Origin of the sequence: Xenophilus azovorans DSM 13620, from assembly GCF_000745855.1 — a bacterium.
Taxonomy (GTDB): Bacteria; Pseudomonadota; Gammaproteobacteria; order Burkholderiales; family Burkholderiaceae_C; genus Xenophilus; species Xenophilus azovorans.
In genome coordinates this window covers 1-56,605 of the sequence record NZ_JQKD01000008.1, presented here as the reverse complement: position 1 = coordinate 56,605, position 56,605 = coordinate 1, and the positions used below count along the sequence as shown (strand labels likewise).

The window sequence follows — 56,605 nt, the reverse complement described above, 5'->3', positions numbered from 1 at the left end:
ACGGCGACCTGAAGGACTTCCGCCCCCGGCTGCACGGCCACTTCCGCCCGGTGGGCGGCACCGACAGCGAGCACGCCTTCTGCTGGCTGATGCAGGAGCTGGCAAAGTCGCATGCCGGCGTGCCCAGCGTGCCCGAGCTGACGCTGACCCTGCGCGAGCTGGCGCCGCGCATCGCACGGCACGGCACCTTCAACTTCATGCTGTCCAACGGGCAGGCCCTGTGGGCGCACGCGTCCACGCACCTGTGGTCCATCGAGCGGCGGCACCCCTTCACCGAGGCGCGGCTGGCCGACGAGGACCTGTCCATCGACTTCGCCCAGCACACCACGCCCAGCGACCGGGTGGCGGTGGTGGTGACGACGCCGCTGACCACCAACGAGACCTGGCAGCCCTTCGCGGCCGGCGAGCTGCGGGTGTTCCAGGACGGCTGCCGGCTCGGCGGCTGACGCGGGCCGGCCCCTCGCCGGCCGCCGCGGCGTTGCGCGGGCGCCTCATCCCGATACTTTCTTTCGGCTTTTCGGCGCAGTGACGCGCCAAAGTATCACGATGGCGTTGATCGAAAGGAAACAATAACGGTTCTCATTCGAATCTAAAGTGCGCGCCACCATGCCGTCCCACCTCTTCGCCCCGCGGCCGCTGGCCGCCGCGCTCTTCCTGGCCGTCCAGGCCCTGGCCGCCTCGGCCCAGACACCGGCGTCCGATCCCGCCGCCGCGGCACCCGCGCCGGCCGCCGCCCAGGACACCCTGAGCACCGTGACGGTGGAGGCCAGCGCCGACGCCTCCGCCGAGGGCCTGGCCAAGCCCTACGCCGGCGGCCAGGTGGCGCGCGGCGGGCGGGTCGGCATCCTGGGCACGCAGGACACGATGAGCACGCCGTTCAACGCCACCAGCTACACCAACGAACTGATCCAGGACCAGCAGGCCAAGAGCGTGGCCGACGTGCTGCTCAACGACCCCTCGGTGCGCGCCGCGCGCGGCTTCGGCAACTTCCAGGAGCTGTACATGGTGCGGGGCTTCCAGCTCGGCTCCGACGACATCTCCTACAACGGCCTGTACGGCATGCTGCCGCGCCAGTACGTCGCCTCCGAGTTCTTCGAGCGGGTGGAGGTGTTCCGCGGCGCCAGCACCTTCCTCAACGGCGCCGCGCCGGGCGGCAGCGGCATCGGCGGCGCGATCAACCTGCTGCCCAAGCGCGCGCCCAACGAGCCGCTCACCCGGCTGGGCTTCGGCATCCAGTCCGGCGGCCAGGGCTACGCCTCGCTGGACTTCGCACGCCGCTTCGGGCCCGACCAGAGCACCGGCATCCGCATCAACGCCGTGCGCCGCGACGGCGGCACCGGCGTGGACGACGAGCACCGCGAATTGAGCGCGCTGGGCGTGGGCCTGGACTGGCGCAGCCGGCGCGTGCGCATCTCGGCCGACTTCGGCTACCAGGACCACCAGATCGACCAGGGCCGGCCGAACGTGACGCCGGGCGCGACCTTCCCCGTGCCGCGCCCGCCGAAGTCCGACGCCAACTACGCGCAGCCGTGGAGCTTCTCGAAGGAGAAGGACCTGTTCGCCACCGTGCGCAGCGAGTTCGACGTGACCGACAGCGTCACCCTCTGGGCCGCCGCCGGCGTGCGCCGGGGTAAGGAGCACAACGAGCTGGCCAACCCGACGCTCCTGAACCCGCTGGGCCTGATGTCGAGCTACCGCTTCGACAACGTCCGCAAGGACGACGTGGGCACCGGCGAGGTCGGCGCGCGCGCCAGCTTCGCCACCGGGCCGGTCAAGCACACGCTGACCGTCTCGGCCGCCACGTACGACAACAAGCGGCGCAACGCCTACGCCTATTCGGCCTTCGGCGGCCTGCGCGACCTGCTGTATTCACATCACGACAGCTACGAGCCGCTGGCCGACGCCACCACCGCCGGCGGCAACATGGCCAACCCGCTGGTGCAGGCGCGCTACCGCTCCAGGAGCATCGCCATCGCCGACACGATGTCCTTCGCCGACGACCGGGTGCTGCTCACCCTCGGGGCGCGGCGGCAGAACATCGAAAGCAAGACCTACAGCTACACCACCGGCCTGTTCAGCGCCGGCTACGAGGCCGCGCGCACCACGCCGGTGGTGGGCATCGTCGTCCGGCCGACGAAGGAGATCTCGCTGTACGCGAACTACATCGAGGCGCTGATCCCCGGCGAGACGGCGCCGTCGACCTCGGGCGGGGCCGTGGTGATCAACGGCGGCGAGGTGTTCGCCCCCTACCGCTCCAAGCAGAAGGAAGTGGGCGTCAAGTACGACGGCGGCAGCCTCGGCGGCGCACTGTCCTTCTTCCAGACTTCGCAGCCGCAGTACTTCGTGCAGAACGGCGCGTTCGGCCCCAACGGCGAGCAGGTCAACCGCGGCATGGAGCTGTCGGTGTTCGGCGAACCGCTCAAGGGCCTGCGCGTGCTGGGCGGCCTGACGATGATCGACGCGCAGCAGCGCGCGACGGCGGGCGGCGCCTACAACGGCAACACCGTGATCGGCGTGCCCAGGTCACAGCTCAACATCGGCGCCGAGTGGGACGTGCCGGGCGTGCCGGGGCTGGCACTGAGCGCGCGCGTCATCCGCACCTCCAAGCAGTTCGTCAACGCCGCCAACACGCAGCACATCCCCGACTGGACGCGCCTGGACCTCGGCGCGCGCTACCTGATGGACATCGGCAACGGCCGCCTGCTCACCCTGCGCGCCCGCATCGACAACGTGGCCGACAAGTCCTACTGGGCCTCGGCCGGCGGCTACCCCGGCTCGAACTACCTGGTGCAGGGCAACCCGCGCACCTTCATGCTCAGCGGCAGCATCGACTTCTGACCTAGCCCTGCCGCGCCGGCACGAAGCTGCCGTGCAGCCCCAGCGGCAGCGCATAGGGCAGCGTGGCCTGCGCAACCGGGCCGTCGGCCAGGGCATCGGCCGCGAAGCAGGACAGCACGGTCTTCTTCTGCGCGACATCCAGCGCGGTGCCCAGGATCCAGCCGGGCCGGTCGCCGTCGGGCACGAACACGTGCTCCTCCACCAGCGCCTGCGCGCCGTAGGCGAAGCGCTGCGACCGGCCGTTCTCCACGTCCGTCAGCGCCACCGCGCCGAAGCCGGGGCGGTCCTCGAACACTTGCGTCGCATGCACCACCCGGCGATGCCGCAGGCCCACGCGGCGCGGGTCCATGCGCGGGAACTCGGCCGCGAGGCCCAGCGCGTGCTGCGTGGCCTCGCCGGTGCGCAGGTTCAGCGTGGCGGCCACGAGTTGCGGCTCCACGCTGCGCACGCGGCGCCCGCGCATCACCTCGCGGTTGCTGGTGAACACCGCGTCGGCCGTGGCCGAGCGCACGTAGTCCAGGTGGATCAGCGTGCCGGAAGGCCCGTCCTGCGCCCACGCATTGCCCAGGTGGAACAGGAAGCCCGCGGGCAGTTGCAGCATCTGCCGCCGGCTCCAGTCCTTCTTGTCCACCACCAGCACGCGCATGCCGAGTTCGGGCTTCCACACGTGGCTGTCGAGGAAGCTCGCGCCCGCCGCGCTGCGCGCGTTGTCGAACACCAGCGACGGCATGAGGAAGACGAGGTGGGCATCGGTGACGGCGAAGTCGTGGACCATCGCGATCTGCGGCACGGGCATCGCGTCGGCGCGGCGCAGCGTGCCGTCGGGCGCGATCTCGTAGAGGATCAGCATGCCCTGGCTGGCGCCGATGCCGAAGTTCCACACCGTGCCGTCGGGGTCCACCTTGGGATGGGCCGAGAAGGGCAGCCCGGCCAGGTCGGCGCGCCAGGTCCGCAGGCCGCGCGTGGCCAGCGTGGCGGGGTCGATGCGGGTGGCCGAGCCGCCCTCCCACAGGGCGAGCAGGTCGTCGCCCAGCGGCAGCACGCTGGTGTTCGCGACGTTCATGCCGTCGGGCGAGGCCGGCGGCTGCACGCCCGGCAGGATGGTGGCGAAGGCCTGCTCCAGCCGGTGCCCGGCGCGCACTTCGGCGACGCGCTTGGCCGTGGCGACGTAGCGGCCCTGGTGGCGCACGTCGGCGCCGTCGATGACGAAGCGCTGCACCATGCCGTCGCCGTCGAACCAGTGGTGATAGCGCTGGCCGCCCAGGTCATGCCCGGCCGGGCCCACGCGGTAGAGCGTGCCGGCGAGCGCATCCGGAAAGCGGCCGCGCACCGTGGCGGGCACCAGCGGCAGGTCGGTCGGCGGCGTGGCGAAGCCGATCTTCCACGGCGCCGTGGAGGCCTCGAACTGGGCCTGCCAGGTGTCGCTGCCGATGGCGGCGTCGGCGGCGCGCGCGGCCAGGGGCAGCGCGCCCAGCAGCGGCGCCGTGCCGGCCGCGGCCAGCCGGTGCAGGAGTTCGCGACGCTTCATGGCCGGCTCCTCAGCGCAGGTGGATGGTGATGCGCTGGTCCGCATCGAGCGGCACGGCGACGGCCTCGAAGTCCGGCGCGCCCCGGTCGCCGCGCGCGTCCCTGGAGAAGCCGTAGCGCTCCACGGGCAGGCCCAGCAGGTTGGTGTCGAGCTTGCCGTTGCCGTTCTCGTCGGCGTACACCTTGAGGGCGTAGCGGCCCGCCGGCAGGCCGATGAAGGCCAGCTGCGCGCCGCCCTCGCGCAGCGGCAGGCTCTGCGAGGCCATCGACTGGCCGGCGGCGTAGCGCTCGGCGCTGTCGTACACCGCCACGTAGAGCTGGGCCGGCCCGGCCGGGCCGTCGGCCACGCTCACCTGAAGATCGGCCGCGCCGGCGGCCAGCGGGCCGAGCAGGGCCGCGGAACAGAGGATGGAAGGCAGTCGCATGGTGCAGGTCTCCAGTGGATGAAGACCGCACGATTCCGGAACCGGGCCGCGCCGGCCAGCGCGATGCGACGGAATGCGCCGGGCCGGGCGCCGGATGCGCCCTGCCTTCGCGAAAAAAGGACTCGGTGCGCGCTCAGAAGGTGTGAATGAATCCGGCGTGCCCGAGCAGGCCGCCAGAACGTGCCCGATCAAGGCGCAAAGCGCAGCCATGGCTCGGGCCATGGCGAGCATTTGCAACGCCGAGCGGGCGCGTTCTGGCGGGATGAGCGGGCATGTCGGGTTCGTTCACACCTTCTCAGCCCTGGAGCTGCCGCTCCAGCGCATCGACGAACATCGCCGGCACGTCGAAGCCGGTCTGCTCGGTGATCTCCTGGAAGCAGGTGGGGCTGGTGACGTTGATCTCGGTGAGCGAGCCGCCGATGACGTCCAGCCCGATCAGCAGCAGCCCGCGGGCGGCGAGCACCGGGCCGATGGCGCGGGCGATCGTCCAGTCCTCGTCGGTCAGCGGCTGGGCCACGCCCTTGCCGCCGGCCGCCAGGTTGCCGCGCACCTCGCTGCCCTGCGGGATGCGCGCCAGGCTGAAGGGCACCGGCTCGCCGCCGATGACCAGCACGCGCTTGTCGCCCTGCGCGATCTCGGGCACGAAGCGCTGCACCATGAGGGTCTGCGCGCCGCCCTTGTTCAGCGTCTCGGTGATGGAGCCGAGGTTCAGCCCGTCCTCGCGCACGCGAAAGATGCCCATGCCGCCCATGCCGTCCAGCGGCTTGAGGATGATGTCGCCGTGCTCGGCGTGGAAGTCCTTCACCGCCTCCGGGCTGCGCGTGACCAGCGTGGGCGTGGTGAACTGGGGGAACTCCATCACCGCCAGCTTCTCCGGATGGTCGCGCAGCGAGCGCGGCCTGTTGATCACCGTGGCGCCCTCGCGCTCGGCCTGCTCCAGCAGGTGCGTGGCGTAGATGTACTCGGCGTCGAAAGGCGGGTCCTTGCGCATCAGCACCGCGTCGAAGTCCTTCAGCGCGCGGGTCTCGACCAAGTCCTCCGTGTACCAGGCGTGCTTGTCGCCGGTCAGCGTGATCCGGCGCACGGTGGCCTTGACCACGTCGCCGGACTTCCACTGCAGGTCCTGCGGCAGGCAGGTGGCGATGCGGTGGCCGCGCCGCTGCGCCTCGCGCATCATCGAGAAGGTGGTGTCCTTGTAGATCTTGAAGTGGTCGAGCGGGTCGGCGACGAAGAGGAGGTTCATTTCGCAGGGGCCTCGTGAGCGTTTCTGGCGTGGTCGTTCGCGGTTTTCTGTTCCAGCGCGATCTTGCATCCGGGCGCGATGTCCTTGCCGGCCGGGGTTTTCTCGGCCGTGCGGCCCAGCTGCTGCACCGCCAGCGCCGCCGCGCCGGCCACAACACCCCAGAAGGCGGAGCCGATGCCGGCGATGACCACGCCCGAGAGCGTGACCAGGAAGGTGATCAGCGCCGCCTCGCGGTGCGACTCGTCGCGCACCGCCGCCGCCAGACCGCCGCCGATGGTCGACAGCAGCGCCAGCCCCGCGATGGCGGCGACCAGCTCCTTCGGGAAGGCGGTGAGCAGCCCGGTGACGGCCGCGCCGAACAGGCCGATCACGACGTAGAGGGCGCCGCAGCACACGGCCGCCGTGTAGCGGCGGGCCGGGTCCTCGTGCGCCTCGCGCCCCATGCAGATGGCGGCGGTGATGGCGCTGAGGTTCAGCGCGTAGGCGCCGAAGGGCGCCAGCACCAGCGTCGCCACGCCGGTGAGCGTGACCAGCCTGCTGACCGGCATCTCGTAGCCGGCGGCGCGGATGGCCGCCACGCCCGGCAGGTTCTGCGAGGCCATCGTCACCACGAACAGCGGCAGCGCCAGGCTCACCGCCGCCTGCCAGGTGAAGGCCGGCATCGTGAACACCGGCATCGCCAGCGTGAAGTGCACCGTGCTCCACGCCAGCTCGCCGCGCAGCGCCACGAAGACGATCGCCACCCCCAGCGTCAGCGGCACCGCGTAGCGCGGCAGCAGCCGGCGGCCGACGAGGTAGCTGGCCAGCATCAGCAGCACCAGCGGCAGCGCCGTCTGCGCCGCGGCGAAGGCCGCCAGCCCGAAGCGCGCCAGCACGCCGGCCAGCAGCGCGGAGGCGATCGCCATCGGGATGCGGTTCATCACCCGCTCGAACCAGCCGGTGGCGCCGGCCAGCGTGATCAGCAGCGCGCAGACGATGAAGGCGCCCACCGCCTCGCCCATCGAATAGCCCACGCCCGCCGTCGCCAGCACCGCCGCGCCGGGCGTGCTCCAGGCGATCATCACCGGCTTGCGCAGCCACAGCGAGGGCAGCGCCGACGCCAGCCCCATGCCGATGCCCAGCGCCCACATCCAGGAGGCGATGACCGCCGGCGTGGCGCCGAAGGCCTGCGCCGCCTGGAACACGATCGCCACCGAGCTGGTGAAGCCCACCAGCACCGCCACGAAGCCGGCGGTGAAGGCCGCGAGGTTCACATCCTTGAAGAAGCGCATCGGGCGATTGTGCCGGGCGGGCTGGCGGCCGCCCGATGCGCCAACTCTCCCAGCTATTGCCAATTGGCAGCGATCACCGCATTCAGACTACTCTGGTAGGCGGACGGCAGCGTGGTCTGTCCCGCGGCCGGCGGAGAGAACTGGGCCATGGCATCGACCAGCGACTGAACCTGGCTGGAAAGCAGCACCTGCCCGTCGCTCGTCTTGAACTGCTCCACCTGATAGGCAGCCCCGGAGTACCAGTTGTTGATCGTCAGGGAGTCCGCCGTTCCGACGACGCTGACTTCCAGATGGCTGCCGCTGCGGCGGAACCACAAATGATCGATGGCGATGTCTTCCCCGAAGAGCGCCACGTCGCTGTTGCCGGCAGCGGCGTCGTAGTCGTACACCGAGTCCTTGCCATCGCCTCGGCCGAACACATACGCGTCGTTGCCCGTGCCGCCTTCCAGGCGGTCGTTCCCGGCACCTCCGATGAGCATGTCGTCGCCGGCGCCGCCGTACAGGTTGTCAGCCCCCTCTCCGCCCAGCAGCGTGTCGTTGCCGTTCTCCCCGTACAGGCTGTCGTTGCCCTCGCCACCCAGCAGCAGATCCGCCCCCTCGCCGCCTCGCAGCGTGTCGTTGCCTTCGCCGCCGTCCAACGTGTCGTCCCCGCCGTAGCCGTAGATCGTGTCGTTGCCCAGGCCGCCGGCAAGGGTGTCGGCCACCGCGTATCCATATAGGGTGTCGTTGCCGTCGCCGGACTGCTGCACCATCGACTTGACCGCATTCACATTCCACACAGTGCCGTCGGCAAACCTCACCTCGTCGACCCGGTAGGCCCCCGCCGCGTCGGCGTTGAAGTAGTTGGTGACCGTGATCTTGTCGGTGCTGTCCTTCACCGTCAGGACGAGGCTTTCGCCCGAGCGCCAGGCAACGATGTCCTCCGGAGCGATGTCAGCGCCGAACTCGATGACCTCCACCCGACCCGCTCCGGTGTCGTAGGCATACACCGTGTCCTGGCCCCAGCCCCGATCGAAGCGGTAGGTGTCGCTGCCCGCACCACCGTCTAGGTAGTCGTTGCCGGCCTCACCGATCAGTACATCGTTGCCGGCCCCCCCGTACAGGTTGTCGTTGCCGGCGCCACCCTGCAGCAGATCGTTGCCGTTCTCTCCATACAGGTTGTCGCTCCCCTCGCCGCCCAGCAGCAGGTCCGTACCGTCGCCGCCGCGCAACGTGTCGTTGCCCTCGCCACCGTCCAGCGTGTCATCGCCACCGTAGCCATAGATCGTGTCATTGCCCAAGCCACCGGCGAGGGTGTCGGCCACCGCATACCCATACAGGGTGTCGTTTCCATCGCCAGATTGCTGAACCATCGACTTGACCGCATCCACGGTCCACACGGTACCTTCGGCGAAGCGAATCTCATCGACGCGATAGGCCCCGGCTCCGTCCGCATTGAAATAGTTGGTGACCGTGACCTTGTCGGCACTGTCTTTCAACGTCAGGACGAGGCTCTCGCCCGAGCGCCAGGCAACAACGTCCTCCGGAGCAACGTCTGCGCCAAACTCGATGACCTCCACGCGGCCCGCGCCGGTGTCGTAGGCATACACCGTGTCCTGGCCCCAACCCCGATCGAAGCGGTAGGTGTCGCTGCCCGCACCACCGTCTAGGTAGTCGTTGCCGGCCTCGCCGATCAGTACATCGTTGCCGGCCCCCCCGTACAGGTTGTCGTTGCCGGCGCCACCCTGCAGCAGATCGTTGCCGTTCTCTCCATACAGGTTGTCGCTCCCCTCACCGCCCAGCAGCAGGTCCGCACCGTCGCCGCCCCGCAGCGTGTCGTTGCCCTCACCGCCGTCCAGCGTGTCGTCCCCGCCGTAGCCGTAGAGCGTGTCGTCGCCCAGACCACCTGCGAGGGCGTCAGCCGCCGCGTAGCCGTACAGGGTGTCGTTTCCGTCGCTGGGCTGCTGTGCCATCGATTTGACCGTGTCCACATTCCACGTGGAGCCATCGGCAAAGCGAATCTCGTCGACCCGGTACGCCCCCGCGGCATCGGCGTTGAAGTAGTTGGTGACCGTGACCTTGTCGGTGCTGCCCTTCAACGACAGGACCAGGCTTTCGCCCGAACGCCAGGCAACGATGTCCCCCGCAGCGATGTCTGTACCGAACTCGATGGCCTCCACCCGACCCGCGCCGGTGTCGTAGGCATACACCGTGTCTTGGCCCCAGCCTCGCTCGAAGCGGTAGGTGTCGCTGCCCGTGCCGCCCTCCAGGCGATCGTTCCCGGCACCTCCGATGAGCACGTCGTCGCCGGCGCCGCCGTACAGGTTGTCGGCACCATCTCCACCCAGCAGCGTGTCATTGCCGTTCTCCCCGTACAGGGTGTCGTTGCCCTCACCGCCCAGCAGCAGGTCCGCGCCGTCGCCGCCGCGCAGCGTGTCGTTGCCTTCACCGCCATCGATTGTGTCGTCTCCACCGTAGCCGTAGATCGTGTCGTTGCCCAAGCCGCCGCTCAGGACGTCACCCACTGCATAGCCGTACAGCGTGTCATTACCCTCGGTACTCTGCTGCACCATGGCCTTGATCGCTGCCACGTTCCAAACGGTGCCGTCGGCAAACCTGACTTCATCGACCCGATACGCGCCCGCCGCGTCGGCATTGAAATAGTTGGTGACCGTGACCTTGTCGGCACTGTCCTTCAACGCCAGGACAAGACTCTCTCCCGAGCGCCAAGCGACGACGTCCTCCGGAGCGATATCGGCACTGAACTCAATGACCTCCATCCGGCCTGCGCCGGTGTCGTAGGCGTACACCGTGTCCTGGCCCCAGCCCCGCTCGAAGCGGTAAGTGTCGTTGCCCGCACCGCCTTCCAGGCGATCGTTGCCGGCGCCTCCGATGAGCACATCGTCACCCGCGCCGCCGTACAGGTTGTCAACGCCGCTCCCTCCCAGCAGTGTGTCGTTGCCGTTCTCCCCGTACAGGGTGTCATCACCCTCGCCACCCAACAACAGGTCCAACCCATCGCCGCCGCGCAGCGTGTCGTTGCCCTCGCCGCCATCCAGCGTGTCGTCCCCGCCGTAGCCGTAGATCGTGTCGTTGCCCAGGCCGCCACTCAGGGTCTCGCCGACGCCGTAGCCGTACAGCGTGTCGTTGCCGTCGGTGCTCTGCTGCACCATGGCCTTCACCGCTGCCACGTTCCACACAATGCCATTGGCGAAGCGAATCTCATCGACCCGATATGCACCGGCCCCATCCGCGTTGAAATAGCTGGTGATGGTGATCTTGTCGGCACTGTCCCTCAGCGTCAGGACGAGGCTCTCACCCGAGCGCACCGCCACGATGTCCGCCGGAGCGATGCCGGCGCCGAATTCAATGGCGTCCACCCGGCCGACACCCGTGTCGTGGTTGTAGACCGTGTCCTGACCCCACCCCCGCTCGAAGCGGTAGGTGTCGCTGCCCGTGCCGCCCTCCAGGCGGTCGTTTCCGGCGCCGCCGATGAGCACGTCATCCCCGGCGCCTCCATACAGGTTGTCGGCCCCCTCGCCGCCCAGCAGCGCATCGTTGCCGTTGTCCCCGTACAGGTTGTCGTTGCCCTCGCCACCCAGCAGTTGGTCCGCCCCATCGCCGCCACGCAGCGTGTCGTTGCCGGCCCCGCCGTGGATGATGTCGTCCCCCGCCCCGCCGCTGAAGCTGCTGGCCGCGGCGCTGCCCAGGTAGATGTCCGCCCGCGCCGTGCCGCTGGTGGACGATGCGGTGAGTACGTCCAACGCCGCCAGCGTGGCGTGCAGCGGTGAATCCGCCGCCAGGCCATCGACCCAGCCTTGCAGCATGCCCAGCCCGTCGAAGCCGACGGCCTGCAGCGTGCCCTGGGCGAAGCGGTTCAACTCCACCAGATCGGTCAGCGCCTCTTTCGCATTGACCGCCTTGTCGTTCTCCAGCTTCGCCGCCAGCGCGGAGGTGTCGAAGCCGATCCCGTTCTCGTCGATGGTCAGCTCGATGCTGTCCAGATAGGGTTTCAGCCTGGTTTGCAGCACCAGCGCGCCGTACACGCTCTGGCGCAGCGCGTCGTAGCTTTGCTGCAGCAGCGCCACCTGCGCCGCCGGCGGGCTGATGCTGTAGACCGGGCCGCCCACGGTGACGCCGCCGCCACCGCCTCCACCGCCGCTGCTGCCGGAACCGCCGCCCGACACCGTGACGCTCACCCCCGCCGGCTGCGGATTGCCGCTGCCGGCCTTGGCATAGAAGCGTTCGCCGTTGAACACCTCCAGCACGCCGACCAGATGGCGGAACTGCTCTGCCGTCATGCCGGCGGGCAGGTTCTTCAGGTTGACGTTGCCTTCGAGCGTGTCTTCCAGGCTTTGCAGCCAGCCCGAGCTTTGCGCCCATTCGCCGAGGAGGTTGTCCACCAGTGCCAGCTGCGCGTCGCGCGTGGGTGCCATGGCGAAGGCAGCCACGGCGGTGGCCAGTTCGGCACGCGTGCCGGCCGCTTCGCGCAGATCCCTCGCCCTGCCCGAGCCCTGCATGTCGGGCAGGTCCTGCACCAGCGGGTTCTCGATCAGCGGCGTCGTGAACTCGCGGTAGAAGGGGTTGCTGTCCAGGTCGATGGCGCCCACGGTGCGGTCGGTGCCGTCCTGCGTGAAGCTGGCGCTTTGCGCGATGAGATTGCCGTTGACGGTGGTGTTGGCCTGGGTGCCGCCCGTTGCATTGGTGGTGCTGCCCACGACGCCGATGCGGCTGATGCCCAGCTGGTCCAGGCCGAACAGTTCGCCCGCGTCGCTGATGCCGTCCTGGTTCAGGTCACGCCAGACCTGCACCTGGCTCCAGGCCAGGTCCAGGTTGGTGAACTGGCCGTCGCCGTTGCTGTCCAGGTCGGCCAGCGCGTCGAAGCCGTTGAGGGCTTTTTCGCCGTCGGACTTCACGGTGTCGGTGCCGAACAGTTCCAGGCCCGAGTCGATGCGCCCGTCGCCGTTGAGGTCGCGCACGAGGATGCCGTCGTCGCTGCCGATCCAGCCGGTGCCGGTCTTGATGCCGTCGGCGTCGTGGTCGAACAGGACTTGGCCGTCGGCGCGGCGCAGTTCGAGGCCGTCGCCGTCAAGGTCCAGCATCAAGGGGTCTACGGGTTGGCGCCAATTCTTGGCGTCGCGGTAGCACATGTTGACAGTTGAAGGGGCTGGCTCCTTTCTACGCTGATCCGGCAAATAGCCGTCATTCGAGCCTGGGGATAGGTATCCATCCTCGTATCCATCGTTGACGGGCGAAGGCAAGCCCGCTTCTCGTAGCGCTTTGTCGATTGCCGTATTGGAATTCTGAGTTAGTGGGCGATATTGTACGCCAGAGTCATTGGTATCCCTAATTGACTCTTTGATTTTTTTCCAATCATTCGACAAATCCCCGCCTTCTTTTATGGTCTCAGAAGGATTCTTTCCTTGCGGATCCCAATCTGGCGCCTTGTCGTCGTACACACCAGTGTCAGCCTTTAGCCTCCCTGCGATGAGTCCAGAACCAAATTCTGCGTCTAATCCAGCCGATGCTTTGGATAATAAATCTTGACCAACTGGATTGGATGGCCCACCACTAGCGTAAAAGGTCTCACCACTTACGTTAGTGTAGGTAATGTATTTATGATAATACGTTACCCCTCCGATAGTACCAATTGGCTTGTAATTTACTTTAATTAACTCCATAAAATCTCCCTGAAATTAAATCGAATGATTAAACTTTTTAACCCAAATGCTTTCTACTTTTCTCTCCTTCAATGTTAGAATTATTCGCAGCTCCGTATAGCCAAGTGCAGTAGTAATTGCCTTTTTTGAAGCAAAAATTTTTTCATCTGTGACTTCAATGTAGTCAAATTTGGCATGTTCTATTTTTTCTACAGCCGATTCACAACTTTCCCCCACAGAGAAACTCTTCTCATTTAATTCCATAGTGTTTCCGCCCTTGCACGCATTGGCACTCATTAGGATGAATAGAAAGAATATTGATGCAAACAGTCTCGCGATACGATCCAAATTGATTGCACTCATCTTTCTCTCAGACTCTCTTTAGTTGCCCGTGGGCCAAAATAGTGAGAAAACACTTGCCCTGCCGACTTAGGCGTCCAATGAACAGCCATATCAATCTCCCTTTAAAAGCATCTCCGAAAAAAATCAAGAAATTAGTAGCGAGCCACGCTAGGAAAATGCCTTTCGAAAATTTTGGCTCCACCGCTTTTCTTAGAAAATAAGCGTCAGCAATGAAAACTATCAGAGCGAGAACGCCATTCCCCATGATCACCCTCCAAAGCACTCATGATGTGTTCGTGTCGCACCGAAAATTGCCATTGGTTTGCGCCTGCTTTTCGTCTCGTCGCCCCACTCTTAGATGGGCAAGACATTTTTCTTCTTAATTTAATATGACTAACGCAAGGCAGACTGCAAGCAGCAGAGCGACGAAAACAATTTCGACAATGGAGTATGAGATTTCATTTGCCCTTTTTTCTGAAACACGAAAACAAAAATAAATCAAAAGCAATTCTCCAGAACCAATGATGAATATTATTAAATTGTCTTTCATGATCCGGCTCTGGATTCTCAAATCAAAACTACCATACTCCAATGAGAAAGATGATTGTCAGCACTGCCAAAATGAGAACCAAAAATCCCAAAGCAACATACCCCCAATCGCCAAACTCATCGGAGACAATTCCTAATTTCTTAAGTAGAATTCATGAAAATTTACCGATGTAGAAGAACAGGTAGTTAACCAATAATTCCGCCAATGATTCCATTTTTATAGGGAAATGAAGTGGCCGCGGTCAATAGGCACAAATCAATATTTGCATTGAATTGAATTTTCGAATAATTGATTTAGCTCATCTCTCTCTAAGACTCTCATCCCCCATCCGCTGCACCGGACTCAACAAGAACTCGATCACCCGCCGCTTCCCCGTCTTAACCTCCGCCGTCAGGTTCATCCCCGGCCCCAACCTGATCCGCTGGCCATCCACGTCGATGTCGCCCCGCTCCAGCATCAGCGTCACCGGAAACACGGCGCCGCGCTTCTCGTCGTTCACCGCATCCGCCGTCACCCGCGTCACGGTCGCGGGCACGGTGCCGTAGCGGGTATAGGGAAAGGTTTCCAGCTTCACTTCCGCGGCCTGGCCGGGGCGCACGAAGCCGATGTCCTTGTTCTCCAACAGCACCTCGGCCGTCACCTGCGCCTCGTCGGGCACGACGACCATCAGCGGCTGCGCCTCGGTGACGACGCCGCCTTCGGTGTGCACGGCCAGTTGCTGCACGGTGCCGTCCACCGGGGCGGCCAGCGTGGCCAGCCGCTCGCGCTGCGCGGCCTTGGCTTGTTCCTGCATGGCCTGCTGACGCTTGAGGCCGGCATCCGCCGCGCGCTGGCTCAAGGCGTGGCGCGTCTCAGCCAGGTAGGCGGCCCTGCCCTGCTCGCTCTCGCGCAGGGCGGCGCCGGCTTCGGCGAGGCGGGCACGCTGGGCCGCCAGGTCGCGTTCGATCTCGATGCGCTCGCGGGTGCGGTCCTGCGTGGCATGGCCGGACATGAAGCCCTCATGCGCCAGCCGGCGGAAGTCGGCCTCGCGCTGGCGCACGATGGGCAGGGTGCCTTCCAGCTTGGCGATCAGTTCGCGCACGGTGGCGGCCTCGGCCTGGCGGCGGGCGATCTCGGCAGCGGCCCTGGCCAGCTTGGCGGCGATGTCGTTCCACTCCGCGGCCAGCTGGGACCGCGCCGCCGACAGGTCCTCGGCGCTCCACTCCGGCGGAACGGCCTCGGGCAGCAGCGCGGGCGCGGGTCCGGCGCGCTGCTGCGCCGGCAGGGCGTGCAGCAGGGCCCGGCTGCGCAGCAGGTCCGACTCCGCGGCGCGGAGGGCTTCCCGCACGCTGGCCCTGTCGGCGCTGGCGGCGGTCGGGTCGAGTTCGACGAGCGGCTGGCCGGCCTGGACGTGGTCGCCGTCCTTGACGAGGATGCGCTGCACGACGCTGCGCTCCAGCGGCTGGACGACCTTGGTGCGCTCGCTGACGACGATGCGGCCGGGCGCCACGGCGACGATGTCCACCCGGCCGAGGATGGCCCAGGCAAGGGCGATGGCGAACAACGCCATCAGCACCCATGCCAGGCGTCGCGGCGCAGGATGCACCGGCGTTTCCTGAAGGCTCAGCGCGGCAGGCAGGAAGGCGACCTCGTCCGCCAGGCGCCGCGGGCCGGCCAGCTCGTGGCGATGCCGCCAGGCGGCGCAGAAGACGGCGCCGTAGCGGGCAAGGAGGTCGAGCGCGGGGTGACGGCGCGCGGCCGGCGCGGGAGCGGCGGTCATGGCTGCCGCTCCTCTTCGCGGCCGGCGCCGGCGCTCTGCATGGCCCACAGGCGGGCATACAGGCCGTTCGCACGGGTCAGCAGGCTGTCGTGGCTGCCGGTCTCCACGATGCGGCCCTTGTCCATGACGATGATGCGATGGGCATGCCGCACGGCCGAGAGGCGGTGGGCGATGATGAACACGGTGCGCCCCCGGCAGATGGCCGCCATGTTGCGCTGGATGATGGCTTCGCTCTCGTAGTCCAGCGCGCTGGTGGCTTCGTCGAGGATGAGGATGCGCGGCTGGCCGAAAAGCGCGCGGGCGATGGCGATGCGCTGGCGCTGCCCGCCGGAAAGGCTGGCGCCCTGCTCGCCGACCACCGTGTCGTAGCCCTCGGGCAGTTCGCTGATGAAGTCGTGCGCGCCGGCCAGGTGCGCGGCGCGCATCACGGCCTCCAGCGGCGCGGCCGGGTCGATGACGGCGATGTTCTCGCGCACGCTGCGGTTGAAGAGCAGGTTTTCCTGCAGCACCACGCCCACCTGGCGGCGCAGTTGGGCTGCATCGATCAGGCTGATGTCGATGCCGTCCACCAGCAGGCGGCCCTGCTCGGGGGTGTAGAGGCGCTGGATGAGCTTGGTGAGGGTGCTCTTGCCCGAGCCCGACCGGCCGACAATGCCGATGACTTCGCCCGGGCGCACCTGGAGGTGCACGCCATGGAGGACAGGGCTGGCTTCAGGCCGATAGCGGAAGGTGACGCCGTCGAGCGTGACATGGCCCTTGAGCGCCGGCAGTTGGGCCGCAGCGGCCGAAGGCACCTCGGTGCGCGTGTTGAGGATGTCGCCCAGCCGCGCCATGGAGATGCCGGTCTGCTGGAAGTCCGTCCAGAGCTGTGCCATGCGCATGATGGGCTGGGCCACGCGCTGGGCGAACATGTTGAAGGCGACGAACTGGCCGACGGTCAGGTGGTTGTCCATGACCAGGCGCGCGCCGTACCAGAGGGTGACTGCGTTGACCAGCTTGCCGATGAAGTTGACGCCCTCGTGCGCCCAGGCGGCAAGGTTCTGCGCCCTGAAGCTGGCGGACACATAGGCTGCCAGTTGGTTGTCCCAGCGGCGGGCGAAGGCGGGTTCCAGAGCGGCCGCCTTGACCGTCTGGATGCCCGTGACGGCCTCCACCAGCATGGCTTGGTTCTCAGCGCCACGGGCGAACTTCCGGTCGAGCCGCCGGCGTAGCACCGGCACCACAGCCAGGCTCAGGCCGAAGTACAGCGGCAGGCTGGCCAGCACGATGAGCGTCAACGGCACGCTGTAGAACAGCATGACCGCGATGAAGACGACGGAGAACACCACGTCCAGCACCACGGTGAGCGCGTTGCCGGTGAGGAAGCTGCGGATGTTTTCCAGTTCGCGCACGCGGGCCACCGAGTCACCAACACGGCGAGCCTGGAAGTAGGCCAGCGGCAGTTGCACGAGGTGGCGGAAGAGCCGGGCGCCCAGTTCCACGTCGATGCGGCTGGTGGTGTGGCTGAAGACATAGGCGCGCAAACCGCTGAGCACGCTCTCGAACACGACCACGACGACCAGGCCGATGACCAGCACGTCCAGCGTGGTCAGGCCCCGGTGCACCAGCACCTTGTCCATGACGACCTGGAAGAACAGCGGGCTGACGAGCGCGAAGACCTGCAGCACAAAGGAGATGAGCAGGACTTCGCCGAGCAGCCTGCGGTACTTCACCAGGCTGGGGATGAACCAAGAGAAATCGAAGCGTGCCAGTTCGGCCACCAGGGCCGCGCGGCTGGTGAGAAGCAGCATTTCGCCCGTCCACCGCGCCAGGAAGTCCTCGCGCGACAGGATGGTGGGGCGGCCACCTCTGGCCGCGTCCTGGATCAGGACGCGCTTGTCGTCGCATTGGGCGATGACGACCGGGCACACAGCGCCTGCACCCTCCCCATTGAGAAAGGCAAGCGCCGGCAGTGGGACGCGGAGCAATCGATCGGCGGTCGAGGTGATTCGCTTGGCCTTCAGGCCGAGCCGGCGCGCTGCCTGCACGAGCCCCTGGACATCCATCGGCTCGCTATCCGTGCGTCCGAGCTGGTGCGCCAGCAGAGCCGGATCGGCAGCGATGCCATGAAGGCGAGCCACGAGACACAGCGCGTGAAGGCCGTCATCGCGTTGTTGTGCACGATGTTGATCTGGCAGCGCTGAAAGCGGCGAAGCTGAAACTGGCTCTGCCTCTCTCGGCGCCGAGAACGCCTCCCCCATCCCCCCGCTCCCGTTTTTTGCATCAGGGCGGGAAGATACATCAAGTCACCAAGCCAACCCTTGCCATCTACCCTTTTCTGGGGAGATCGCCACAGAAGTCTGCAGAAGAATGCAAACAAATGTGAATTGATGGCAATTCGCCCTTGCTTTAGCCGCAGCGGATCGACCGACCACCCTCAAATCTCCAGCTTGGACCCCAGCTCCACCACCGCGTTGTTGGGCAGGCCGAGGAAGGCCGCCGCGCCGCTGGCGTTGTGGTGCATCTGGGCGAACAGCTTCTCGCGCCAGGGCGCCATGCCGCTGCCCAGGGTGGGGATGACGACGTCGCGCGAGAGGAAGTAGCTGGTCGTCATGCGGTCGAGCTGGCAGCCGCGCAGGCGCGCGTGCTCCAGCGCGGCCGGCAGGTCGACGTCGTTCTTGAAGCCGTAGTGCACGACGAGCTGCCAGCAGTGGCGGCCCAGCGGCTCGATCTCGACGCGCCGGTCCATCGGGATCCACGGCAGCTCGTGGTTGCGCACGGTGACGAACAGGTTCTGCTCGTGCAGCACCTTGTTGTGCTTGAGGTTGTGCAGCAGCGCGTTGGGCACCAGGCCGGGCTCGGCGGTCAGGAACACGGCCGTGCCCTGCACCCGCGCGGGCGGGCTGACGAACACGGCGTCGAGGAAGCTGCGCAGGTCCAGCGCCTCCGCGCGCTGGGCCTCGCCCATCAGGCGGCGGCCTTCCTTCCACGTCGTCATCAGCATGAAGACCATCAGGCCGATCATCACCGTGAACCAGCCGCCCTGCGGCAGCTTGAGCATGTTGGAGGCGAAGAAGGCCAGGTCGACGAGGAAGAACACCGAGGTCGAGGCGATGCAGAGCAGCAGCGGCAGCTTCCACGCGAAGCGGATCACGAAGAAGGTGAGCACGGTGGTGATGAGCATGTCGGCCGTCACCGCGATGCCGTAGGCCGAGGCCAGGTTGCTCGAGTTGCGGAACATCACCACCGCCAGCACGATGGCGACGAACAGGCTCCAGTTGACGAAGGGGATGTAGATCTGCCCGACCGTGTGCACGCTGGTGTGCTCGATGCGAAGCCGCGGCAGGTAGCCCAGCTGGATGACCTGCCGCGTGACGCTGAAGGCGCCGGTGAGCATGGCCTGCGAGGCGATGACGGTGGCGGCCGTCGCCAGCAGCACCAGCGGCATCAGGGCCCAGCCGGGCGCCATGAAGTAGAAGGGGTTCTTCACCGCCTCCGGGTGGCCCAGCAGCAGCGCGCCCTGGCCGAAGTAGTTCAGCACCAGGCAGGGCATGGCCACGGCGAACCAGGCGACGCGGATGGGCCGCTTGCCGAAGTGGCCGAGGTCGGCATACAGGGCCTCGGCCCCGGTGACGCACAGCACCACCGCGCCCAGGATGACGAAGCTGGTGCCCGGGTTGTCCCACACGAAGCGCAGCATGTAGTGCGGGCTGACGGCCTTGAGGATCTCCGGGTGGCCGACGATCTGCGACACACCCAGCACCGCCAGCACGATGAACCAGGTGAGCGTGATGGGCCCGAAGAAGCGCCCGATGCCGGCAGTGCCCCGCTTCTGCACCGCGAACAGGGCGAGCAGCACGGCCAGCGTCAGCGGGATGACGTAGTGGTGCAGGGCCGGCGACACCACCTCCAGCCCCTCGACGGCCGAGAGCACCGAGATGGCCGGCGTGATGACGCCGTCGCCGTAGAAGAGCGAGGTGCCGAAGATGCCCACCGCCAGCAGCGGGCCGCGCAGCCGCGGCCGGCCGGCGACGGCGCGCGAGGCCAGCGCCAGCATGGCCACCAGCCCGCCCTCGCCCTCGTTGTCGGCGCGCAGCACCAGCACCACGTACTTCACCGAGACGATGGTGGTCATCGTCCAGAAGATCATCGAGAGGATGCCGTAGACGTTCTCGATGGTGAACGGCACGTGCCCGTGGCCGAACACCTCCTTGACGGCGTACAGCACGCTGGTGCCGATGTCGCCGTAGACGATGCCGATGGCGCCCAGGATCAGGGCCGGCAGGGATTGCTTGGGAGCGGACACGAGGCCGAATGACGGATGCGGGCCGCCATTGTGCGACGCATCAAAGGCGCCGCAAGGCTTGACAGAAGGGCTTCTGCGCGGCTGGCGCCGCGCTTATTCGTAGACCTCGGCTTCGGGGTTGGTCGCTTCCAGCTCGTAGGCGGCGGCGACCATGGCCAGGCGCCCGATCACGCCGTACATGTAGAAACGATTGGGTGCGCTGGCGCCGAGCTTGGCGCCCGGCTGCGGCAGCTGCGCGCTCTCGGAGAAGGCCAGCGGCACGAAGCTGGCGCCGGGCAGGGCCAGGTTCTCGTCGCTGCCGCGGTCCGGGTGCACGCGGTAGAAGCCGCCGACCACGTAGCGGTCCATCATGTAGACCACCGGCTCGGCCACGCCGTCGTGCACGCGCTCGTGAGTGAGCACACCCTCCTGCACCACCACATCGGTGGCGCCCACGCGCAGGCCCTCGGTGGCCTTGTCGGTGGCCTTCTTCTGCCTGGCGCGGGCGACCAGCGCCTCCACCTCGCGCCCGTCGTGCACGGTGCTGATGGTCAGGCCCGACGCGCCGTTGTCGGCCTTGACGATGGCGAAGGGCTTCTCGTTGATGCCGTATTCCTTGTACTTGCGGCGCACCTTGGCGATCACCGCGTCGACCTGCGCGGCCAGCGCGTCGGTGTTCTCGGCGCGGGCGAAGTCGACCTCCTCGACCTTGCCCCAGATCGGCTGGATCAGCCACGGGTCGATGCCCAGCAGCTTGCCGAAGCGCTTGGAGACTTCCTCGTAGCTGTGGAAGTGGTTGCTCTTGCGCCGCACCGACCAGCCGGCGTGCAGCGGCGGCAGCAGGTACTGCTCGTGCAGGTCCTCCAGGATGCCGGGGGTGCCGGCGGCCAGGTCGGTGTTCAGCAGGATGGTGCAGGGGTCGAAGTTCTTCAGCCCCAGGCGCCGGCGGCCGCGCACCAGCGGCTCCAGGCAGACGATGTCGCCGCCGGGCAGTTCCACCTTCTTCGGCGACTTGATCGCCGGGTCGATGGAGCCGATCTTCACGTTCAATCCCGCCATGCGGAAGATGCGCGCCAGCTGCGCCACGTTGGCGAGGTAGGTGCTGGAGGAAAAGCGCGCCTCGGGGACGATGAGCAGGTTGCGCGCCTCGGGGCAGATCTTCTCGATGGCGGCCTGCGCCGCCTGCACCGCCAGCGGCAGCATCTGCGGCGTCAGGTTGTTCCAGCCGCGCGGGAAGAAGTTGGTGTCCACCGGCGCCAGCTTGAAGCCGGCGTTGCGCACGTCCACCGACGTGTAGAAGGGCGGCGTGTGCTCCATCCATTCGAGCCGGAACCAGCGCTCGATGGCGGGCATGCCATCGATGATGCGCTGCTCCAGTTCGTTGATGGGGCCCGTCAGGGCGGTGACCAGGTGGGGGACCATGCGGTGGCCTTGCAGGGGATGGGGCGAAAGAAAACCGAGCGAGATTGTAGGAAATGGGGGCGGGCTCCCTGCCCCGCAAGAGTCGGCCGGCGCCGTTTTTCGGCGTCAGGCCGCCTCAGGATGAAAAAGCATCCCCTCGGGGGATCGGACAGGCGCGAAGCGGTTGGCCGAGGGGCCGATTTCAGTGACGCCAGAACGAGGGCGCCAGGAGCGCGATCAGGCTGAGCATCTCCAGCCGCCCGAGCACCATCGCGATCGAGCAGACCCAGACCTGGAAGTGGCTCAGCACGCCGAAATGCGCCGCCGGCCCCACCTCGCCCAGCCCCGGCCCCATGCAGTTGACGCTGGCGATCACGGCGCTGAAGGCGGTGACGGGATCGAGCCCCGACAGCACCATCACCATGCCCAGCACGATCACGGTGCCGCCGTACACCAGCATGAAGGCCAGCACGGCGAAGATGTCGCGGTGCTCGACCACCGTGGCGCCCAGCGTCACCGGCTGCACGGCGCGCGGGTGGGCCAGGCGCGTCATCTCGCGCCGGGCCTGCTTGAGCAGGATCAGCACCCGCACCATCTTGATGCCGCAGCCGGCCGAGCCGGCGCTGGTGGCCACGCCCGAGAGCAGCAGCATGAACAGCGGCGCGAAGGCCGGCCAGGCGAGGAAGTTCGTCGAGGCGAAGCCGGTGGTGCTGCCGATGGAGATGGCGTTGAAGAAGCCGTGGCGCAGCGCCTGCGGCCAGTCGTAGTGCCCCTGGACCATCAGCACCAGCGACACGATCAGCCCGCCGCCCAGCAGCGCCAGCAGCGTGGCGCGCCACTCGATGTCGCGCAGGCACACGCGCAGGCTGCGCTTGCGCAGCGCGATGAAGTACAGCGCGAAGCTGCCGCTGCCCACCAGCATGAAGACCATGGCGATGCCTTCCATCAGCGGCGAGTCGAAGTAGGCGAAGCTGGCGTCGTGCGACGACAGCCCGCCCAGGCTGACGGTGGCGAACATGTGCATCAGCGCGTCCATGAGCGGCATGCCGGCGGCCCAGTAGGCCAGGAAGCAGGCGGCCGACAGCCCGACGTAGATGCCCCACAGCCCCTTGGCGGTCTGCGCGATGCGCGGCGTCAGGCGGTTGTCCTTGATCGGGCCGGCCACCTCGGCGCGGAACATCTGGCTGCCGCCCATGCCGAACATGGGCAGCACCGCCACGGCCAGCACCAGGATGCCCATGCCGCCGATCCACTGCAGGAAGGTGCGCCACACGTTGATCGACAGCGGCAGCGAGTCCAGCGCGGTGAGCACGGTGGCGCCCGAGGTGGTCAGGCCCGAGACGGCCTCGAAGTAGGCATAGGAGAAGTCCAGCTCGCGCCCGACGGCGTGGCACACGGCCATCAGCGGCACGCAGGCGATCAGCGGCAGCAGCAGCCAGGTGGCCGACACGAGGATCACCCCGTGCCGCGCGCGCAACTCGCCCCGGTAGCCGTTCAGTCCGGCCCACATCCACGCGCCGCCGCCGAAGCTGGCGCCGGCCGCCGCCAGCCAGAAGCCGAGCAGCCCGTCGCCCTGCACCCACGACACCACGGCGGGCAGCAGGAAGGCGAAGGAGAACATCGTGGTCAGCGCACCCAGCAGGCGCAGCGCGGGCAGGAGGTCGTACATCGTGCGGCTCGCGCAGACTCAGAAGAAGGTGGCGCTGACGCGGAAGAGCTTCTCCACCTCGCGCACCAGCCGCTTGCGCGGCATGAAGATGATCACGTGGTCGCCGCTGCGGATCACGGTGCCGGGCTGCGGCACGATCACCTCGGGCTCGGCGGCCTCGGCCGCGGGCGAGGCGCCCTCACCTTCCCCGGCCGGCAGCGGCGCGTCGGGGTCGGGCAGGCCGCGCAGCACCAGGCCGAAATGGGCGTCGCGCGGCAGCTTGATGTCCTTGATCGCGCGGCCGACCACGCGCGAGGTGCGCTCGTCGCCGCGCGCCACGATCTCCATCGCCTCGGCCACGCCGCGGCGCAGGCTGTGCACCACCTGCACGTCGCCGCGCCGCACGAAGGCCAGCAGCTCGCCCAGCAGCGTCTGCGAGGGCGTCAGCGCGATGTCGATCTGCGTGCCGTGGATCAGGTCGGCATAGCTGCGCCGGTTGATGAGGGCCAGCACGCGCCGCGCCCCCATGCGCTTGGCCAGCAGCGCGGACATGATGTTGTCCTCGTCGTCGTTGGTGAGCGAGAGGAAGAAGTCGGACTCGCCCACGCTCTCGTCGTCCATCAGGTCCTCGTCGGTGGCGTCGCCCTGCAGCACCATCACCGACGAAGGCAGCCGGGCGGCCAGCATCTGGCAGCGCTCGGCGTTGCGCTCGATGAGCTTGAGCTGCAGCGCCGGGAAGTCCTGCACGAGCTGCTGCGCCAGGCGCATGCCGACGCGGCCGCCCCCGGCGATCGCCACGCGCTGCACGGTGCGCGGCGTCTGCGGGTCGCGCCGGTGCAGCGCGGCCAGCGCCGCGCGCAGGTTCTGCCGCGCGGCCAGCACGAAGACCTCGTCGCCCGGCACCACGTGCGTGCCCTCGGCGGCGGGGATGAAGCGGTCGGGGCCGTCCTCGCGCCGGCGGTACAGCGCCACCACCCGCACCGCCTCGCCGGCGGCGTAGGCGCCGATCTCGTCCACCCGGCAGCCCACCAGCGGCGCGCCCGCCACCGCGCGCACCGACACCAGGCTGGCCCGCCCGCCGGCGAACTCGTGGACCTGCAGCGCCTCGGGGTAGTCGATCAGCCGCGCGATGTAGCGCGTGAGCGAGTCCTCCGGGCAGATCACGCGATCCACCGCGAAGCCCTCGCGCCCGAGCAGCGGCGATTCGCCGCGGAAAGCCTCCGAGCGCACCCGCGCGATGCGCGTCGGGATGTTGAACATCTGCTCGGCCACCTTGCAGGCGACCAGGTTGGTCTCGTCCTGCGCGGCGCAGGCGATGAGCATGTCGGCGTCGCGCGCGCCGGCCTCCTCCAGCAGTTCGGGCTCGATGCCGTTGCCGGCCACGCCGCGCAGCTCGAAGCGGCTTTCCAGGTCGCGCAGGCGCGCCGCGTCGGTGTCGATGACGGTGATGTCGTTCTGCTCGGACACCAGCGTGCCCGCCACGCTCTCGCCGATGCGCCCGGCGCCCAGAATAATGATCTTCATGACTTCGAAACCATCCCCCCAAGCGGCTTCGCCGCTCCCCCCTTCTGCTGCGCCAAGGGGGGCGCACCCAGCGGCCTGGCAAAGCCAGTTCCGCGGGTGCCCTGGGCTGGGCCGATGGGATTCATGCGTTGTGAGCCGCGCTCGGCACGGAGGCTCGTACGCGTCAGGCCCGGATCTCGCCCTGACCGAGCACGATGTACTTGAGCGAGGTCAGCCCCTCGATGCCCACCGGCCCGCGGGCGTGGAACTTGTCGGTGCTGATGCCGATCTCGGCACCCAGCCCGTACTCGAAGCCGTCGGCGAAGCGGGTGCTGGCGTTGACCATCACGCTGGCCGAGTCCACCTCGCGCAGGAAGCGCTGGGCGTTGACGTGGTCGCGCGTGAGGATGGCGTCGGTGTGGTGGCTGGAATAGCGGTTGATGTGGTCGATCGCCTCGTCGAGGCCGGCCACCACCTTGATACTGATGATCGGCGCCAGGTACTCCTCGGACCAGTCCTGCTCGGTGGCGGGCACCACCTTCGGCTGGCCGGCCAGGCCCTGCAGCAGCGCCGCCGCCTCGCCATCGCAGCGCATCTCCACGCCCTTGGCGGCGAAGACGGCGCCGATGCGCGGCAGGAACTGCGCGGCGACGGCGCGCGCCACCAGCAGGCCTTCGGCGGCGTTGCAGGGGCTGTACTTCTGCGTCTTGGCGTTGTCCGCCACCTTCACCGCCATGTCGAGGTCGGCCGTGTCGTCCACGTACACGTGGCAGTTGCCGTCCAGGTGCTTGATGACGGGCACCTTGGCGTCGCGGCTGATGCGCTCGATCAGGCCCTTGCCGCCGCGCGGGATGATCACGTCCACGAACTGCGGCATGGCGATCAGGTGGCCGACGGCCTCGCGGTCGGTGGTCTGCACCAGCTGCACCGCGTCTTCGGGCAGGCCGGCCTCGGCCAGCGCGGCGCGCACCAGGGCGGCCAGCGCCTTGTTGGAATCGATCGCCTCCGAGCCCCCGCGCAGGATCGCCGCGTTGCCGCTCTTGATGGCCAGGCTGGCGGCCTCGATGGTCACGTTGGGCCGGCTCTCGTAGATCATGCCGAAGACGCCGATCGGCACGCGCATCTGGCCGACGCGGATGCCGCTTTCCTGCTGCTTCATGCCGATGACCTCGCCGATCACGTCGGGCATGGCGGCCAGCTGCTCGCAGCCCAGCGCCACGGTCTCGATCACCTTCGGCGTGAGCCTGAGCCGGTCCTGCATCGGCGCCGGCAGGCCGGCGGCCTCGGCGCGGGCCAGGTCCTGCGCGTTCGCCTCGGCCAGCGCCGGGCCGGCCTCGCGCAGACGCCGGGCCAGGGCCCTGAGCGCGACGTTCTTGGTGGCAGCGTCCGCCCGCGCCATCTGCGCGGAAGCCGTCTTGGCCTGCAGGCCCAGGGCCTGCATGTGTTCGGCGACGTTGAAGGCGTTCATGGCCGCGATTCTCCCACCGCGGCGGCGCCGGCGCTCGGGCCGTGCCTTAGCCGCAGGCCCGGCAGAGCATCAGCGCCAGGCGCTGCAGCGCCAGCCAGCCGTCGGCCGGCCAGTCGGGCTGCTTCAGGCCCTTGACGATGCCGTCCACCAGGTGGGCGGCGCGCAGCAGGCGGGCCAGGGCGCGGCCGTCCAGGCGCGGCAGCACGCGCTCGAAGGCGCGCTCGCGCGGGCCCCACACGCGGTTCTCGCGCAGGGCCATGGGCAGGGGGCGGCCGGCGTCCATGGCGTCGCGCACGCGCTTGAGGGCGCGGATGTCCTCGGCCAGCGTGTAGTGCACCAGCACCTCGGCCTCGCCCTCGGCCTGCAGGCCGGCCAGCATGCGCGAGGCGCGCGGCGCGTTGCCGGCCAGCACGGCCTCGGAGAGCTTGAACACGTCGTAGCGGGCCACGTTGTTGACGGCCGCCTCGACCTGCTCCCAGCTCAGCTCGCCCTCGGGGTGCAGCAGCGCCAGCTTCTGGATCTCCTGGTGCGCGGCCAGCAGGTTGCCCTCGACCCTGTCGGCGAAGAACTGCAGCGTGCGCTGTCCCTCCTCGCCCGGCCGCACGCGCTGGCCCTGGCGCGCCAGGCGCTGCGCGATCCACTGCGGCAGCTGCCCGCGCTCGATGTTGTCGATCTGCACCGCGACGCCGTGGTTCTCCAGCGCGGCGAACCAGGCGCCGCTCCGGGTCTGGCGGTCCAGGCGCGGCAGGTGCACCAGGGTGAGGGTGCCCTCGTTGCCCTGCGCGCCCTCGGCGATCTGCTGCAGCGCGGCGCTGCCGTCCTTGCCGGGCTTGCCGGAGGGGATGCGGATCTCGACGATCTGCCTGTCTGCAAACAGGCTCATCGAGCCGCCGGCCGCCAGCACCGCGCTCCAGTCGAAGTGCGCGCCGGCCACGGTGTGGCTGCTGCGCTCGGTGTGGCCGGCGGCGCGGGCCGCGGCGCGGATGGCATCGGCCGCCTCCTGCGCCAGCAGCGCCTCGTCGCCGTGCAGCGTGTACAGCGGGCGCAGGCCCTTGGCCAGGTGCGCGTCGAGCTGGGCGAGCGGCAGCTGCACGGGACGCGCCGCTCAGAAGGTGTGAATGAATCCGGCGTGCCCGAGCAGGCCGCCAGAACGTGCCCGATCAAGGCGCGAAGCGCAGCCATAGCTCGGGCTATGGCGAGCATTTGCAACGCCGAGCGGGTGCGTTCTGGCGGAATGAGCGGGCATGTCGGGTTCGTTCACACCTTCTCAGAGCGTTTTCACGAAGCCGAGGCGCCGCACGACCTGCTGCGCCAGGTCGGCGGTCATGTCGCGGTAGAGCAGTTCCTGCTCGTTCTCCTTGGCGAGCGCCGAGGTCTCGTTGTAGCTGATGTCGCGCGACTGCGAGACGGAGGTGGCCGGGATCAGCTCCTTGTCGCCGCTGCTCGTGCGCAGCCGGAAGCGCACCGTCAGCCCGAGCGTCAGCTCGCGGATGGTGCCGCCGGAGGTGCTGGCGGCGATGCCGCTGCTGCGCGACTGGTCGAGCAGCTCGCACACCACCTCGGCGTCCTGGGTCGGCGCCTTGGCATCCAGCACCGTGAGGTTGCCCATCCCCTTGAGCTCGCGGCGCACCAGCGCGGCCAGCGGCTCGGGGCCGGTGACGGCGATGCTCTTGAAGGGATAGTCCGGGGCGCGCCGCAACTGGAAGCCGCAGCCGGCCAGCAGCAGCGCCGGCACGGCGCCGGCCAGCAGCGCGCGGCGCGAGACGGCGCGGGAGGCAGCAGCGGCAGCCATCGGCCTCACCCCACCACCACGTTGACCAGCCGGCCGGGCACGACGATCACGCGCTTGACCGCCTGCCCTTCGGCGAACTTGGCGAAGCCCTCGCTGGCCACGGCCAGCTTCTCGATCTCCGCCTTCTCGGCGCCGGCCGGCACGCGCAGCGCGCCGCGCAGCTTGCCGTTGATCTGCAGCATCAGCTCCACCTCGTCCTGTTCCAGCGCGGCCGGGTCGACCTGCGGCCAGGGCGCGTCGAGCAGCGTGCCAAGCTCCGCCGCATAGCCCAGGCCCTGCCAGAGCTGGTGCGTCAGGTGCGGCGTGACGGGGTAGAGCACCCGCAGCAGGATGCCGAAGCCCTCGCGCAGCGCCGCCGCCGCGCCCGGTTCGTCCTTGGCCTTGAAGCCCTCCAGCGCATTCAGCAGCTTCATCGCGCCGGAAACGACGGTGTTGTACTGCATGCGCTGGTAGTCGTAGTCGATCTGGCGCAGCACGGTGTGCACCTCGTGGCGCAGCGCCTTGGCCTGGGCGCCGGGTTCGGCCGCCCCGGCCGCCGCGCCCTGCAGCGCCGCGCCGAAGTTCCACACCCGCCGCAGGAAGCGGTAGCTGCCTTCCACCGCGGCGTCGTTCCATTCCAGCGTGGCCTCGGGCGGCGCGGTGAACATGGTGTACAGGCGCGCGGTGTCGGCGCCGTACTTGTCGATCAGCTCCTGCGGATCGACGCCGTTGCGCTCGCTCTTGCCCATCTTGCCGACGCCGCCGTACTCCACCGGCGTGCCGTCGGCCGCGGTGCCGCCGGTGATGCGGCCCTGCGCGTCGAGCACGGGCGTGACCTCGGCCGGCGGGTGGTAGTGCTTGCCGCCCTTCTCGTCGCGGTGGAACCAGATGTGGTTGAGCACCATGCCCTGCGTCAGCAGGCGGGTGAAGGGCTCGTCGACCTTCACCAGGCCCAGGTCGCGCATCACCTTGGTCCAGAAGCGCGCGTACAGCAGGTGCAGGATGGCGTGCTCGATGCCGCCGATGTACTGGTCCATCGGCATCCAGTACTGCGCGCCCTCGCCCACCATCGCGGTGTCGAGCTTCGGGTCGCAGTAGCGCATGAAGTACCACGAGCTGTCCACGAAGGTGTCCATCGTGTCCGTCTCGCGCCGCGCCGGCCTGCCGCACACGGGGCAGGCGCAGGCCAGGAAGTCCTCGCGCTTGTTCAGCGGGTTGCCGCTGCCGTCGGGTACGCAGTCGGTGGGCAGCACCACCGGCAGGTCCTGCTCGGGCACCGGCACGGCGCCGTGCTCCTCGCAGTGGATGATCGGGATGGGCGTGCCCCAGTAGCGCTGGCGGCTGACGCCCCAGTCGCGCAGGCGCCAGGTGGTCTTCTTGGCGCCCAGGCCCTTGGCTTCCAGTGCGTGGGCGACGGCGTCGACCGCCTCCTGGTAGGCCATGCCGCTGAAGTTGTCGGAGTTGATGGTCACGCCGCGCTCCTTGTCGGCGTACCAGTCCTGCCACGTCTGGTAGTCGAAGTGCGGCTCGCCGTCGACCAGCACCACCTGCTGGATCGGGATGCCGTACTTGTTGGCGAAGGCGAAGTCGCGCTCGTCGTGCGCCGGCACGCCCATCACGGCGCCGTCGCCGTAGCTCATCAGCACGTAGTTGCCGACCCACACCGGCACCGGCTCGTCGGTGAGGGGGTGCGTCACCACCAGGCCGGTGGGCACGCCCTTCTTCTCCTGCAGCGCGAGCTCGGCCTCGGTCACGCCGCCGGCCTTGCACTCGGCGACGAAGGCGGCGACCGCCGGGTCGCTCAGGGCGGCGTGCGCGGCCAGCGGGTGCTCCGGCGCCACGGCGCAGAAGGTCACGCCCATGATGGTGTCGGCGCGGGTGGTGAAGACGTACATGCGGCCGTCGCCGATCGGCGCGCCGTCCGCGCCGCGGATGTCGTGCGTGAAGGCGAAGCGCACGCCCTCGCTCTTGCCGATCCAGTTCTCCTGCATCAGCCGCACGCGCTCGGGCCAGCCCGGCAGCTTGTGCCGGGTGTGCTCCAGCAGTTCCTCGGCGTAGTCGGTGATCTTCAGGTAGTAGCCGGGGATCTCGCGCTTTTCCACCGGCGCGCCGGTGCGCCAGCCCTTGCCGTCCACCACCTGCTCGTTGGCCAGCACGGTCTGGTCCACCGGGTCCCAGTTCACCACCTGGGTCTTGCGGTAGGCGATGCCCTTTTCCAGCATCTTGAGGAACAGCCACTGGTTCCACTTGTAGTACGCGGGGTCGCAGGTGGCGACCTCTCGGCTCCAGTCGATGGCCAGGCCCATGGCCTGGAGCTGGCCCTTCATGTAGGCGATGTTCTCGTAGGTCCACTTCGCCGGGGGCACGCCGTTCTTCAGCGCCGCGTTCTCGGCCGGCAGGCCGAAGGCGTCCCAGCCCATGGGCATGAGCACGTTGAAGCCGCTCATGCGCAGGTAGCGCGTGAGCATGTCGTTGATGGTGTAGTTGCGCACGTGCCCCATGTGCAGCTTGCCGCTGGGGTAGGGCAGCATGGAGCAGGCGTAGTACTTCTTCCTGCCCGCGTCTTCGGTCACGCGGTAGGCGTCGGTGGCGGCCCAGTCGGCCTGGGCGGCGGCTTCGACCTCGCCCGGTTGGTAGGTGGGATTCATGACGTGCTGCGACAGGCCCGGCGGCAGGGCGGCCGGAAAACGCGGGATTATCGGCGCAGCGCGGCGGGTTCGCCCGGGCACGGCCCCGGCTATGCTGCCGCCCTGCCCGCTGGGAGACCGCCTCATGAACCCCCTGGACGCCGCCTTCGCGCACGACTTCGGCGCCGTCGCCGACTTCATCCGCCAGCATGCGATCGACGCGCCGGCGCGCCCCGCGCTGGCCGACGACCGCGCCATGCTGGACTACGCCGCGCTCGACGCGCGCATGGACCGCGTGGCGGCCGCGCTGCAGCGCGAGGGACTCGCACCCGGCGACGCCATCGCGGTCTGCGCCAACGCATCGGCGGACTACGCCGCCGTCTTCCTCGGCGCCCTGCGCGCCGGCGTGGCGGTGGCGCCGCTGGCGCCGGGCAGCGCCGCCGACAGCCTGGCGCGGATGATCCGGGATGCCGATGCGCGCCTGCTGTTCCTGGATGCGGCCGGCGCGCAGGCGCTGGGCGCCGGGGCGGGCGAGGGGCTGCCGCGCGTGGCGCTCGAGGGCGAGGTGCCCGGCGCCGCGCCGCTGGCCGACTGGCTCGCCCCCGAGGGCGCCCGCCCCGCGCCGGTGGACACGCAGCCGGGCTGGGCCTTCAACATCATCTATTCCTCCGGCACCACCGGCGAGCCCAAGGGCATCGTGCAGAGCCACGCCATGCGCTGGGCGCACGTCAAGCGCTACCGGCCCTACGGCTTCGGGCCGCACACCGTCACGCTGCTGTCCACGCCGCTGTACTCGAACACCACGCTGGTGCTGTTCTTCCCGACGCTGGCCTACGGCGGCTTCGTGCGGCTGATGCCGAAGTTCGACGCCGGCCGCTACCTCGAGCTGGCGCAGCAGCTGCGCGCCACGCACACCATGCTGGTGCCGGTGCAGTACCAGCGGCTGATGGCGCACCCCGCGTTCGACCGCTTCGACCTCGCCAGCTTCCACATGAAGTTCTGCACCAGCTCGCCGCTGCCGGCGCCGCTCAAGGCCGACGTGCTGCGGCGCTGGCCGGGCGGGCTGATCGACACTTACGGCATGACCGAGGGCGGCGGCACCGTCATGCTGGAGGCGCACCTGCACCCCGACAAGCTGCACACCGTGGGCCGCCCGGCGCCGGGCAGCGACATCCGCCTGATCGACGAGGCCGGCCGCGAGGTGGCGCCCGGCGAGGCCGGCGAGGTGGTGGGCCGCTCCGGCGGCATGATGACCGGCTACCACAAGCAGCCCGAGAAGACCCGCGAGGCCGAGTGGTTCGCGCCCGACGGCACGCGCTTCATCCGCACCGGCGACATCGGCCGCTTCGACGCCGACGGCTTCCTGGTCCTGTTCGACCGCAAGAAGGACATGATCATCAGCGGCGGCTTCAACATCTACCCGAGCGACCTGGAGGCGGTGCTGCGCCGGCACCCCGACGTGGCGGATGCCGCCGTGGTCGGCATTGCCTCGGCGCAGTGGGGAGAGACGCCGGTGGGCTTCGTCGTGCTGCGCCCCGACGCGGCCATCGGCGAGGATGAACTGCTGCACTGGGCCAACGCCCAGCTCGGCAAGACGCAGCGCCTGGCCGGCCTGCGCCGCATCGCCGAGCTGCCGCGCAGCGCGATCGGCAAGGTGCTCAAGCGCGAACTCCGCGAGGCCTGGTGACGCCGCCGGGCGCCGCGCGCGCCGCCCCTTCCGGCGCCGGCCACCCGGGCGCCGGCCACGGCCTGCTGTGGCTGCTGCTGGGCATCGCCGTGCTGTTCGCGCTGCTGCGCCCGCGCCCGCCGCTGGAGCTGCTCGCGATGGTGGACTGGCAGACGGTGAGCGCGCTGGCCGGCCTGCTGCTCATCACCCAGGGCGTGGAGGCCAGCGGCATGCTCCAGCGCCTGGCGCGGCGCCTGCTGGTGCGGGTGACCGACGAGCGCGTGCTGGCCTTCGGCCTCGCCGGCGGCGCGGCCCTGCTGGCGGCGCTGGTGACCAACGACGTGAGCCTGTTCCTGCTGGTGCCGCTCACGCGCGTGCTGGCCACGCAGGCGCACCTGCCGCTGGCGCGGCTGGTGGCGCTGCAGGCGCTGGCGGTCAACGCCGGCTCCGCGCTCACGCCCATCGGCAACCCGCAGAACCTGTACCTGTGGCACCGCAGCGGCGAGAGTTTTGCCGGCTTCGTGGCGATGATGGCACCCACGGTGGCGGTGATGCTGTTCTGGCTGGCCGTCGCCGTGTGGCTGCTGGTGCCGCGCCAGCCGATCGCCCTGCGCGAGCCGCAGGACCACGGCGCGGTGCAGCCGCGCCTGCTGGCGGTGTCGGCGCTGCTGTTCGTGGGCTTCGTGGTCGCGCTGGACCGCCATTGGCTGCTGCCGGGGCTGATCGGCGTGGCCGCCGTGTTCGCGCTGGTGCGCCCGCGCGTGCTGCTGGGCATCGACTGGGCGCTGCTGGCGATCATCGCGCTGATGTTCGTCGACCTGCGCCAGCTCGCCGCGCTGCCCTGGGTCGCCGAGATGCTGCGCGCCGCGCCCATCGGCGAGGGCTGGCGTGCCTACCTGGCGGCGATCCTCGCGTCGCAGGTGATCAGCAACGTGCCGGCCGCCATCCTGCTGGACGGCGCCGTGCGCGACCTGCCGGCGCTGGCCGCAGGCGTGAGCGTGGGCGGCTTCGGCTTCGTGCTGGGCTCGCTGGCCAACCTGATCGCGCTGCGCCTGGCGCGCGTGCCGCACGGGCTGGCCGAGTTCCACCGCATCAGCCTGCCCTTCCTGCTGGTGTGCGCGGCGTCGGCCCTGCCGCTGCGCCTGGGTTGAGGCGGCGCGGCCCATCGCGCCTGCTTTTGCGGCAGATCAAATCCGCCGCCCCACCCCGGCAGTCCAATGGCGGCTCCCCCACGAGCATGGAGCCCCGCGTGAACATCCAGCGCATCCACCACGTCGCCTACCGCTGCAACGACGCCAAGCAGACCGTCGAGTGGTACCGGGACCACCTGGGCATGGACTTCGTGCTCGCCATCGCCGAGGACAGGGTGCCCAGCACGCACGCGCCGGACCCGTACATGCACCTGTTCCTGGACGCCGGCAACGGCAACATCCTGGCCTTCTTCGAGCTGCCCAACGCGCCGGCGATGGGCCGCGACGGGAACACCCCGGCCTGGGTTCAGCACATCGCCTTCAAGGTCGACAGCCTCGAGGCGCTGAAGGACGCCCAGGCGCGGCTGCAGGCCAAGGGCGTCGAGGTGGTGGGCATCACCGAGCACACGATCTTCAAGTCCATCTATTTCCACGACTGCAACGGCCACCGGCTCGAACTGGTCTGCGACACCGCCACGCCCGAGATGCAGAAGCGCCTGGACGAGGTGAAGTGGGACATGCTGGAGGAATGGAGCCGGACCAGGCGCGCACCCAAGCACGCCGCCTGGATGCACGAGGACGAGTTCGCCGGCGTGGCGGACGACTGACCGCCGCGCCAGCGCCGCTGGCTCACCAGCTGACCTTCACCCCCAGGCTGCCGTTGAGGCCGCTCTTGGTGCGGTTGCCACCGCCGCCGGCCCACAGCCGGCCCAGTTCCCCGTACACGCTCAGCGCCGGCGTCAACTGCCAGGTGGCCCCGCCGGCCAGTTCCCAGCTCGTGCCGCCCGTGCGCGTGGCGATCTCGGTGACTGCCGCCGCCGTGGCGTAGCGCGTCACGTCGGTGCCGCTGGAGCGCCGATACATGTTCAGCCGCGCATAGGGCTGCAGGGCACCCGCGCCGGTGGCGATCTCACCCTTGACGCGCACCCCGGCACGCAGCAGCCAGCCGCTGTCCGCCCCCTGGCGCACGGCCGCGCCGACCAGCCCCAGGTCGTCCAGGTCCAGGTCCTGGTGCACCAGTTGCAGTTGCGGCTCCACCTGCCAGCCCGGCGCCACCTGGAAGGCCTGGCCCAGCTCCACCGAGGCCAGCACGCTGCGGCCCTTGCCGCTGGTCGACCAGCCCAGCGCCGGCTGCACGTCGTAGCGCAGGCGGCCGGCCTGCAGCACACCGTCGACGTAGAAGCCGTCCCGGTTCTTCCAGGTGGCATAGCCGCCCAGGTACTGGGTGCGCAGGTCGTTGCGCCCGGCCGCATGGTTCCAGAGGCCGCGCGCGAAGCCGGTGACGTCCATGTCGCCTTCGAGCTGGCCCACGTACAGGCCCACGCGCCAGTTCGGGTCGGCCCACAGGTCGGTGCCGGCCTGGAAGCCCGACAGCCGCCCGTCGCTGGTGGGGCTGACGGTGCCGCCCTGCTGGATGTGGCGGTCGATGCTGATGAGGCGGCCCCAGGCCTGGCGCGGGCCGGCGGAAGCGCCGCCCACGCCGTCGTCGCCCACGCGCTGGTGCAGGTTGCCCAGCATCGCCAGGCCCGCCTCGCGCAGCTGCTCGGGCAGCGCCGCCAGCAGCGGGACTTCGGCACGGTAGGTGGGCACGCTCACGCCGCCGCCGGTGGCGGTGGAGCGCAGGTACCAGCTCTCGCCGGCGCCGCTGGCGTCGGCCGCGTGCAGGCGGTATTCGTAGGCACCGGCGTCCACGTGGCCGCCGGCCAGGCTGAAGGCGTCCTTGCTGGTCTGCGCGGTGGTGGTGGCGCCGCCGGTGGCGCGGACGACCTCGATGCCGTCGCCGGTGGTCAGCGCGCCCAGGCCGCCCAGGTTGGTGATCTGCACCGAGGTGCGGCCGCTGGCGACGGCGCCGCTGCCGCTCAGGACCAGCCGGTCGGTGGCGCTCGCGCTGTCGCCCAGGGCGGTGCCCAGGCGCAGAGTGCCGCCGTTGCCCACCCAGGGGCCGGTGACGGTGAGCGTCGTGCCCGGCGCGCTGCCCGGCAGCGAGACGGTGCCGGCCAGGTCCATGGCGGCGATGGTCTGGCTGAAGCCGGCCAGGTCCATGGTGGCGCCGGCCGCCACGGTGTGGGCCGAGGCGGCGCTGAAGGCGCCGGCCGCGCCTGCGCGCAGCGTGCCGGCCGCCACGGTGGTGGTGCCGGTGTAGGCGTTGGCGCCCGCCAGCGTCAGCGTGCCGGCGCCGTCCTTGGTCAGCGGGCCGCTGCCGGCGATGGCGCCCGTCAGCGTCAGCGTGCTGCCCGCCGCCGGCGCCAAGCCGCCGCCGGCCGCGCCCAGGGTGATGGCGCGGGCGGTGGCGATGTCGGCGGTGGTCTGCAGCGTGCCGCCGTCCAGGGTGAGGCCGCCGGCCAGGCCGCCCAGCGCACTGTCGGCGCCGATGGACAGGACGCCGCCGCGCACGGTCCACGGCGTCAGCTCGCCGGTGGTGTTGGCCAGCGTCCAGGTGCTCGCGCCCGTCTTGATGAACTGGGTGAAGCCCTGCAGCGCAGCGCCGCCGCCCAGCGGCCCGACCTGCGTGACGTCGAAGCTGGCGTCCGTCGTGCCGCCCAACGCCAGGGCATTGCCGGCGCCGTCGGCCAGCACGGCGCCGTTGAAGCCGTAGCCGGCCTGCAGTTCGAGCGTGTTGGCGTTGCCGGTGATGCGCACCGCCTCGGCCCGCGTGGCGCCGTCGCCGGACAGTCCGCCGCCGATCAGGCCGGCGTTGACCAAAGTGTTGCCGTCGCCCGTGATGCGCGCGCCCGCGCCGCCGGCGCCGGCCTGGCCGTCCGGCACGCCGGACACCACGCTCGCGCCGCCGGTGCCGCCATCGCCGCCCTGGACGGTGCCGGCGTTGAAGAGGCTCTGCCCCGTGCTGGCGGCGTGGATGCCGTCCCCGCCGCTGCCGCCGTTGCCCGGCACGCCGGCCGGCCCGGGCTGCGTGCCCATCGGGCCGGTGCCCTCCGCGTTCGCGCCGCCATGGCCGCCGGCGCCGCCGGCGATGGTGCCGCCGGCCTCATTGCGCAGGGTGCCGGACGTCAGCGTGACGCCGTTGCCGCCGCCACCGCCGCCGCCGCCGCTGGGCCCGTAGAAGGACGAGACGCCGCCGATGCCCGCACTGCCGCCCTGGCCACCCGCGCCGCCGAGGACAGCGCCGCTGTTGGTCACGGTGCCGGTGGTGTTCACGGACAGGCCGCTGCCGCCGCCACCCCCGCCGCCGCCCTGCGAATAGGCCACGCCGCCGGCCCCGCCCGCGCCGCCGGCCACGCTGCCCGAATTGGTGAAGCTGGTGCCCGCGCCGTCGAGCACCGCGCCGAGGCCGCCGGCGCCGCCACCGCCGGCCGCCCAGTAGCCGTCGCCGCCGGCGCCGCCCTGGCCGCCGGCCAGGCTGCCCGCGTTGGACGTCGGCTCGGCCGCGCCGTGGAAGCCGCCCCCGCCGCCGCCGCCGAAGCCGCCGCCGCCGGTCTCGGAGCCGCCGGCCTGTCCGTCCGGCGCACCGCTGGTGCCGGCCGCGCCGCCGGCGCCGCTCGGGCCCACGCCCGCACCGGACGCAGCTGCGCCGGCCGTCGGACCGCCAGGGCCCGCATGGCCGCCCGCGCCGCCCTGCGTGTTCAGGGTATCGTCGTTGAAGCCGCCCTGGCCGCCCTGGCCGTCGCTGCCGCCCGCGCCGCCGTAGACCACGTAGCCCTGCGGCGTCGGGGTGCCGCCCTGGCCGCCGGCGCCCGCCCATGCGGGCAGGGCCAGGGCCACGCCGGCGGCGGCCAGGCCGAGGCGTTGCAGGACCGCCTTGCGGGTGCTGCCGCCGCGGCCATGGCCACGGGCGGTCTCGCTCACCGCCTGCCAATGGCCGGTGGATCGGTTGAAAACGATGCGATGGATTCGGTTCATCTGAAAGCAAGCTCCGTCAATGTCATGGCCCGAACTCCCCGCCGTCACGGCCTTCCCTGGGGAGTCAAGGTATGCGATGTTACTTTCTTCTTAAATACTAAAGTTAACATCTTGACGAAAACATGCCCGAATCCGGTGCGCACGGCACGGCGCGACGGCCGGCGAAGCGCCGTCGTCGAAGGGCGAATGCGGGAAAAGGGCGGCTGGCGTCCGCCCTGCGGCGCTCAGTCGCGCGCGACTTCGAGCACCAGCTTGCCGAAGTTCTGGCCGGTGAAGAGCCGGCCGAGCGCCTCGGGAAAGTTCTCCAGGCCCTGGACCACGTCCTCGCGGCTCTTCATGCGGCCGTCCTCCAGGTAGCTGGCCAACTCGGCGATGGCCTGCGGGTAGCGGTCGGCATAGTCGAAGACCACCATGCCTTCCATGCGCGCGCGGTTGACCAGCAGGCTCAGGTAGTTCTTCGGCCCGGCGGCGGGCGCGCTGTTGGCGTTGTTGTACTGGCTGATGGCGCCGCAGATGACGATGCGCGCCTTGCGCGCGAGCCGGGCCATCACCGTGTCGAGGATCTCGCCGCCGACGTTGTCGAAGTAGACGTCCACGCCCTTGGGGGCGTGTTCCTTCAGGCCCTCGCGCACCGCGCCGGGGCCAGCCTTGTAGTCGATGCAGGCGTCGAAGCCCAGCTCCTTGACGACCCATTCGCACTTGGCCGCGCCACCCGCGATGCCGACGGCGCGGCAGCCCTTGATCTTCGCGAGCTGGCCCACCGTCTGGCCGACCGCGCCGGCCGCGCCGGAGACGACCACCGTGTCGCCGGCCTTGGCCAGGCCCACGTCGAGCAGGCCGAAGTAGCCGGTCATGCCCGGCATGCCCAGCACGTTGAGCCACTGGCCCGGGGTGCCCAGGCGCAGGTCGATCTTCGCCAGGCCGGCGGCCTTGATCTGGTCGGCGGGCACGAGCGCATGCTCCTGCACGCCCAGCACGCCGTAGACGACGTCGCCTTCGGCGAAGGCCGGGTTGCGCGACGCCACCACGCGGCCGATGCCGCCCGCGCGCATCACTTCGCCGATGCCCACCGGCGGGATGTAGCTGCGGCCCTCGTTCATCCAGCCGCGCATGGCCGGGTCCAGCGAGAGCATCAGCGTCTTCACGAGCACGCCGCCCTCGGCCGGCTCGCCCACGGGCGCCTCGATGAAGCTGAAGTTCTCGCGCGTGGCGGCGCCCTGCGGGCGGCTGGCGAGGCGGAACTGGCGGTTGATGGTGGCGGCGCTGGCGGTCATGGCGGTGTCTCCTGGAGGGGGCCTGTCGGCGGCGACGGCCATGCTAGCCGCGCCGCCATGCCGTGCACGGTGCCCAAGGCGACAGGCGGCGTCAGCGCAGCTCGGCCTCGACCGCCAGCCCCGGCCGCGCGTTGCGCAGCGACAAGGTGCCGCCGTGCGCCTGCGCCACCAGCCGGCACAGGTACATGCCCAGGCCGACGCCGCCGGCGGCGCGGGTGCGGGCGCTGTCGGGGCGGTAGAAGGGCTCGGCCAGGCGGACGAGCTGCTCCTCGGGCACGCCGGGGCCGAAGTCGCGCACCTCGATGCACACGCCCGCGCCGTCCGGCGCCGGGGCGAGGCGCAGCACCGGCGCCTGCCCGGCGGCGGCGCCGTGGCGCAGCGCGTTGTCCAGCAGGTTGCGCAGCAGCAGGCGCACGCGGGCGCGGTCCAGCGGCAGGTCCGGCAGCGGCTCGGCGGCGTCGATCCGCACCGCCTGCGCGCCGGGCACGCCGCGCGCGTGCAGTTCGTCGACCACCTCGCGCGCCAGGGCCTCCAGCTGCACCGGCTCGCGCTGCAGGGCGGCATGCGGGCTGGCCAGCCGCTCGCTTTCCAGCAGGTCGCTGATCAGGTCGCGCATCTCGTTCAGGTCGCGCAGCAGGGCTTCACGCTCGGCCGCGCCCTCGGGGCTCTCGGGCAGCAGCTCGGCGTTGAGGCGGGCGCGGGTGAGCGGCGAGCGCAGCTCGTGGCTGACGGCCAGCAGCAGCGTGCGCTTGGCGTCGAGCATGGCCTGGATGTCGCGCGCCATGGTGTTGATGCGCTGGGCCAGCTCGCCCAGGTCGTCGCAGCCGCGCACCGGGATCGGCTGGTCGAACGCACCGCTGCCGAAGCGTTCGGCGCCCTGGCGGATGTCGATCAGCGGGCGCAGCAACCGGCTGATGGCGGCGTACACGAGCAGCACCACCAGCAGCAGCAGGCCCAGGGTGCGCCAGCCGGCGGCGCGCGGCGCCGTGTCCCACATCTTGGGCGCCCAGCCGAAGGTGACGCGGTGCCCGTCGGCCGAGTGGCGCACGTACCAGCGGTCCTGCGCATCGTCGCCGTCGCCGCGGTGGAAGAAGTCGGGCTGGCGCAGGCCGGGATGCGAGTCCCAGTTCACCACCGGCCCCTCGATGCGCAGCGTGATGGGCAGGCGCGCCACCAGCGCCTGGGCACGGCCCACGTCGGGCGGCGTGCCCAGCTCGGCGACGATGCGGTCCTCGTAGTCCAGCAGCAGCGGCTGCGCCACCGCGCCCCAGCCGGTGGAGAAGGAGTGCTTCATCCCGCCGACGAAGACGCCGGCCATCACCAGCGCCAGCACGACGAACCACATCACCAGCCGCACGCGCAGCGAGCGGCGCCATTGCCGGCGTGCCGGCGGCCGGGTGGACGGATGCGCTCTCAAGGCCGACTCATGCCGCCGGCGGCGGCGCCACGGCCAGCGCGTAGCCGGCATTGCGCAGGGTCTTGATGCACTCCAGCGGCTCCAGCTTGCGGCGCAGGCGGCTGACGACGATGTCCACCGCGCGGGTGTACAGCTCGGCCTCGTGGCCGCGCAGGCGGTTGAGGATGTCGTCGCGGCCGAAGACCTTGCCGGGCTCGGAGGCCAGCAGCGCCAGCAGCTCGAACTCGGTGCCGGTCAGCTCCAGCACCTCGCCGTGGCGCTGCACCTCGCGCCGGTCCAGGTCGATGGCCAGGCCGTCGAACACCAGCCGCTGCGCCGGCGCGGCAGCGGCGGGGCGGGAGCGCTGGCGCCGCAGGATGGTCTGCACCCGCGCCACCAGCTCGCGCGGCTCGAAGGGCTTGGGCAGGTAGTCGTCGGCGCCGAGCTCGAGGCCGACCACGCGGTCCATCACCTCGCCGCGGGCGGTGAGCATCACGATCGGGATGTCGCCGATGCCGGGCTGGGCGCGGATCTCGCGGCACAAGGCGAAGCCGTCCATCTCCGGCAGCATGACGTCGAGGATGGCGGCGTCGTAGCCGCCGGCACGCAGCCGGGCCAGGCCTTCACTGGGCCGCTGGGCGCTGTCGAGCGTGCAGTCGAAGCGCGCGAAGTAGGTCGTCAGCGGCGGCGCGAGGTGGACGTCGTCGTCGATCAGCAGGATGCGCGGCATGGCGGCATTGTGCGACGGGTGCCACAGGGCGGCGAGCATGAGTCCCGAAGGCATCCGCTCACCACGGGTCGCGCGGGCCCAGCCGCCCCAGGTGGGTGAAGCCGAAGCCCTGCGCGTACTTCAGGCCGTAGCCCAGCGCGCGGTCGAAGCCGATGTGGGCGGTCCACGCAAGCGCAACAGCCATCGCGGCCGGGGCCGCGAAGACAAGGCTTGCTGCCCCCAGCAGCACCGGTCCGACGAGGCTGTGCGTCGCGTTGTAAAGGACGGTGCCCAGGCGCGAGCCGCCAAGGTAGCCGAGCAGCGCCAGGTCGGGCGCGAAGAAGAACAGCCCGAAGCTGCCCCAACCGGCACCGAATTGCGCATAGGCCGCCACGGCGAACACGAGGATCGCCAGCCCCTCCAGTCGGAGGATCGTACGAACGCCGCCGTGGGTGGCTCCATCGTCGCCGTCGCCGGACACTCGGTCGTTGCGGGGAACACCGCGGAACCGGCTTTGCCGGGCCGCTGGTGTTGCCCCCTCGAGGGGGTATGGGTCGGCCACACGAAGTGAGGCCGGCCAAACGGGGGTGGTCAAGTTCTACCCCAGCGGCGACCGCCGCGGTCCATGAATTCGCGCACCTTCTGCTGCTGCGCGGGGTTGAGGCTGTCGAAGAAGTCGCCCACGGCGGCGATCACGTCGGCGCTGCCGGCACGCACGGCGGCGGTCTTCTCGTCGACCAGTTGCGCGGCGCGCTGGCGGTCGAGCCGGTCGCCGGCGAACAGCGACTTGAACTGCGAGCGCGGCTCGCCGCCGCCACCTGCCTCGCGCACCGCCTTGCGCTGCACCTGCAGCTTGTCGGCCAGCACGTTGAGCTTGGCGCGCTGCGCGGCGTCGAGTTCGAGCCGGCTGCTCATGCGCTCGACGATGCGCTCGCGGAACTCGGCGCTGTCGGCGTTGCTGCCCCAGCCGTGGCGGTGGTGGCCCGCGCAGCCGGCCAGGCTGCCGGCCACCAGCGCACCACCGAAGAGCCCGAGCAGGCCGCGTCGGATCCAGGCTTTCATGGCTGTCTCCTCGAAGGGCCGCTCAGAAGCGGCGGGCCGGCTGGCTGCCGCCGGCGGCACGCAGGTCCGCGGGATTGGGCAGGGTGGAGGCGACCTGGCTGTCCACCCGCGAGCCGGGCGTAACGTTCTGGTCAGGCGCATAGGCGGCGCGCACCGCCTCGGCCTGCACCTGCAGGCGGTCGCGCGGATGCGGCAGCGGTGCGAGCACCACCGAGCCGGACGGGACGTTCTGGTTGGGCGCGCGCGCGGCGGCCACCGCCTCGGCATGCACGGCGGCGCGGTCGAGCGCCGAGACGGGGGCCTGCACGCCCTCGTACGCCTCCGCCTGCGCGGCGGTGGCGCCCAGCAGGGCGAGGGCGGAAACGGCGAGGAAGCGGGCGCGGACGTTCATGACAGGTGCTCCAGAAAAAGAGATCGGGTTGAAGGAGCCCTGATCGTGCGCGGACGGCGGCTGCGGCGGTTTTCACCGCGGTCGCGTTGTGTTTCGTTTCTTTGCGGCGCGTGTGAAAGCTTGCTTGCACGCCGCCGGGCGCGGGTCAGTCCAGCAGCAGGCCCAGCACGTGCTCGTCGACGAAGTCCTCGTCGCCGGCGCGCTTGTAGAAGCGGCGCAGCGTGCCCTCGTGCACGAAGCCCATGCGGGCGTAGAAGCGCAGCGCGCGCGGGTTGTCGCTCTCGGCGAAGAGCTCCACGCGCCGCACGCCCTCGGCGCGCAGGCGCTCGATCGCGTCGCCGATCATGGCCTGCGCGATGCCCTGCCCGTGGCGGCGCGGATCGACGGCCAGCGTGCCCAGCATCGCCACGTGGCTGGCGCGGCCCGAGTAGCGCGTCGTGCGGTAGAAGCCGGCCACCTCGCCATCCGCCTCCCACACGTGGAAGCAGCCGCTGGCGAGCATCTCCGCGAACAGCGGCTCGAAGCCGGCCAGCGGCATCGGCTCGTAGGCGAGGAAGGGCGAGACGGCCTCGTGCACGTAGATCGCGTGCACGGCGCGCAGGTCGTCGGGGCGGGCGGGGCGGCGCACGGGCGAACGTTCAGCCTTCGGCCAGCATCGCCGCCGGGTCGTCCGAGGCGATCACCTGCTGCGCCCAGGGCCCCAGCCGGGTCGTGTCGGCCCGCAGCACCTCCTGCTTGACGGCCAGGATCTGCGAGGGATGCATCGAGAAGCTGCGCAGCCCCAGGCCCAGCAGCAGGCGGGTGAAGCTCACGTCGCCCGCCATCTCGCCGCACACGCTCACGCCCTTGCCCGCCGCGCGGCAGGCGGCGATGGTGTCGGCCACCAGGCGCAGCACCGCCGGGTGGCAGGGGTCGTACAGGTGCGCGACGGCCTCGTCGGCGCGGTCGATCGCCAGCGTGTACTGGATCAGGTCGTTGGTGCCGATGGACAGGAAGTCGAAGTGGCGCAGGAACAGGTCCACCGTCAGCGCCGCGGCCGGCACCTCGATCATGGCACCCAGCTTCACGCCGCCGTGCGCCGCGCCGCGCGCGTCCAGGTCGGCGCGGGCCTGGTCGATCAGCGCCAGCGTCTGCCGGATCTGACCGGCATGGCCGAGCATCGGGATGAGCAGGTGCACCTCGCCGTGCGCGGCCGCCCGCAGGATGGCCCGCACCTGCGTGAGGAACATCGCCGGCTCGGCCAGGCTCCAGCGGATCGCGCGCAGGCCCAGCGCCGGGTTCAGGTACTCGGGCCGCGCGGCCTTGCCGTCCAGCGGCTTGTCGGCGCCGATGTCGATGGTGCGGATGGTCACCGGCATGCCGCGCATGCCCTCCACGGCGCGCACGTAGGCGGCGTACTGCTCGTCCTCGTCGGGCAGGCGCGTGAGGCTGCGCGACTCGCGGCCCATGAAGAGGAACTCGCTGCGGAACAGCCCCACGCCGACCGCGCCCGCCTTGACGGCGCCCTCGGTGTCTTCCGGCAGCTCGATGTTGGCCAGCAGGTCGACGCGCTGGCCGTCGAGCGTGACGGCGCTCTTGTGCCGCAGCCGCCACAGGCGCTCGCGTTCCAGCTCGCCCTGGCGCTGCTTGAAGCCGTACTCGGCCAGGATGATGGGCGAGGGGTCGACGATCACCACGCCGGCGTCGCCGTCGATGATGACCCAGTCGTCCTGCCGCACGATCTGGCTGGCGACGCGCGCACCCACCACGGCCGGGATGTCCATGCTGCGCGCCACGATCGCGGTGTGCGAGGTCTTGCCGCCCACGTCGGTGACGAAGCCGGCGAACACGCTCTTCTTGAACTGCAGCATGTCGGCCGGCGACAGGTCGTGCGCCACCAGCACCAGCGGCGCGTCGAAGCCGTCTTCGCCCTCGGCGTCGTCCTCGCCGCGCGCGCGGCGCTTGGGCGGCGGCGGCGCCAGCACGGCGGCGGTGCCCTTCATCTGGCGCAGCAGGCGCTCGACCACCTGCTCCAGGTCGGCCTTGCGCTCGCGCAGGTATTCGTCCTCCATCTCGTCGAACTGGCGCGCCACCACCTCCAGCTGCGTGGTGAGGGCCCATTCGGCGTTGTACAGGCGCTCGGTGATCCAGTGCTTGACGCCTTCGGACAGCACCTCGTCCTGCAGCATCATCTGGTGCACCTCGATCATGGCGCCCAACTCGTGCGGCGCGTCCTTGGGCGCCATCTGCGCCACGCTGCCGTGCAGGCGGCGCAGTTCCTCGGCCACGGCGTCGCGCGCGGCGCGCACGCGGTCGATCTCGGCCGCCACTTCCTCCTGCTTGATGAAGTAGTGCGCCACGTCGACGCGGCTGGACAGCACCCGCACCGCCCGCCCGATGGCGATGCCGCGCGCGACCGGCAGGCCGTGGATGGCGATGGTCATGGCGCCGCTCCCATGGCCACGGCCCTCACTCGCCCTCGCCGAACTTGTCGTTCATCAGCGCCACCAGTGCGTCCATGGCCTGCTGCTCCTGCGGGCCGTCGGTCTCCAGCTCCACCGTGGCACCCAGGCCCGCGGCCAGCATCATCACGCCCATGATGCTCTTGGCGTTGACGCGCCGCTCGCCGCGCGTGATCCACACCTCGCACGGGTAGCTGCCGGCCAGCTTGGTGAGCTTGGCCGAGGCGCGGGCATGCAGGCCCAGCTTATTGCTGATGGTCACGGATGTCTTGATCACTGTGCTTTCTTCTGGCCTGGTTCTGGGGAGGCGCCGCCACCGCCACCTGCATCACGCCGGCCGTGCCGCCGGCGATGGCACGCTGCACCTGGGCCTCCAGCGGCTCGTGGCGGTAGGTCACCGCGCGCAGCAGCATCGGCAGGTTGACGCCAGCCACCAGGCGCGAGCGCACGCCGTCCACCAGCTGCTGCGCCACGTTGCAGGGCGTGGCGCCGAAGACGTCGGTCAGCACCAGCACCTGCGCACGCGGGGCGCGGCCGAGCTGCTGCGCCAGGATGATGCGGGCGGCGCCGAGCGTTTCCTCCGGCGGCACGTTGGGCAGCACGTCGAGCGCCGTCACCCAGGCGTCGGCGTCGGGAAAGACATGGAGGGCGCACTGCCGCAGGGCCTGGGCCAGGGGCGCGTGGGCGACGAGGAGGATGCTGTTCATGCAGCGGCGGGGAGAAGCGCCTCCCATCATACGGGCGCCTCCGTCGAAACCCCGGCCCGCCGGCGGCGCGCGGCGGGCCCGCCGAGGGACCTATTTCGCAAAGTAGGCAACATGGCTGGTGTCGTGCGCGTTGCGCGCGAAGGGGTGGGCGATCTTCAGCCGCGTCGTCCGGCTCGCGCGGTCGATCACCGCGATGCCCTGCTCGGTGGCGAAGGCCAGATCGCCGCCGCCGATCGCCACCACGTTGGACAGCGGCCGGAGCGCCGGATCGACGGGGTACCGGGCCTGCTCCCGCCCCTGCAGGTCGAACACGAAGACGAAGGCCCCGGTGTCGCCGATGACGCCGGCCTGGTCGGCCGTCCACTGCCGGATCGGCTGGCCGGGCGCGTAGACCCAGCGCTCCTTGCCGCCGGCGGCGTCGAGGCCGACCAGCGCGCCGCGCGTCTCGTCCTCCTGGCGCACGCCGACGATCAGCGTCCCGCCGGCCAGCGCGGTGCTGCCGTTGTCGCTGCCCGCCAGGCGCGGATAGGCCTCCGACCGGTAGGTCCAGCGGAACATCCCGGGCCGGCCGGTGAAGGAGTTCTGCGGGTCCATGATGTCGCCCCCGCCGGCCACGTTGGCGTCGGCATCAAGCGGCAGCGCGTAGAACCGGCCGCGCTCGTCGCCCAGGTAGAGCGCCTTGCCGTCGCATTGCATCTGCGCGTACAGCGGGGCCTCGAAGGCGGACTCGTCGTGCAGGCCGTAGCTGGTGGCCACGCCCTGGCGGGTGTACTTGCTCAGGTAGACGGCCGAGTTCACGAAGACGTGGCCGCGGCACAGCACGGGCGCGAAGAGGTTGAAGTTGGTTTCGATGCCTTCGCTCGCGACCAGGCTGCCGTCACGCCTGTCCACGACGGTGAACCAGGGCTCGAAGCGGTGCGGCTGCCCCGCGCTGGCGATGTACAGGAGGTCGCCGTCGATCAGCGGACGCGACAGGTAGTAGGGCCGGTTGGCCGGGTCGATGGTCACCTCGCCCTCGCCGTCCGCGACCGCATCGGCGGCGCCGTGGGCGGTGTTGGCCAGATGCGTCCACCGCACCTCGCCGGTGGCGGCGTCGAAGGCGACGAGTTTGCCGCTCTCGAAGGGCAGGTAGATCGTCCTGCCGTCGTGGGCGAAGGTGTTGCGGTTGCCCTCGGCATCGGCTTTGGAGCTGTGGCTCCACCGCACGGACACTGTGTCCAGGTCGAAGCGGATCAGCCGGCCCTCGCTGGCCACGACCAGGCTCCCGCCGGCAGGCTGCGACGGCGGTGCGGCCGCTTCGAGGGTCCGGTCCTGGCAGGCCAGCAGGCCGGCGGCCATGGCCGCCAGGGCCAGTGTTCCTGCGATCTTCTTCAGCATGGATGCTCCTCCCTGTGGTTGTCGTTGGTGGTTGGCGGGCCGGTGCCGGCTCAGCGCAGCTTCAGCCCCTCGAAGAAGGTCGCCGCGGCGTCGGCCTCCGAGGGGCGGCCCAGCACCGTGGCCTGGTAGAGGGTCAGCGCGCCGCGCGCGTCGGCATGGGCGAACCAGCGCATGCGGGCCTCGGCCGCGGGGCCGTGCGCGACGAGTTCGACGGGCGCCGGCGCCTCGGCCGCGCGCGGCAGCGTGATGGGCGTCTCGCTCAACTGTGCGCCGGCCCACGGGCGGCGGGCGGCGGCGCGCCAGGCCTCGGCGCGCAGGCCGGCCTGGGCCGGGTCGCCGGCGGGCAGGCGCGCCAGCGCGAAGGTGGCGCCGCCGGCCTCGCAGCCGATCATGTCCAGCGGCACGGCGGCCTCGCCCAGCGGCAGGGTGCGCTGCGCCCGGTCGGGCTTGCAGGGCAGGAGGAGGGTCAATTCGCCGTCGAAGGGCACCTCGCGCCAGTTGAAGACGGGGCTGCAGGCGGCCAGCGCGCAGGCCAGCAGGGCGGCGGCCAGCGGGCCGGGGCGGCGCAGATGCGGAAGGAACGGTACGGTAGGCAAGGGATGAGCCGGCGCCCGGCAAGGCCGAGGCCGCGGAACTAAAATCCACGCCGCCTCATCGACCGAACGCCATGAAGACCAGAGCCCTCTATGTTGCCGCATTCGTCGCCGCCCTGGCGGTGGGCGCCGGGGTGTACGCGACGATGGGCGCCTCGCCCGCACCGCAGGCCACCTTCGTGCTGCTGGACGGCAGCCGGCAGACCACCGACGACCTCAAGGGCAAGGTCACGCTGGTGAACTTCTGGGCCACGAGCTGCGTGACCTGCGTGGCCGAGATGCCGAAGGTGATCGCCACCTACGACAAGTACAAGGACCGGGGCTACGACACGCTGGCCGTGGCGATGAGCTACGACCCGCCCAGCTACGTCGTCAATTTCGCCGAGACGCGCAAGCTGCCCTTCAAGGTGGCCATCGACAACACCGGCGCGGTGGCCAAGGCCTGGGGCGACGTGCAGCTCACGCCCACCACCTACGTGGTCAACAAGCGCGGGCAGATCGTCAAGCGCTACGTGGGCGAGCCCGACTTCGCCGAGCTGCACCAGTTGATCGAGAAGCTGCTGGCCGAGGCCTGAGCCGACGCCCCCGGCCCGCCCGGGGGATGATCAATCCCTGAAGCTATCGTGGCAGTTCTTGCAGGCCGCGCCTGCGCTGCCGATGGCCGCCTTGATGGCGGCCAGGTCGCCCGTGCGGGCCGCGGCGGCCAGCTTGCCGACCTCCTCCTGCCCGCGCAGCTGCGCGGCCTTGAACTTCTCCGGCTCGGACCAGACGGCCGGCAGCGCCTTGCCGCCCTCGGTGCCCGGGCCGAAGGCCGCCCAGGGCAGTTGGATCAGCTCCGCCGCGCGGGCCGCGCTCGTCTCGGCCAGCTTGGCGTCGAAGTCGGCCTTGCCGCTGGCCATGTCGGCCACGCGCTTGAAGTTCTGCTGCATCTCCTTGAGCGTGGACTGGCGGAACTTGATGGCGTCCTTCGGCGTGGCGAAGGTGGTGGGCTGGGCCGGCACGGCGGTGCTGGCCAGGAGGCCCAGGCAGGCGGCAAAGAGGGCGGAACGGGACATCGTGGCTTCCTTCTTGTCGGGACGGGGAGGACGCCGCCGCGGCGGCCGCGGCAGTGTAGGAGGCGGGGGCCGGGCACCTGGGACAAGCCCTTGCCCTGGCGTCGGACAGTGCGCTCCGGCGCGCAGTTTTGTTAATCTGGCGGGCGCCGAGTTCCCGCAAGGCGGCCCGCCGCCCTGCCGCACCCGAATGCCGACCGCCGCCGAGCCTGCCCCTTCCCCCCTCCCTGCGCTGCGCGTCTGGGACCTGCCGACGCGCCTGTTCCACTGGACGCTGGCCGCGGCGGTCGTGGCCCTGGTGGCCACCGCCAAGGCCGGCGCGATGGAATGGCACTTCCGGCTGGGCTACACGGTCATGGCGCTGCTGCTGTTCCGGGTGCTCTGGGGTTTCGCCGGCGGGCGCTGGTCGCGCTTCGCGGCCTTCGTCTACCGGCCCGGCGCGATCCTGGCCTACCTGCGCGGGCAGGCGCCGCTGGCCCACCGCCTGGGCCACAACCCGCTGGGTGCGCTGTCCGTGTTCGCCCTGCTGGCCGTCCTGCTGCTGCAGGTGGCCACCGGGCTGGTGTCCGACGACGCGATCAGCTTCACCGGCCCGCTGGCCGACAAGGTGCCGGGCGACTGGTCGAGCGCCGGCACCGACTGGCACAAGTCCGCCGGCCAGTGGCTGGTGATCGGGCTGGCGCTGCTGCACGTCGCCGCGGTGCTGTTCTACGCCCTGGCCAAGCGCCAGGACCTGGTGCGCGCCATGGTGGTCGGCGACAGGCGCCTCGCCGAGCCTCTCGCCGCCCCGCTGCAGCCCAGCCGCGACGACGCCGTCTCGCGGCTCGGCGCGGCCGTGCTGTTCGCGCTGTGCGCCGCCCTGTCGGCCTGGGTGGCGTCGATGCAGGGCTGAGGACCCGATGAACTTTGCCACTTCGCGGCCGCTGCCGCTGTCCGATGCGCCGGAGATCACGCTGTACGTACCCACCGCGGCACATGAGTTCGAGGCCGTCCGCGCCATCTTCCGCGAATACGCCACCACGCTGAGCGTCGACCTGGGCTTCCAGGACTTCGACGGGGAACTGGCCGACCTGCCGGGCGAATACGCCGAACCGCGCGGCATGCTGCTGCTGGCGCTGGTGGACGACGACAGCCCCGGCGACCAGGCACCCGCCGCCGATGACACCCTGCTTCGCCTGCGCCGGCCCGACGGCCGCTGGGCGCGCGTGGCCGGCTCCTGCGCGCTGCGCCCGCTGGACACGGTGGACTATGCCAACGCGGCCGAGATGAAGCGCCTGTACGTGCGGCCCGCCTTCCGCGGGCTGGGCCTCGGCCGGCGCCTGGCGGAAGCGGTGCTCGACGCCGCGCGCGGCGCGGGCTACGGCTGCGTGCTGCTGGACACGCTGGACGACATGGAGTCCGCACGCGCCCTCTACGAGGACCTGGGCTTCGAGGAGGTCCCGCCCTATTACCACAACCCGGTGGCCGGGGCGCACTACCTCAAGGTCGACCTCTGAGCGCGGCGCCCGCTCAGCCGGGCGGGTTGGAGCGCAGGTGCTCTCCGCCCACGAGGTTCAGCCGCATGCCAGCCGGCCCGCCGACGGCATAGGGCAGCGCCTGCACGAGCGACTGCGCGAAGTCGCCGCGGTACAGCTTTGCGCCCTGGTGGCTGAGGTGCGACTGCGCGTCCACGTGGATCGACTCGCCCAGCCCGGTCCACAGGCGGCAGAAACCGTAGTCCTCCGACAGGTAGCGGCGCGTCTGCGGGTCGACCATCACGTCGAAGAAGCGGTAGTGCAGCCCCTGGTCCGGCACGCCGAGGCTGTCGGGCACGTAGCGCAGGTCCGGGTAGGCCGTCATGAGGCGCTCGAAGACGCGTCGCTTGATCAGCATGAAGCCGGTGGGCGCCTCCTCCACGCGGATGAAACCGTCGGGCTGCACCACCAGGTCGATGCGGTCGGCCCCCGGCTGCGGGGCGGCGTTGACCGTGTAGCGCGTGTAGCGCGCCTGGAAGTCCTCGCCGGTGGTGCCTGCGGGCACGCCCTCGGCGGGCCACTGCTCGCGCTTGAGCGGGTAGACCCCGGCGGCGATGTCGTGGTCCGACAGCAGGAGCCGGAACGCCGCCTCCGGCGAGAAGCCGATGTCGGCGTCGATCCAGAACAGGTGCGTCCATTGCGGGTTCGCCAGGAAGGCGGCCACGCAGTTGTTGCGGGCGCGGGTCACCAGGCTTTCTCCCTGGTGGAAGTAGGCCTGCACCCGCATCCCGCGGCGCTCGCACTCGACCGTGAACGACAGCATCGACGCCACGTAGTTCTGGAAGAACTTGCCGTCGTGGCTCGGCGTCATGACCACCGGGAAGAAGCCCTCCAGGGCGGACGGATCGAGCATGGACCGGGCCGGGCGCCTCAGCCCCTGGCCTGCGCCAGCAGGGTGGCGGCGTCGCTGACCTCGAACTTGCCCGGCGCCTCGACGTTGAGGGCGGCGACCTTGCCGTCCTTGACCAGCATCGAGTAGCGGTTGCTGCGCAGGCCCATGCCGCGGCCCGTCAGGTCCAGCGTCAGGCCGGCGGCCTTGGCGAAATCGGCACTGCCGTCGGCCAGCATGCGCACCTTGCCGGCGCTCTTCTGGTCGCGCGCCCAGGCGCCCATCACGAAGGCGTCGTTGACGCTCAGGCACCAGATCTCGTCCACGCCGGCGGCCTTCAGCACCTCGGCGTTCTCGACGTAGCCCGGCACGTGCTTGGCCGAGCAGGTGGGGGTGAAGGCGCCCGGCAGCGCGAACAGCGCGATGGTCTTGCCGGCCGCGGCCTTGGCCACGTCGACCGGATTGGGGCCGATGCTGCAGCCTTCGCCTTCGACTTCCGAGTATTCGTACAGGGTGACTGCGGGCAGGGTGTCGCCGACCTTGATCATGAGGAGCTCCTTGTTGAGGACGTAAAAAACAAAACGGCCCACATTGTGGGCCGTTTCGGGTGCGCCTTGCGGGAAGGCACGGGCATGGGGATCAGACCGCTGCGGCCTTTTCCACCAGGCGCGTGGCGACCCAGTTCTTCGACTTGGAGATCGGACGCGACTCGGTGATCTCGATCAGGTCGCCCAGGTGGTATTCGCCCTGCTCGTCGTGCGCGTGGTACTTGCTCGACTTGATCACGATCTTGTTGTAGATCGGGTGCTTGACGCGGCGCTCGACCAGCACCGTCACCGTCTTGGCGCGCTTGTCGCTCACCACCTTGCCGACCAGGGTGCGCTTGAGGGATTGCTTGGCTTCCGTCATGTTCACTCCTTACTTGGCGGCAGCGGTGGCCTGCTTCTGCGCCAGGATGGTCTTCGCACGCGCGATGTCGCGGCGCGTCACGCCCAGCGAGGCGGTGTTGTTCAGTTGCTGCGTTGCCTTCTGCATGCGCAGGCCGAAGTGGGCCTTCTGCAGATCCTTGATCTCGGCCTGCAGGCCGGCGATGTCCTTCTCGCGCAGCGTGGCGGCCTTGGAGACCTTCGTCTTGGTTGCCATGTTCGGTTCCTTTCCGATCAGGCGCCGATCTGGCGCGACACGAAGGTCGTGCGCAGCGGCAGCTTGGCGGCAGCCAGGCGGAATGCTTCGCGAGCGAGTTCCTCGGGCACGCCGACGATCTCGTAGATGACCTTGCCCGGCTGGATCTCGGCCACGTAGTACTCGGGATTGCCCTTGCCGTTGCCCATCCGCACTTCGGCGGGCTTGGTCGAGATCGGCTTGTCGGGGAACACGCGGATCCAGATGCGGCCACCGCGCTTGACGTGGCGCGAGATGGCACGGCGGGCGGCTTCGATCTGGCGCGCCGTCAGGCGGCCGCGGTCGACCGACTTGAGGCCGAAGTCACCGAAGGCGACCGAGTTGCCTCGGGTCGCGATGCCGGTGTTGCGGCCCTTCTGTTCCTTGCGGAACTTTCTGCGTGCGGGTTGCAGCATTTGATTTCTCCGTCTTTCTCAAAGACCGAATTACTCGGTCTTGGCGCCGTCCGCTGCTGCAGCGGGCGCGGCTTTGCGGACGCGCTTAACGGCGGGCTTGGTGGGGTCGGTCGCTTCGGCGGGCTTGTCGCTGCCGTCGGCCGGGGCGGCATGGCCGCCCAGCGGGCCGCGGGCGCCGGAGCGCGGGGCGCCACGGCGGTCGCCGGGGCGGCCGTCACGGCGCGGGCCGCGCGGACGGCGCTCCTCGCCCTCGGGGCGCGGCGTGCTGTCCAGCGAAGGCGCATCGTTGCGGCCCAGGGTGTCGCCCTTGTAGACCCAGACCTTGACGCCGATGACGCCGTAGGTGGTCTTGGCCTCCGAGAAGCCGTAGTCGATGTCGGCGCGCAGCGTGTGCAGCGGCACGCGGCCTTCGCGGTACCACTCGGTGCGGGCGATCTCGATGCCGTTCAGGCGGCCGGCGGACATGATCTTGATGCCCTGGGCGCCCAGGCGCATGGCGTTCTGCATCGCGCGCTTCATGGCGCGGCGGAACATGATGCGCTTCTCGAGCTGCTGGGTGATGCTGTCGGCGATCAGCTGGGCATCGACTTCGGGCTTGCGCACTTCCTCGATGTTCACCGCCACCGGCACGCCGAGCTGCTTGCCCAGGTCGCGCTTCAGGTTCTCGATGTCCTCGCCCTTCTTGCCGATCACCACGCCCGGACGCGCCGAGTAGATGGTGATGCGGGCGTTCTTGGCGGGGCGCTCGATCAGCACGCGCGAAACGGACGCGTTCTTCAGCTTCTTCTTCAGGTACTCGCGCACCTTGATGTCTTCGGCCAGCATGCCCGCGAAGTCGCGGTTGTTGGCGTACCAGCGGCTGGCCCAGTTGCGGCTGACCGCGAGGCGGAAGCCGGTCGGGTGGATTTTCTGTCCCATGTTTCTTCCAGACCTTAGTTGCCGACCGTCACGTACACGTGGCACGTGGGCTTGCTGATGCGGTTGCCGCGGCCCTTGGCGCGCGCGGTGAAGCGCTTGAGCGTCGCACCTTGCTCGACATAGATGGTCTTGACGCGGAGATCGTCGATGTCCGCGCCGTCGTTGTGCTCGGCGTTGGCGATGGCCGACTCGAGCACCTTCTTGACGATCACGGCGGCCTTCTTCTGCGTGAACTGCAGGATGTTCAGCGCCTGGTCGACCTTCTTGCCGCGGATCAGATCGGCAACGAGGCGGCCCTTGTCCACCGACAGGCGGACGCCGCGGAGAACTGCACGTGTTTCAGACATGTTCTCTGCTCCTTACTTCTTCTGGACCTTCTTGTCCGCGGGGTGGCCCTTGAACGTACGCGTGAGCGCAAATTCGCCGAGCTTGTGGCCGACCATCTGGTCGGTGACGTACACGGGCACGTGCTGCTTGCCGTTGTGCACGGCGATGGTCAGGCCGATGAACTCGGGCAGGACCATCGAGCGGCGCGACCAGGTCTTGATCGGCTTCTTGTCCTTCGTGGCCACGGCCTTCTCGACCTTGGCGACGAGGTGGTGGTCGACGAAGGGACCTTTTTTGAGAGAGCGAGTCATGGCTGTCCCTTACTTCTTGCGACGCGACACGATGAAGACCTGCGTGCGCTTGTTGTTGCGGGTGCGGTAGCCCTTGGTCAGGTTGCCCCACGGATCGACCGGGTGGCGGCCTTCGCCGGTGCGGCCCTCGCCACCGCCATGCGGGTGGTCGATCGGGTTCATCACCACGCCGCGAACGGTCGGGCGGATGCCGCGGTGGCGCGTCGCGCCGGCCTTGCCGTACTGGCGCAGGCTGTGTTCTTCGTTGGCCACTTCGCCGATGGTGGCGCGGCACTCGATGTGCACGCGGCGCACTTCGCCCGAGCGCATGCGCACCTGGGCATAGACGCCTTCGCGGGCCAGCAGCGTCGCCGAGGCGCCGGCCGAGCGCGCGACCTGCGCGCCCTTGCCGGGCTGCAGTTCGATCGCGTGGATGGTCGAACCCACGGGGATGTTGCGGATCGGCAGCGTGTTGCCGGCGCGGATCGGGGCTTCCGAGCCGCTCAGCAGCGTGGCGCCCGCTTCCACACCGCGCGGGGCGATGATGTAGCGGCGCTCGCCGTCGGCGTAGCACACCAGCGCGATGTGGGCGGAGCGGTTCGGGTCGTACTCGATGCGCTCGACCTTGGCCGGAATACCGTCCTTGTCGCGCTTGAAGTCCACCACGCGGTAGTGGTGCTTGTGGCCGCCGCCCTTGTGACGGGTGGTGATGTGGCCGTTGTTGTTGCGGCCGGCCTTCTGGAACTGGGGCTCCAGCAGCGGCGCGTAGCCCTCACCCTTGTGCAGGTGGTTGCGCGAGATCTTGACGGTACCGCGCTGACCCGGGGTGGTCGGCTTGAGCTTGATGACGGCCATGGTTTACGCGGCCTCCGAAACGAGATTGAGCTCCTGACCGGGCTTGAGCGTCACGTAGGCCTTGCGCACGTTGTCGCGGCGGCCCACGCTTCGGCCGAAGCGCTTGGTCTTGCCCTTGATGTTGGTCACGGAAACGCCCTTGACCTCGACCTTGAACATCAGTTCGACGGCGGCCTTGATCTCGGGCTTGGTGGCGTCCTTGAGCACCTTGAAGGTGATGGCGTTCGACTTCTCGCCGACCAGCGTGGCCTTCTCGGACACGATCGGGGCGACCAGCACGTTCATGAGACGGCCTTCGTCGAACTGGCGCTCGGCCGGGGTGGGATTCACGCGGCTCATGCGAACATCTCCTTGAGCTTGTCGACGGCGCCCTTGGTCACCAGCACCTTCTTGTAGTGCACCAGCGAGACCGGGTCGGCGTAGCGCGGCTCGACCACCAGCACGTTGGCCAGGTTGCGCGAGGCGAGGTACAGGTTCTCGTCGACTTCTTCGGCGATCACGAGCACGGACTCGAGGTTCATCGCCTTGAACTTGGCAGCCAGCGCCTTGGTCTTGGGCGAATCGACCTTGATCGAATCGACCACCGCCAGGCGGCCTTCACGGGCGAGCTGCGAGAAGATGGACGCCATGCCGGCGCGGTACATCTTCTTGTTGATCTTCTGGGTGAAGTTCTCGTCCGGCATGTTCGGGAAGATGCGGCCGCCCCCACGCCACAGCGGGGAGGAGGTCATGCCGGCGCGTGCGCGGCCGGTGCCCTTCTGCTTGAACGGCTTCTTGGTCGAGTGCTTGACCTGTTCGCGGTCCTTCTGCGCACGGGTGCCCTGGCGGGCGTTGGCGCGGTAGGCCACGACGATCTGGTGCACCAGGTCCTCGTTGTAGGCGCGGCCGAACACGGTCTCGGGCGCCTCGAACTTCGCGGCAGCCTGGCCTTGTTCGTTCAGGAGTTCGAGTTCCATTACTTCGCTCCTTCAGCCGCTTGCGGCTTGGCCTTGACGGCGGGGCGCACGGTCACGAAGCCGCCCTTGGCGCCGGGGATGGCACCCTTGATCAGCAGCAGCTGGCGCGCTTCGTCGACGCGGACGACGTCCAGGTTCTGGGTGGTGACGGTCTCGTCGCCCAGATGGCCGGTCATCTTCTTGCCCGGGAAGATACGGCCCGGGTCCTGCGCCATGCCGATCGAGCCCGGCACGTTGTGCGAACGGCTGTTGCCGTGCGACGCGCGCTGCGAGCTGAAGTTGTGGCGCTTGATGGTGCCGGCGTAGCCCTTGCCGATCGAGGTGCCCTGCACGTCGACCTTCTGGCCGGCGGCGAACACGCCCTGCGCGGCGATCACGGCGCCCGGCTGGTGCTGAGCGGCGGTGTCGGCGCTGACGCGGAATTCACGGATGATTTCGCCGGCTTCGACGCCGGCCTTGGCCAGATGACCGGCCTCGGGCTTGGTCACGCGCGATGCCTTGCGTGCGCCGAAAGTCACCTGCAGGGCGACATAGCCGTCGGTCTCGTCGGTCTTGACCTGGGTCACGCGGTTGTTGGACACGTCCACCACCGTGACGGGCACTGCGTCCCCGTCGTCGGTAAAGAGGCGCATCATGCCCACCTTGCGGCCCAGCAACCCGAGGGAGTTGCTTTGACTCATGTTGTTGCTCCAAGACTTCCGCCGCTGCCACTGCAATTGGCGACAGCGTTTGGGGTACGGAAGAAGGTTGATAAGGTCCCGCCGGACGCACACACCGGAGTGCACGCAATTTCGGCAGAGCCAGAGATTCTACTGCGTTGCTGCCTTTTTGTGCAAGGCCCCGGAGCCCCCGGGCCGGGCGGGCAAAGAAAAAGCCCGCCGGCAACCTGCGCGGCGGGCTCCTGGCGGCGCGGCGAAGCGCGCCGTCCGATCACTGCAGCTTGATCTCGACGTCCACGCCGGCCGGCAGGTCGAGCTTCATCAGCGCGTCCACGGTCTTGTCGGTGGGGTCGACGATGTCCATCAGGCGCTGATGGGTGCGGATCTCGAACTGGTCGCGGCTGGTCTTGTTGACGTGCGGCGAACGCAGGATGTCGAAGCGCTTCAGGCGCGTCGGCAGGGGCACCGGGCCCTTGACGATGGCGCCGGTGCGCTTGGCGGTGTCCACGATCTCGGCGGCCGACTGGTCGATGAGCTTGTAGTCGAACGCCTTGAGGCGGATGCGGATCTTCTGCTTGGTGGCCATGGTGCCGTCCTTATTCGATGATCTTGGCCACCACGCCGGCGCCCACGGTGCGGCCGCCTTCGCGGATGGCGAAGCGCAGACCCTCTTCCATGGCGATCGGCG

52 protein-coding genes (1 of these 52 cut by a window edge) are annotated in these 56,605 nt (G+C 69.7%); 8 read left to right on the top strand and 44 right to left on the bottom strand.

The window, feature by feature from the left end:
* Positions 1–446, top strand: the 3' portion of a protein-coding gene (locus Q392_RS07140) for a class II glutamine amidotransferase (RefSeq protein ID WP_038203765.1). The gene continues 322 nt to the left of window position 1, outside the view; the window shows 446 of its 768 coding nt (coding positions 323–768); its start codon lies off the left edge, out of view; the stop codon is at positions 444–446.
* Between the two features lie 160 nt (positions 447–606).
* Positions 607–2,838, top strand: coding sequence for a TonB-dependent receptor (locus tag Q392_RS07135; protein ID WP_038204115.1), 2,232 nt, complete (start codon positions 607–609; stop codon positions 2,836–2,838).
* A 1-nt stretch (position 2,839) separates the two neighbouring features.
* On the opposite strand, the gene Q392_RS07130 is transcribed toward Q392_RS07135, so the two are convergent.
* The 16 genes from Q392_RS07130 to leuS all read right to left on the bottom strand — a co-directional run bounded on the left by Q392_RS07130 (position 2,840) and on the right by leuS (position 30,297).
* Positions 2,840–4,366 carry a carotenoid oxygenase family protein gene (locus Q392_RS07130; protein WP_038203763.1) on the bottom strand — a complete coding sequence of 509 codons (1,527 nt, stop codon included), beginning with the start codon at positions 4,364–4,366 and terminating at the stop codon, positions 2,840–2,842.
* A gap of 10 nt (positions 4,367–4,376) precedes the next feature.
* Positions 4,377–4,790: a DUF2141 domain-containing protein gene (locus tag Q392_RS07125; protein WP_038203762.1), complete on the bottom strand. Its 414-nt coding sequence runs from the start codon at positions 4,788–4,790 to the stop codon at positions 4,377–4,379.
* 295 nt (positions 4,791–5,085) lie between these two features.
* A complete protein-coding gene (gene gshB, locus Q392_RS07120; RefSeq protein ID WP_038203761.1) occupies positions 5,086–6,033 on the bottom strand; it encodes a glutathione synthase in 948 nt (315 codons plus the stop codon).
* Positions 6,030–7,304: a benzoate/H(+) symporter BenE family transporter gene (locus tag Q392_RS07115; RefSeq protein ID WP_051953044.1), complete on the bottom strand. Its 1,275-nt coding sequence runs from the start codon at positions 7,302–7,304 to the stop codon at positions 6,030–6,032. The genes gshB and Q392_RS07115 overlap by 4 nt, the downstream gene beginning before the upstream one ends.
* A 53-nt stretch (positions 7,305–7,357) precedes the next feature.
* The gene (locus tag Q392_RS34035; protein WP_281173396.1) at positions 7,358–12,385 is read right to left on the bottom strand and encodes a calcium-binding protein; all 5,028 of its coding nucleotides are present in this window, start codon (positions 12,383–12,385) and stop codon (positions 7,358–7,360) included.
* Positions 12,386–12,979: 594 nt separating this feature from the next.
* Complete coding sequence (locus Q392_RS32685; RefSeq protein ID WP_157007830.1) at positions 12,980–13,306, bottom strand: hypothetical protein; 327 nt, start codon at positions 13,304–13,306, stop codon at positions 12,980–12,982.
* Between the two features lie 827 nt (positions 13,307–14,133).
* Entirely contained in the window at positions 14,134–15,594 is a 1,461-nt protein-coding gene (locus Q392_RS07105; protein WP_038203759.1) for an HlyD family type I secretion periplasmic adaptor subunit, read from the bottom strand.
* Positions 15,591–17,834 carry a type I secretion system permease/ATPase gene (locus Q392_RS07100; RefSeq protein WP_051953040.1) on the bottom strand — a complete coding sequence of 748 codons (2,244 nt, stop codon included), beginning with the start codon at positions 17,832–17,834 and terminating at the stop codon, positions 15,591–15,593. The genes Q392_RS07105 and Q392_RS07100 overlap by 4 nt, the downstream gene beginning before the upstream one ends.
* 176 nt (positions 17,835–18,010) lie before the next feature.
* The gene (locus tag Q392_RS07095) at positions 18,011–19,879 is read right to left on the bottom strand and encodes a potassium transporter Kup (RefSeq protein ID WP_038203758.1); all 1,869 of its coding nucleotides are present in this window, start codon (positions 19,877–19,879) and stop codon (positions 18,011–18,013) included.
* 93 nt (positions 19,880–19,972) lie between these two features.
* The gene (gene gshA / locus Q392_RS07090; RefSeq protein ID WP_038203757.1) at positions 19,973–21,280 is read right to left on the bottom strand and encodes a glutamate--cysteine ligase; all 1,308 of its coding nucleotides are present in this window, start codon (positions 21,278–21,280) and stop codon (positions 19,973–19,975) included.
* Positions 21,281–21,461: 181 nt separating this feature from the next.
* On the bottom strand, positions 21,462–22,928 hold the full coding sequence (locus tag Q392_RS07085) for a TrkH family potassium uptake protein (protein WP_038203756.1): 1,467 nt from the start codon (positions 22,926–22,928) through the stop codon (positions 21,462–21,464).
* A gap of 18 nt (positions 22,929–22,946) precedes the next feature.
* Complete coding sequence (gene trkA / locus Q392_RS07080) at positions 22,947–24,431, bottom strand: Trk system potassium transporter TrkA (RefSeq protein WP_038203755.1); 1,485 nt, start codon at positions 24,429–24,431, stop codon at positions 22,947–22,949.
* A gap of 163 nt (positions 24,432–24,594) precedes the next feature.
* Positions 24,595–25,878: a glutamate-5-semialdehyde dehydrogenase gene (locus tag Q392_RS07075; RefSeq protein ID WP_038203754.1), complete on the bottom strand. Its 1,284-nt coding sequence runs from the start codon at positions 25,876–25,878 to the stop codon at positions 24,595–24,597.
* 46 nt (positions 25,879–25,924) lie between these two features.
* Positions 25,925–26,971 (bottom strand): DNA polymerase III subunit delta, encoded by a 1,047-nt coding sequence (gene holA, locus Q392_RS07070; RefSeq protein WP_038203752.1) that lies wholly within the window; start codon positions 26,969–26,971, stop codon positions 25,925–25,927.
* A gap of 174 nt (positions 26,972–27,145) precedes the next feature.
* Complete coding sequence (locus Q392_RS07065; protein WP_038203751.1) at positions 27,146–27,670, bottom strand: LPS-assembly lipoprotein LptE; 525 nt, start codon at positions 27,668–27,670, stop codon at positions 27,146–27,148.
* A gap of 5 nt (positions 27,671–27,675) precedes the next feature.
* Positions 27,676–30,297 (bottom strand): leucine--tRNA ligase, encoded by a 2,622-nt coding sequence (gene leuS, locus Q392_RS07060; RefSeq protein ID WP_038203750.1) that lies wholly within the window; start codon positions 30,295–30,297, stop codon positions 27,676–27,678.
* Between the two features lie 124 nt (positions 30,298–30,421).
* Between leuS and Q392_RS07055 the strand changes: the two genes are divergently transcribed.
* The 3 genes from Q392_RS07055 (at position 30,422) to Q392_RS07045 (ending at position 33,740) form a co-directional block, all read left to right on the top strand.
* Positions 30,422–31,963 (top strand): class I adenylate-forming enzyme family protein, encoded by a 1,542-nt coding sequence (locus tag Q392_RS07055; protein ID WP_038204108.1) that lies wholly within the window; start codon positions 30,422–30,424, stop codon positions 31,961–31,963.
* Positions 31,960–33,093, top strand: coding sequence for an SLC13 family permease (locus Q392_RS07050; protein WP_211260213.1), 1,134 nt, complete (start codon positions 31,960–31,962; stop codon positions 33,091–33,093). Before Q392_RS07055 ends, Q392_RS07050 begins: the two co-directional genes overlap by 4 nt.
* 98 nt (positions 33,094–33,191) lie before the next feature.
* Positions 33,192–33,740 carry a VOC family protein gene (locus Q392_RS07045; protein WP_038204105.1) on the top strand — a complete coding sequence of 183 codons (549 nt, stop codon included), beginning with the start codon at positions 33,192–33,194 and terminating at the stop codon, positions 33,738–33,740.
* A gap of 22 nt (positions 33,741–33,762) precedes the next feature.
* On the opposite strand, the gene Q392_RS07040 is transcribed toward Q392_RS07045, so the two are convergent.
* From Q392_RS07040 to Q392_RS06980, 13 genes are all read right to left on the bottom strand, one after another.
* On the bottom strand, positions 33,763–36,990 hold the full coding sequence (locus tag Q392_RS07040) for an autotransporter outer membrane beta-barrel domain-containing protein (protein ID WP_038203747.1): 3,228 nt from the start codon (positions 36,988–36,990) through the stop codon (positions 33,763–33,765).
* 224 nt (positions 36,991–37,214) lie between these two features.
* Positions 37,215–38,264, bottom strand: a complete 1,050-nt coding sequence (locus Q392_RS07035) for an NADP-dependent oxidoreductase (RefSeq protein WP_038203736.1) — start codon at positions 38,262–38,264, stop codon at positions 37,215–37,217.
* A 91-nt stretch (positions 38,265–38,355) separates the two neighbouring features.
* A complete protein-coding gene (locus Q392_RS07030; RefSeq protein ID WP_084216921.1) occupies positions 38,356–39,732 on the bottom strand; it encodes a sensor histidine kinase in 1,377 nt (458 codons plus the stop codon).
* Complete coding sequence (locus Q392_RS07025) at positions 39,689–40,390, bottom strand: response regulator transcription factor (protein ID WP_038204087.1); 702 nt, start codon at positions 40,388–40,390, stop codon at positions 39,689–39,691. Before Q392_RS07025 ends, Q392_RS07030 begins: the two co-directional genes overlap by 44 nt.
* A 58-nt stretch (positions 40,391–40,448) precedes the next feature.
* Positions 40,449–40,850, bottom strand: a complete 402-nt coding sequence (locus Q392_RS07020; protein WP_245610659.1) for a DUF4260 domain-containing protein — start codon at positions 40,848–40,850, stop codon at positions 40,449–40,451.
* A 110-nt stretch (positions 40,851–40,960) separates the two neighbouring features.
* Positions 40,961–41,431: a Spy/CpxP family protein refolding chaperone gene (locus Q392_RS07015; protein WP_038203735.1), complete on the bottom strand. Its 471-nt coding sequence runs from the start codon at positions 41,429–41,431 to the stop codon at positions 40,961–40,963.
* A 22-nt stretch (positions 41,432–41,453) separates the two neighbouring features.
* Complete coding sequence (locus Q392_RS07010) at positions 41,454–41,822, bottom strand: hypothetical protein (protein ID WP_038203734.1); 369 nt, start codon at positions 41,820–41,822, stop codon at positions 41,454–41,456.
* Between the two features lie 145 nt (positions 41,823–41,967).
* Entirely contained in the window at positions 41,968–42,450 is a 483-nt protein-coding gene (locus tag Q392_RS07005) for a GNAT family N-acetyltransferase (protein ID WP_038203731.1), read from the bottom strand.
* A gap of 10 nt (positions 42,451–42,460) precedes the next feature.
* Positions 42,461–44,245: a phosphoenolpyruvate--protein phosphotransferase gene (gene ptsP, locus Q392_RS07000; protein WP_038203720.1), complete on the bottom strand. Its 1,785-nt coding sequence runs from the start codon at positions 44,243–44,245 to the stop codon at positions 42,461–42,463.
* A 25-nt stretch (positions 44,246–44,270) separates the two neighbouring features.
* Positions 44,271–44,540 (bottom strand): HPr family phosphocarrier protein, encoded by a 270-nt coding sequence (locus Q392_RS06995; RefSeq protein WP_038203718.1) that lies wholly within the window; start codon positions 44,538–44,540, stop codon positions 44,271–44,273.
* On the bottom strand, positions 44,509–44,970 hold the full coding sequence (locus Q392_RS06990; RefSeq protein WP_038203714.1) for a PTS sugar transporter subunit IIA: 462 nt from the start codon (positions 44,968–44,970) through the stop codon (positions 44,509–44,511). Before Q392_RS06990 ends, Q392_RS06995 begins: the two co-directional genes overlap by 32 nt.
* 90 nt (positions 44,971–45,060) lie before the next feature.
* Positions 45,061–46,347, bottom strand: a complete 1,287-nt coding sequence (locus tag Q392_RS06985; protein ID WP_038203712.1) for an outer membrane protein assembly factor BamB family protein — start codon at positions 46,345–46,347, stop codon at positions 45,061–45,063.
* A 50-nt stretch (positions 46,348–46,397) separates the two neighbouring features.
* Positions 46,398–46,943, bottom strand: coding sequence for a hypothetical protein (locus Q392_RS06980; RefSeq protein ID WP_245610658.1), 546 nt, complete (start codon positions 46,941–46,943; stop codon positions 46,398–46,400).
* 71 nt (positions 46,944–47,014) lie between these two features.
* Here Q392_RS06980 and Q392_RS06975 point away from each other — a divergent pair, with 71 nt between their 5' ends.
* On the top strand, positions 47,015–47,515 hold the full coding sequence (locus Q392_RS06975) for a TlpA family protein disulfide reductase (protein ID WP_038203709.1): 501 nt from the start codon (positions 47,015–47,017) through the stop codon (positions 47,513–47,515).
* A 30-nt stretch (positions 47,516–47,545) separates the two neighbouring features.
* Here the strand turns inward: Q392_RS06975 and Q392_RS06970 are convergent, their stop codons facing one another.
* Entirely contained in the window at positions 47,546–47,995 is a 450-nt protein-coding gene (locus tag Q392_RS06970; RefSeq protein WP_038203703.1) for a c-type cytochrome, read from the bottom strand.
* A 187-nt stretch (positions 47,996–48,182) separates the two neighbouring features.
* Here Q392_RS06970 and Q392_RS06965 point away from each other — a divergent pair, with 187 nt between their 5' ends.
* The gene (locus Q392_RS06965) at positions 48,183–48,884 is read left to right on the top strand and encodes a cytochrome b/b6 domain-containing protein (RefSeq protein WP_038203702.1); all 702 of its coding nucleotides are present in this window, start codon (positions 48,183–48,185) and stop codon (positions 48,882–48,884) included.
* 7 nt (positions 48,885–48,891) lie between these two features.
* Positions 48,892–49,488 (top strand): GNAT family N-acetyltransferase, encoded by a 597-nt coding sequence (locus tag Q392_RS06960; RefSeq protein WP_038203701.1) that lies wholly within the window; start codon positions 48,892–48,894, stop codon positions 49,486–49,488.
* A 13-nt stretch (positions 49,489–49,501) separates the two neighbouring features.
* On the opposite strand, the gene Q392_RS06955 is transcribed toward Q392_RS06960, so the two are convergent.
* The 14 genes from Q392_RS06955 to Q392_RS31770 all read right to left on the bottom strand — a co-directional run.
* Entirely contained in the window at positions 49,502–50,359 is an 858-nt protein-coding gene (locus tag Q392_RS06955) for a hypothetical protein (RefSeq protein WP_038203700.1), read from the bottom strand.
* A gap of 17 nt (positions 50,360–50,376) precedes the next feature.
* Positions 50,377–50,883, bottom strand: coding sequence for a peroxiredoxin (locus Q392_RS06950; protein ID WP_038203699.1), 507 nt, complete (start codon positions 50,881–50,883; stop codon positions 50,377–50,379).
* Between the two features lie 91 nt (positions 50,884–50,974).
* Positions 50,975–51,244: a 30S ribosomal protein S17 gene (gene rpsQ, locus Q392_RS06945; RefSeq protein WP_038203698.1), complete on the bottom strand. Its 270-nt coding sequence runs from the start codon at positions 51,242–51,244 to the stop codon at positions 50,975–50,977.
* 9 nt (positions 51,245–51,253) lie between these two features.
* Complete coding sequence (gene rpmC, locus Q392_RS06940) at positions 51,254–51,478, bottom strand: 50S ribosomal protein L29 (protein ID WP_038203696.1); 225 nt, start codon at positions 51,476–51,478, stop codon at positions 51,254–51,256.
* A gap of 17 nt (positions 51,479–51,495) precedes the next feature.
* Positions 51,496–51,912 (bottom strand): 50S ribosomal protein L16, encoded by a 417-nt coding sequence (gene rplP / locus Q392_RS06935; protein ID WP_038203694.1) that lies wholly within the window; start codon positions 51,910–51,912, stop codon positions 51,496–51,498.
* Between the two features lie 30 nt (positions 51,913–51,942).
* Positions 51,943–52,830, bottom strand: coding sequence for a 30S ribosomal protein S3 (gene rpsC / locus Q392_RS06930; protein ID WP_038203692.1), 888 nt, complete (start codon positions 52,828–52,830; stop codon positions 51,943–51,945).
* Between the two features lie 14 nt (positions 52,831–52,844).
* Positions 52,845–53,177, bottom strand: coding sequence for a 50S ribosomal protein L22 (gene rplV / locus Q392_RS06925; RefSeq protein WP_038203690.1), 333 nt, complete (start codon positions 53,175–53,177; stop codon positions 52,845–52,847).
* Positions 53,178–53,189: 12 nt separating this feature from the next.
* Entirely contained in the window at positions 53,190–53,468 is a 279-nt protein-coding gene (rpsS, locus tag Q392_RS06920; protein ID WP_027476201.1) for a 30S ribosomal protein S19, read from the bottom strand.
* Positions 53,469–53,477: 9 nt separating this feature from the next.
* Entirely contained in the window at positions 53,478–54,302 is an 825-nt protein-coding gene (gene rplB / locus Q392_RS06915; protein ID WP_038203685.1) for a 50S ribosomal protein L2, read from the bottom strand.
* 3 nt (positions 54,303–54,305) lie between these two features.
* On the bottom strand, positions 54,306–54,641 hold the full coding sequence (gene rplW, locus Q392_RS06910; RefSeq protein WP_038203678.1) for a 50S ribosomal protein L23: 336 nt from the start codon (positions 54,639–54,641) through the stop codon (positions 54,306–54,308).
* The gene (gene rplD, locus Q392_RS06905; protein WP_038203668.1) at positions 54,638–55,258 is read right to left on the bottom strand and encodes a 50S ribosomal protein L4; all 621 of its coding nucleotides are present in this window, start codon (positions 55,256–55,258) and stop codon (positions 54,638–54,640) included. The genes rplW and rplD overlap by 4 nt, the downstream gene beginning before the upstream one ends.
* Positions 55,258–55,938, bottom strand: a complete 681-nt coding sequence (gene rplC, locus Q392_RS06900; RefSeq protein ID WP_038203665.1) for a 50S ribosomal protein L3 — start codon at positions 55,936–55,938, stop codon at positions 55,258–55,260. The genes rplD and rplC overlap by 1 nt, the downstream gene beginning before the upstream one ends.
* Positions 55,939–56,188: 250 nt before the next feature.
* On the bottom strand, positions 56,189–56,503 hold the full coding sequence (gene rpsJ / locus Q392_RS06895; protein WP_038203663.1) for a 30S ribosomal protein S10: 315 nt from the start codon (positions 56,501–56,503) through the stop codon (positions 56,189–56,191).
* Positions 56,504–56,513: 10 nt separating this feature from the next.
* On the bottom strand, positions 56,514–56,605 hold a 92-nt coding region (locus Q392_RS31770), incomplete at its 5' end, for an EF-Tu C-terminal domain-related protein (RefSeq protein ID WP_076604501.1).

What these genes read in the sequence shown, in the direction of transcription:
- Q392_RS07135 (WP_038204115.1), top strand. Translation starts at nt 607, where the DNA reads ATGCCGTCCCACCTCTTCGCCCCGCGGCCGCTGGCCGCCGCGCTCTTC.
- Q392_RS07130 (WP_038203763.1), bottom strand. Translation starts at nt 4,366, where the DNA reads ATGAAGCGTCGCGAACTCCTGCACCGGCTGGCCGCGGCCGGCACGGCG.
- Q392_RS07125 (WP_038203762.1), bottom strand. Translation starts at nt 4,790, where the DNA reads ATGCGACTGCCTTCCATCCTCTGTTCCGCGGCCCTGCTCGGCCCGCTG.
- gshB (WP_038203761.1), bottom strand. Translation starts at nt 6,033, where the DNA reads ATGAACCTCCTCTTCGTCGCCGACCCGCTCGACCACTTCAAGATCTAC.
- Q392_RS07115 (WP_051953044.1), bottom strand. Translation starts at nt 7,304, where the DNA reads ATGCGCTTCTTCAAGGATGTGAACCTCGCGGCCTTCACCGCCGGCTTC.
- Q392_RS34035 (WP_281173396.1), bottom strand. Translation starts at nt 12,385, where the DNA reads ATGCTGGACCTTGACGGCGACGGCCTCGAACTGCGCCGCGCCGACGGC.
- Q392_RS32685 (WP_157007830.1), bottom strand. Translation starts at nt 13,306, where the DNA reads ATGAGTGCAATCAATTTGGATCGTATCGCGAGACTGTTTGCATCAATA.
- Q392_RS07105 (WP_038203759.1), bottom strand. Translation starts at nt 15,594, where the DNA reads ATGACCGCCGCTCCCGCGCCGGCCGCGCGCCGTCACCCCGCGCTCGAC.
- Q392_RS07100 (WP_051953040.1), bottom strand. Translation starts at nt 17,834, where the DNA reads ATGGGGGAGGCGTTCTCGGCGCCGAGAGAGGCAGAGCCAGTTTCAGCT.
- gshA (WP_038203757.1), bottom strand. Translation starts at nt 21,280, where the DNA reads ATGGTCCCCCACCTGGTCACCGCCCTGACGGGCCCCATCAACGAACTG.
- Q392_RS07085 (WP_038203756.1), bottom strand. Translation starts at nt 22,928, where the DNA reads ATGTACGACCTCCTGCCCGCGCTGCGCCTGCTGGGTGCGCTGACCACG.
- trkA (WP_038203755.1), bottom strand. Translation starts at nt 24,431, where the DNA reads ATGAAGATCATTATTCTGGGCGCCGGGCGCATCGGCGAGAGCGTGGCG.
- Q392_RS07075 (WP_038203754.1), bottom strand. Translation starts at nt 25,878, where the DNA reads ATGAACGCCTTCAACGTCGCCGAACACATGCAGGCCCTGGGCCTGCAG.
- Q392_RS07065 (WP_038203751.1), bottom strand. Translation starts at nt 27,670, where the DNA reads ATGGCTGCCGCTGCTGCCTCCCGCGCCGTCTCGCGCCGCGCGCTGCTG.
- leuS (WP_038203750.1), bottom strand. Translation starts at nt 30,297, where the DNA reads ATGAATCCCACCTACCAACCGGGCGAGGTCGAAGCCGCCGCCCAGGCC.
- Q392_RS07055 (WP_038204108.1), top strand. Translation starts at nt 30,422, where the DNA reads ATGAACCCCCTGGACGCCGCCTTCGCGCACGACTTCGGCGCCGTCGCC.
- Q392_RS07040 (WP_038203747.1), bottom strand. Translation starts at nt 36,990, where the DNA reads ATGAACCGAATCCATCGCATCGTTTTCAACCGATCCACCGGCCATTGG.
- Q392_RS07035 (WP_038203736.1), bottom strand. Translation starts at nt 38,264, where the DNA reads ATGACCGCCAGCGCCGCCACCATCAACCGCCAGTTCCGCCTCGCCAGC.
- Q392_RS07030 (WP_084216921.1), bottom strand. Translation starts at nt 39,732, where the DNA reads ATGCCGGCTACGCGCTGGCCGTGGCGCCGCCGCCGGCGGCATGAGTCG.
- Q392_RS07025 (WP_038204087.1), bottom strand. Translation starts at nt 40,390, where the DNA reads ATGCCGCGCATCCTGCTGATCGACGACGACGTCCACCTCGCGCCGCCG.
- Q392_RS07015 (WP_038203735.1), bottom strand. Translation starts at nt 41,431, where the DNA reads ATGAAAGCCTGGATCCGACGCGGCCTGCTCGGGCTCTTCGGTGGTGCG.
- Q392_RS07010 (WP_038203734.1), bottom strand. Translation starts at nt 41,822, where the DNA reads ATGAACGTCCGCGCCCGCTTCCTCGCCGTTTCCGCCCTCGCCCTGCTG.
- ptsP (WP_038203720.1), bottom strand. Translation starts at nt 44,245, where the DNA reads ATGACCATCGCCATCCACGGCCTGCCGGTCGCGCGCGGCATCGCCATC.
- Q392_RS06990 (WP_038203714.1), bottom strand. Translation starts at nt 44,970, where the DNA reads ATGAACAGCATCCTCCTCGTCGCCCACGCGCCCCTGGCCCAGGCCCTG.
- Q392_RS06985 (WP_038203712.1), bottom strand. Translation starts at nt 46,347, where the DNA reads ATGCTGAAGAAGATCGCAGGAACACTGGCCCTGGCGGCCATGGCCGCC.
- Q392_RS06975 (WP_038203709.1), top strand. Translation starts at nt 47,015, where the DNA reads ATGAAGACCAGAGCCCTCTATGTTGCCGCATTCGTCGCCGCCCTGGCG.
- Q392_RS06970 (WP_038203703.1), bottom strand. Translation starts at nt 47,995, where the DNA reads ATGTCCCGTTCCGCCCTCTTTGCCGCCTGCCTGGGCCTCCTGGCCAGC.
- Q392_RS06965 (WP_038203702.1), top strand. Translation starts at nt 48,183, where the DNA reads ATGCCGACCGCCGCCGAGCCTGCCCCTTCCCCCCTCCCTGCGCTGCGC.
- Q392_RS06960 (WP_038203701.1), top strand. Translation starts at nt 48,892, where the DNA reads ATGAACTTTGCCACTTCGCGGCCGCTGCCGCTGTCCGATGCGCCGGAG.
- Q392_RS06955 (WP_038203700.1), bottom strand. Translation starts at nt 50,359, where the DNA reads ATGCTCGATCCGTCCGCCCTGGAGGGCTTCTTCCCGGTGGTCATGACG.
- Q392_RS06950 (WP_038203699.1), bottom strand. Translation starts at nt 50,883, where the DNA reads ATGATCAAGGTCGGCGACACCCTGCCCGCAGTCACCCTGTACGAATAC.
- rpsQ (WP_038203698.1), bottom strand. Translation starts at nt 51,244, where the DNA reads ATGACGGAAGCCAAGCAATCCCTCAAGCGCACCCTGGTCGGCAAGGTG.
- rpmC (WP_038203696.1), bottom strand. Translation starts at nt 51,478, where the DNA reads ATGGCAACCAAGACGAAGGTCTCCAAGGCCGCCACGCTGCGCGAGAAG.
- rplP (WP_038203694.1), bottom strand. Translation starts at nt 51,912, where the DNA reads ATGCTGCAACCCGCACGCAGAAAGTTCCGCAAGGAACAGAAGGGCCGC.
- rpsC (WP_038203692.1), bottom strand. Translation starts at nt 52,830, where the DNA reads ATGGGACAGAAAATCCACCCGACCGGCTTCCGCCTCGCGGTCAGCCGC.
- rplV (WP_038203690.1), bottom strand. Translation starts at nt 53,177, where the DNA reads ATGTCTGAAACACGTGCAGTTCTCCGCGGCGTCCGCCTGTCGGTGGAC.
- rpsS (WP_027476201.1), bottom strand. Translation starts at nt 53,468, where the DNA reads ATGACTCGCTCTCTCAAAAAAGGTCCCTTCGTCGACCACCACCTCGTC.
- rplB (WP_038203685.1), bottom strand. Translation starts at nt 54,302, where the DNA reads ATGGCCGTCATCAAGCTCAAGCCGACCACCCCGGGTCAGCGCGGTACC.
- rplW (WP_038203678.1), bottom strand. Translation starts at nt 54,641, where the DNA reads ATGAGCCGCGTGAATCCCACCCCGGCCGAGCGCCAGTTCGACGAAGGC.
- rplD (WP_038203668.1), bottom strand. Translation starts at nt 55,258, where the DNA reads ATGGAACTCGAACTCCTGAACGAACAAGGCCAGGCTGCCGCGAAGTTC.
- rplC (WP_038203665.1), bottom strand. Translation starts at nt 55,938, where the DNA reads ATGAGTCAAAGCAACTCCCTCGGGTTGCTGGGCCGCAAGGTGGGCATG.
- rpsJ (WP_038203663.1), bottom strand. Translation starts at nt 56,503, where the DNA reads ATGGCCACCAAGCAGAAGATCCGCATCCGCCTCAAGGCGTTCGACTAC.